The following is a 45875-nucleotide window of genomic DNA, read 5'->3' on the forward strand; positions in this document are numbered from 1 at the left end:
GTCATGCTCGTGCCGACCTCCGGACCGAGGCAGGCAACGGTGAGATAGCCGTTCACCATGCCGACGAGCGTGGTCCCGACCACCACCGGACCTCCCGAGTCGCCGAGGTCGACGCACGTCTGCGTCCAGGTCTGCCCCGAACCGAACACATCGCCGTAGGCCACCCCGCAGGTATGCCCCGTGGTGCGGCCCTGCTTGCAGACGATGTCCGGGAACTGCGCCGGACCGCCGATCCCCGTGATCGTCGTGTTTCCCACCCGATTCACGGGCACCACCTTCGCCGGGTCGAACACGATCACCGCGTAGTCCAAGTCCGCATCGGTGTAGGCGATCGTGCCGACCACACCGGCGCCCGGATCCGCCTCCGAGGCGACCGTGGAGCCGGCGTTTCCGCAGTGCCCCGCGGTGAATCCGACCAGCCGGCCCCCGGAGTCGGGACCGATCGTGGTGAGGGTGCAGTAGTTCCGGTCGTCCATGACGATGCCGGAGCCGCCGCCGAGGACGGCCGGATCGGCGGCCGCTGCGACACCGGTGCCGGCGAGCAGCGACGCGCCGACGGCGAGAACGAGGATGCCGAGTCTCATGGCGGGTGTCTCCCGAAGGTCGAGCGAACAAGCCGGACACGCGCAGGAACGGGAGGGTCGCGCGTACGATCCACCGCCCTCGGGCGCTGTTTCTCGATCATCCGCCGCACCGGGTGCTGTTCGCAGCATTTTCCGGGACGGGAGAGCGCGGCGGGAGTCGATCCGGGAAGGGGAACGACCGGTCCGGGAGATCGGGGCGGCCCCGGTGCGACGGGGGATCGGGATCGTCGCCGAGATCGCCTCAGGGCGAGACGGGCGGGGGCGGGGTGTCACCGTGGATGACCAGCACCGGGCAGTGTGCGTGCTCGGCGCATGCGGCGCTGACCGAGCCGAGCAGCAGGCCGCTGAAGCCGCCGTGCCCCCGGCTACCCACCACCAGGAACTGCGCGTCACGGCTCTCGTCGAGCAGGGCGCGCGCGGCTCCGCCGCGGCGAACCAGTTCCTGCACGGACACCCCGGGCTCGCGCCCGAGGACGCCGGTGACCGTCTCGTGCAGCATCCCGGACGTTTCCTGCTCCGGATCCCAGTCGGACGGCCAGCCTTCCGCGGCGGCCCAGGGAATTTCCCATGCCGCCACGGCGTCGACCTCGAACCCTGCCGACCGGGCGACGAATCGTGCCCAGCGCAGTGCCCCCTTCGACGGCTCCGAACCGTCCACTCCGACCACGACACGGCCGGTCACTCCGTCGTCGGTCACGACGACTCCTCTCCTGCCCGGCACGGTCGGGAACGATCGGAACGGTCTGCGCCGGGATCCTCGACGCAGCCGGCACCGCGCGACGGTCGCTCACCGCATCCGGGCGGTACGGCTTCGTGCGGGCCGGCGCGTGATCGCCCGGGAAACCCTGCCCGTCCGCGCCCCAGGGAAGACGGGACTCGACCACCGTGCAGCGGGAGAGCCCTGCACCCGCGCGGTGCGTATCGACATCGGAAGCGATGCCCATCGGCCCAGTCCAGGGCTCTCGCTTGCTCGCAGGCGCGCCTCGGCTCGACGTACTTCGGAGCGGTTACCAGCCCGCCGAGCCGGGGATTCCTTTGAACGGGCCGACGACCGAGCTGGTGATCCAGCCGCCGTAGAACCCGCCCGGTTGCGGGACGACCTCCTCGCCGTCGACGGTGCACCGGTCGACCTGGGCGGCCATCACCGCGACCGCCCCGGCGATCGCCCGGAAGGCGGGGGAGGGATCGCGGTAGGTCCACGCCGCTTTCGGCGCGACCCGCGAATCGGTCACCAGGTCGTAGTAGCTCGCCCTGCCCTTCCACTCGCACCACGACGAGCCCGCCGTCTCCCGCAGCACCCCGTCGGCGAAGGCTTCGGCGGGAAGGTAGTAGGTCGGCGGATGGCTGGTCTCCAGTACCCGCCAGGCGCGCGTGGTCGACGCGATGGTCCGGCCGCCCAATTCCACGGTGATCGAGCCGGCGAAGGTCTCGAGACGGGGCGGGCGGGGGTAGTCCCAGACCGATTCCTGTCCCACAGCGGGTTCGACGGGTTCCGGGCGCCTTGTCACGGCGACCTTCTCGTGGTCACCTTCCCAGGGTACGAGGACGACCGAGGCGCCGGGGCTGCCGGGCGGGTGCCGGGCAACCGAGTTGCCCCTGCGTCCGTGGGCGGCGAGCCAGGACCGCAGCAATGCGCGGCTCGCCGATTCCGAGCCGTCGGGGCCGACGCGACCGGTCGATCCGTCCTTGGCCGTGTCGGTGTCCTCCGCTCCGGAGGGTGTCGGGGGACCGCTCAGAACAGTCGCCGCATGATCTTCAGCGCAGCCTGGGTGTAGGGCGGGTAGTTCATCGCCGGATCCGGGCGGAACGGTTTGGCGAGCACCGCCTTGCGGTGGCTGAGCGCCTCGAAACCGTAGCGTCCGTGGTATGCCCCCATCCCGCTGGCACCCACGCCACCGAACGGCAGTTGTGGCGCGAGGACGTGCATGCCGACGTGGTTGATCACCACGGCACCCGCGCTGATCTGCTGCGTGATCTTCCTCTGGGTGCTCAGCGACTTGGAGAACACGTACGCTGCAAGGGGTTTGGGGCGGGCACCGACGAAGTCGAGGGCTGCGTCGACCGAGTCGACGGTGAGAATCGGCAGGATGGGCCCGAAGACCTCGTCCGTCATGACCGCGTCGTCGGGTGCCGGATCGACGATCACGGTCGGTTCGACGGTGAGAGAGTCACGATCGCACCTGCCGCCGGTGACGATGCGCCCGGTCGTGGACTCCAGATACGCCTCGAGCCGATCGAAGTGACGCTGGTTGACCACCCGCATCCCCGGCTGCGGTTCCTCGCTGCGGAACAGGGCGATCGTGTCGACGATCTTGTCGACGAGCGCGTCGCGGACGGACCGCTCGACCAGTACGTAGTCGGGCGCGATGCAGGACTGTCCGGAATTGAGGAGCTTGACCCAGGCGATACGCCGCGCGGTGACCTCGAGATCGGCGTCCTCGGCGACGACGACAGGAGACTTGCCACCGAGCTCGAGGATCACCGGCGTGAGCTGCGGGGCGGCGGCGGCCATGATCTTGCGGCCCACCTCGGTGCCGCCGGTGTACAGGGCGAGATCGAAACCCTGCGCGAGCAGACTCTGGGTGAGCTCGGCATCGCCTTCGGCGACCACGACGGCCTCCGGGTCGAGGTAGTGCGGAATCAGCCGGGCGAGCAACGCGGACGTGGCGGGGGCCAGTTCCGACGGTTTGATCACGGCACAATTCCCGGCGGCCACTGCCGCGACGAGCGGACCGAGCGTCAGATACACCGGGTAGTTCCACGGTGCGATGATCAGGACCACTCCCATCGGCTCGTACTGCACCCAGCCGAGCGCGGGAAACTGGTTGAGCGACAAGGGCTTCGGTCGAGGAAGCATCCAGCGCCGGACCCGCTTGCGGGCGTAGGCGGCTTCGGCCCGGGTGGAAGCGAGGTCGCCGAGCCAGGCTTCGACCGCGTTTCGGCCCAGGTCCTCCTGTAGGGCGGCCGCAATCTCGGCTTCGCGCTCGTCGGCGAGTTTCTCGATGCCGCGGAGCTGGCGGATGCGCCATTCGGCATCGCGCGTGCGTCCGGTCGCGTAGGCCTTCCGCAGCCGGGCCAGCAGTTCTGCCGATGTGTCGGTATCTGTGACGGTCACGTGGTCCTCCAGGCGAAAGTCGAGGGTTGATGTGCGGTGGGCTTGTCGCGGCGGAACGGCGGACGGCGACACGGGCGGCCGGGGCGAGGTCGTCGACGACAGAACCTCGGGCGCGGGTCGTCGCGATGCGCCGGCGCAAGCGGCACCTGGACGACGGCCCGAGCCCGCGGCGGGTGGCACCGAATCGGGCGGTGCCGCGCCGGCGCTCGGTGCCCTGACATCCGGAGCGATGCCCATCGCCACAGTCTAGGACCCGCTGGTGCCCTGCGGATACGTGTCGGTCGGCCCACGTCAGTGCGCGGCAAGAGCCCGACGAGCAACTCGATCAGAAGGCCGCGGAGGTCGCCGAGCGCTCCGGACGGTATTCGTCCGAGGCGCGCCACAGTCATCTCGCACGCCGCACCGGTCACACTCGCACGAGCAGATCGCTGTGTCCGGGTGGGGGCGGCGGATACCATCGAGTTCTCGGCGCCGGCACGACGGCTCTCGGATTGGAGCTCGATTATGGCCGATGATGCGAAGCTCCTCGACTATCTGAAACGGGTGACCGCAGAGCTCTATCAGGCCCGGGAGAAGCTTCGCGAGGTCGAGGGGGTGAGCCGCGAACCGATCGCCGTCGTCGGGATGGGGTGCCGGTTCCCCGGCGGGGTCCGCTCCCCACAGGACCTGTGGCACCTGGTGGAATCCGGTACGGAGACCGTCGCCGCATTCCCCGCGGACCGCGGTTGGGAAGCGGCGGACCTCTACGATCCGACGGGCCGGCAGGCCGGCCGGACGTACACGGTGCACGGCAGCTTTCTCGACGATGCGGCGGGTTTCGACCCGGAGGTCTTCGGCATCTCGCCGCGCGAAGCGCTGGCCATGGACCCACAGCAGCGGCTTCTCCTCGAAACGAGCTGGGAAACCTTCGAGCACGCCGGCATCGATCCGCGGTCCGTGCACGGTGACCCGGTCGGCGTCTTCACCGGCCTCTCCGGAATCGACTACGCGGCCCGGGCCGGCGGCACGCCGCCCGAAGACCTTGCGGGGTACTTCATCACCGGTAACGCCATGAGCGTCGCCTCCGGCCGCGTGGCCTACAGCTTCGGTCTGTGCGGACCCGCGATCACTGTCGACACGGCGTGCTCCTCGTCGTTGGTGTCGATCCACCTCGCGATGCAAGCGCTGCGCAGCGGGGAGTGCGAACTGGCGCTGGCCGGCGGGGCGACCGTCATGTCGACCCCGGCGGTGTTCGTGGAGTTCAGTCGTCAGCGCGGACTGGCCCGAGACGGGCGCTGCAAGGCGTTCTCCGCCGCTGCGGACGGTACGGCCTGGGGCGAGGGCGCGGCGATGATCGCACTGGAACGCCTGTCCGACGCAGAGCGCAACGGTCGCCGGATACTGGCAGTTGTCCGCGGCAGTGCGGTCAACCAGGACGGCGCCAGCAACGGCCTGACCGCTCCGAACAAGCAGGCCCAGGAGCGGGTGATACGGCAGGCGCTGGCCCACGCCGGACTCGGCCCGGCCGACATCGACGCGGTCGAGGCCCACGGCACCGGCACCACACTGGGCGACCCGATCGAGGCGTCCGCCCTGCTGGCGACCTATGGCCGCGATCGCCCCGCCGACCGACCGTTGTGGCTCGGTTCGGTGAAGGCGAACCTCGGGCACACCCAGGCCGCCGCCGGAGTTGCCGGCGTGATCAAGATGATCATGGCGATGCGTCACGGTGTGCTGCCGAAGACGCTGCACGTCGACCGTCCCACCCCCCACGTCGACTGGACCGCCGGATCGGTGTCCCTGCTCACCGAGAACCGGGAATGGCCGGCGGCGGACCGGCCCCGCCGGGCGGCGGTCTCGTCGTTCGGCATCAGCGGCACCAACGCCCACTTGATTCTGGAACAGTTCCCCCCGGTCGAGCCGCCGACTCCCGACTCGAGCGCTCCGTCGGCCGAAACGGTGGCCTGGGTCGTGTCGGGCCATACCGAACTCGCGCTGCGCGCCCAGGCCGTGAGCTTGCGCGACTACGCGGCCGACCACCCCGACCTGACGCCCGCCGAGGTGGCCGGGGCGCTGCTGCGTTCGCGTGCCGCATTCGAGCACCGCGCCGCCGTGATCGGCACAGAGCCGCAGGGACTGCTGGCGGGCCTCGCCGCGCTCGGCCGAGGCGCGCCCAGCCCCGACGTGGTCACCGGGGTGGCGTTGGAAGCCGGGGACCGGCCCGTGTTCGTTTTCCCCGGCCAGGGTGCGCAATGGGTAGGCATGGCCACCGAGCTGCTGGATTCGTCGCCCGTGTTCGCCGACAGCGTGCAGGAGTGCGCCGACGCATTGGCTCCGTACACGACGTTCTCGCTGCTCGACGTGCTGCGCGACGTCGACCCGGCCTCGCTGGACCGGGTCGACGTCGTACAACCGGCGCTGTTCGCGGTGATGGTCGGTCTCGCGCAACTGTGGCGCTCACACGGCGTCGAACCGGCGGCGGTGGTCGGACACTCGCAGGGCGAGATCGCCGCCGCCTACGTGGCAGGCGCACTGAGTCTGTCCGACGCGGCGCTGGTCGTCGCGGCACGCAGTAGGGTGATCGCCGCGTCGGCCCGCCGTGGCGGCGGAATGGCCTCGGTGGCACTGCCGGCGGACGCCGTGCGGGCCAGGATCCGGCCCTGGGACGGCGCCGTCGAGGTGGCGGCGATCAACGGGCCGTCCGCGACGGTGATATCCGGCCCCGTCGATGTCCTCGACATCCTCGTCGGGCAGTTGCAGGGCGACGGTGTCCAGGCCAGGAGGATCGCCGTGGAGTACGCCTCGCACTGCGCGGACGTGACGATCCTGCGCGAGCCGATTCTCGACGCCCTGGCCTCGATTACGCCCCGCCGGTCGCGGATTCCGTTCTACTCGACTGTGACCGGCGGGGCGTTGGACGGCACCGCACTCGACGCGGACTACTGGTACCGCAATCTGCGCCGTCCGGTGCTGTTCCAGGAGGCGACGAGATCGTCGGCCGCGGACGGGTATCGCTTGTTCGTCGAGTCGAGTTGCCATGCCGTGCTGAGCGTGGCATTGCAGGAAACCCTCGATGCGGTGGGCGTCGCCGGCCGGGCGATCGGCACCCTCCGGCGTGACCGTGCAGGTCTGCGCCAGTTCACCGCCGCACTCGCGGAGGCACAGGTTCGCGGAGTGCACATCGAGTGGGACCGGGTGCGGTGGGCCCGACGCGACGGTGCGCGGCCGTGGGTGGAGCTGCCGACGTATGCCTTCCAGCACCGCCGCTACTGGCTGGACAGTCCCGCGCCGCAGGGTGACGTCGCGTCGGCGGGCCTGGACACGGGTGGACACCCGATGCTTGCCGCGTCGGTCGAACTCGGTGACGGCCGGGGCGTGGTGTTCACGGGCCTGCTGTCGCCGCGACGTCTTCCGTGGCTGAGCGACCATGCGGTCGGCGGCACCGTCATCCTGCCCGGCACGGCGTTCGTGGAGCTCGCCCTGCACGCGGGGAACCGCGTCGGGTGCGGCCGGCTCGACGAACTCGCCCTCGAGGCACCCGCCAGGATCCCCGCCGAGGGGGACGTCGCCCTGCAGGTGAGCGTGCTCGCCGACGGCGACACCGGCCGAGCCAGGGTGTCGGTGCACTCCCGGCCGGTGGATGCCGCACAGGAGACTCCGTGGACCCGGCACGCCACCGGCACCCTCACCCCAGGCTCGGAGACCACCGACTTCGCCGAACACCGGTGGCCGCCCGCCGACGTCACGCCGATCGACATCGGAGGGCTCTACGGACTGCTCGACGAGGCCGGCTACGGGTACGGCCCGGCCTTTCGGGGACTCCGGGCGGCGTGGCGCCGCGGTGACGACCTGTACGGCGAGGTGCGGCTGAACGCGGAGGACCCGGCTGCGGCGGTCGCGGGATACGGGATCCATCCGGCGGTGCTCGACGCGGCGCTGCACCTGATCGCGCTCGGAACCGCCGGGACCGGTGCACGCGACCTCCGGCTGCCCTTCGCCTGGGGCGCGGTGCAGCTGCACGCCGTGGGTGCAACCGCCCTGCGCGTGCACATCACCCCGATCGGGCCCGACCGCTACCGGGTATCCGCGTACGACGCGGCCGGCAAGCCGGTGTTGACCGCCGATTCGTTGGCGCTGCGGCCGCTCGGGGATGCGCGCGTACCGGCCGCCGGGGCCGGCGACAGCCTCTACCGCGTGGAGTGGACGCCCGTCGGTGCCGGCACCACGGTTCCGGCCGACCTGATGCCGCTCGAAGAGGCGCTCGCCGGCGGTGATCACGGAGGTCGCGTGCTGTGGCTGGCGCGCGAACCGGGCGACGAGCCGGACGTGCCCGCACGGGTCCACGCCGCCGCGGAGGCGACGTTGCGGGCGGTTCAGTCCTGGCTCCGCGCGGATCACCTGCCCGAGACCCGCCTGCTGGTGACGACCAGGCTCGCGGTGGCGGTCCGCGACGACGACCCGATCGATGTGGCTGCCGCGCCCGCATGGGGGCTGCTCGGCGCGGTGCAACACGAGCATCCGAACCGCATCACCCTGGTGGACCTGGATGCGGTGGCCGGTGCCCTCTCCCATCCCGAACTGCTGGCAACGGCGTTGGCCTGCAACGAACCCCAGCTGGCGATCCGCGACGGTGTACTCCTGGCGCCCGTGCTCGCCGCGGTGACGCCCCCCGAATCCGCACCCGACTCGGACCCGCCTGCCTTCGGTCCGGACGGCACGGTCGTGATCACCGGTGGCACAGGAACCATCGGCAGACTGATCGCCCGCCACCTCGTAGCGCGATACGGCGTCCGGCGGCTGGTGCTGACCGGCCGACGCCTGCCCGACGCCGAGAGTGTGGCCGCACTGCGAGCCGATGTCGCCGAGTCGGGGGCCGAGGTCGGCGTTGCCGCCTGCGACGTCGCCGACCGCGCAGCGGTGGCCGCTCTGCTGGCCGACATTCCCGACCTGTCGGGCGTGATCCACGCCGCCGGGGTGCTCGACGATGCCACCGCCGCCACCTTGACTCGGGACCAGCTGCACGCCGTCCTCCGCCCCAAGGCGGACGGCGCCTGGCATCTGCACGAACTCACGCGCGACCGCGGGCTGTCAGCGTTCGTGCTCTTCTCCTCCGCGGCGGGTGTGCTCGGCGGCGCCGGCCAGGCGAACTACGCGGCGGCGAACGTGTTCCTGGACGCACTCGCGCAGCACCGCCGCGTCCGCGGGTTGCCGGCGATCTCCATGGCCTGGGGGTTGTGGGCCCGCCCCAGCGGGATGACGTCCCATCTCGACGCGGCCGACCTCGACCGGTTGCGGCGCACCGGCATCGACACCATCAGCCCGGAGGCGGGGCTGACCCTGTTCGACGCGGCGCTTGCCGTGAACAGTCCGCTGGTCGTGCCGATACGGCTCGCGACGCGTTCCTCCCGAGTCGACGGCGAGACGATCCTGCCCATCCTGCGCCGGGTCCTCGGGAGTCGTCGTCGTCGCGCCGCTGCCGCCGAGCCGCTCACCGGCCTCGCCGAGGAGTTGCGGGCACAGGATCCCGGCGAGCGTCACAGCCGGCTGCTGGATCTCGTCACCACCCACGTGGCCGCGGTGCTCGGCCACGACGGAAAGGAGGCGATCGACCCGGAACGGGCCTTCAAACAACTCGGCTTCGACTCGCTGACCGCCGTGCAACTGCGTAATCAGCTCGCCACCGCCACCGGCGTCACGCTGCCCGCGACGGTGGTGTTCGATCATCCGACCGCGGATGCGCTCACCCGGGAGCTCGAGGCCCGGCTGATCGGTAGCGCCGCGGCTCCGCAGCCGACCCGACCGGCGCGGACTCGCCGGGAGAACGAGCCGATCGCGATCGTCGGGATGGCCTGCAGATACCCGGGCGGGGTGTACTGCCCGCAGGACCTGTGGCGACTCGTCCGCGACGGCCACGACGCGGTGGGGCCGTACCCCCGCAACCGAGGCTGGAATCTCGACGACGTCTACGACCCCGACCCGGACCGCAGCGGCACGACGTACATGAGCGAAGGGGGATTCCTCTACGACGCCGACGAATTCGACGCCGCGTTCTTCGGCGTCAGCCCGCGCGAGGCGATCGCGATGGACCCGCAGCACCGGCTGCTCCTGGAGAGCGCCTGGGAAGCGTTGGAACAGGCCGGGATCCCACCGGATGCGCCCGGCCTCACCGACACCGGGGTGTACGTCGGGTTGATGGGGGGCGACTACGGGTTCTCCCTGATGACTCAGCGCACCGTCGACGCCGAGGGCTATCTGATGACCGGGACCAGCAACAGCGTGGCGTCCGGCCGGATCTCCTACACCCTCGGGTTCACCGGTCCCGCAGTCACCGTCGACACAGCCTGCTCGTCGTCGCTGGTGGCCGTGCATCTCGCGGCGCGGGCGCTGCGCGACGGCGAATGCGCCCTCGCGCTGGCCGGCGGGGCGACGGTGATGGCCACACCCGGCGTGCTGATCGAGTTCAGCCGCCAGCGCGGGCTCGCCCCGGACGGCCGGTGCAAGCCCTTCTCCGACCGGGCGGACGGCACCGGGCTCGCCGAGGGCGCGGGAATGGTGGTGCTGGAGCGGCTCGGCGACGCCCGGCGCAACGGACACCGGGTACTGGCGATCGTCCGTGGATCGGCGGTCAATCAGGACGGGGCCTCCAACGGATTGACCGCCCCGAACGGGCCGTCCCAGGAGCGGGTGATCCGCCGGGCGCTGGCCGACGCCGCGCTCGGCCCCGCCGACATCGACGCCGTGGAGGCACACGGCACCGGCACGACGCTCGGTGACCCGATCGAGGCGCAGGCGCTGCTGGCCGCCTACGGGCACAAGCGGGCGGGGCAGCCGCTGTGGCTCGGCTCGGTCAAGTCGAACATCGGCCATGCCCAGGCGGCGGCGGGGGTGGCCGGCGTGATCAAGATGGTGATGGCGATGAGGCACGGGGTGCTGCCTCCGAGCCTGCACGGCGACGCTCCGACCCGGCACGTCGATTGGACCGCGGGCGAGGTCTCGCTGCTCGCCGGACCGGTGGCGTGGCCGGAAACCGGCCGGCCCCGTCGCGCGGGGGTCTCGTCGTTCGGCATCAGCGGCACGAACGCGCACGTGATCCTCGAGCAGCCACCCGGTGCCGCACCGACCGAGGTGTCGCCCCGATCCGCAACGCCGCTCATCTGGGTGATCTCCGGAAGGACCGGTGATGCGCTGCGTGCGCAGGCCGCACGGTTGGCCGAGTACCTCGACAGTGACGAGTTCGTCTCGCAGGGCGAGGGCGACCTCCCGGATCCCGCCGACCTCGCATACTCGTTGGCAACCACCCGATCCGGCTTCTCCCATCGCGCCGCGGTGATCGGAGAGACTCTGGCCGACCTGCGCGACGGACTGGCCCGCATCGTCGCGGGGCGACCGGGCGGCAACGTCGTCGCCGGGACGAGCGCCCGCGGCAAGACGGCCTTCATGTTCACCGGCCAGGGTGCGCAACGGATCGGGATGGGGCGCGGCCTCTACGATGCCTACCCGGTGTTCGCGGCGGCCCTGGACGACGTGTGTGCCGCATTCGACGCGCGCATGGAAGTTCCTCTGCTCCAGGTGATCTGGGGAAACTACGAGGGCGGCGCCGCGAAACTCGACAGCACCGAATACACCCAACCGGCGCTGTTCGCGGTCGAGGTCGCGCTCTGTCGGCTGCTGAGGGAGTGGGGCATCACCCCCGACTATCTGATCGGCCATTCGATCGGAGAGATCACCGCCGCACACGTCGCGGGGGTGTTCGGGTTGCCCGACGCCGCCGCCCTGGTGGGGGAGCGGGGACGGTTGATGCAGTCGACCGAACCGGGTCGGATGATCGCCGTGCGCGCGAGCGCGGGCGATGTCGCGACGCGGATCGACGGCCGGGTCGATCTCGCGGCGGTCAACGGCGCCGAATCGGTGGTCCTCGCGGGCGGCGAACGTGAGGTGCACGCGGTCGCCGCCGAACTGTCCGCGGCCGGCATGACGACCACGAGCCTGCGGGTCGAGCGGGCCTTCCATTCCGCCCTGATGGAACCCATCCTCGGGCGGTTCGCCACCGTCGTGTCGAACCTGACCCCGCAGTCGCCGACGATTCCGGTCGTCTCCAACGTCACCGGGCGCCTCGCGACCGTCGACGAACTCGGGGCGGCGGACTACTGGACCCGGCACATCCGGCAACCGGTGCGATTTCATGACGGCATTCGCGCCCTCGACGAGCTCGGCGTCACGCGTTGTGTCGAAGTCGGTCCCGGCGCGGCCCTGGCCGCACACGCGGCCGAGATCGTCCCGAACCCGATCGCGACACTGCCCGGACACGGAGACGAGACCCATGAGATCATCGGAGCGGTCGCCGCCGCCTACGTGCAGGGCATCACGATCGACTGGGACCGGGTGCTGCCCGGTCGTCGCCGGGTGAACCTGCCCACCTACGCGTTCCAGCGTCGTTCCTTCTGGCCGTCGGCGCCTGGGCGAAATCCCGGCGATCCGACGGAGCTCGGGCTGAGCCCGGCTGATCATCCGCTGCTCGGCGCCGCGGTGACCCTCGACGACGACGCGACCTTGTACACCGGACAGCTCTCGCTCCCGCGGGATACCTGGCTCGTGGCACCGCCGACCGACGACGACCCGCCCTCGACCGACGATCTGCGGACGGTATTGCCGGCGGTGTTGGTCGAACTCACATTGCATGTCGCCCGTCGAGCCGGTCTCGACCACATCGACGAACTCACTCTGCACCGGCCACTGATCCTCCCGTCGTCGGGGACGGCATCGATCCGGGTGCTGGTGTCGCCGGCCGGCAACACCGGTACTCGCACCGTCACCATCTCGTCGAACCCGGGGGAGACCGACGGCTCGGACACCTGGATTCCGAACGCCTCGGCGACCATCGACGACGTCGTCGCCGGGGCACCGCCACGCGTCCCGGGCGACGCCGAGGCCGCTGTGCGCCTCGACGAAGGCACCGACACCAGCGGGTTCGGTATCCATCCGCAGCTGCTGCAGGCGGCGCTCGAGCCGGTTCTCGGGCGGGACGGCCGGCCGCTGACCTGGTCGGGAATCCGTCTGCACGCCGTCGGTGCGGAGGCGGGGGCGGTGCGGTTCGCCCCGAGCGAGGACGGCCGGTATCGCGTCGTCATCACCGACCCCGGAGGTGGACCGGTGCTGACCGTCGATGCGCTGCGGGTGGTGCCGAGGGCGGTCGACGCGGACGGGTCAGCCCGTTCGGCCGCCCGGCGACTGCACCGGCTGACCTGGGTTCGAGTGGAGGGTGCCTCGTCCGAGCGGCCCCGCGGTCCGGTGGCGGTCCTCGGCGCCGAGGGGTCGGGAGACCCGGGCATCGGTCCGACCCTCCCACGCTTTCCCGACGTGGCGGCGTTGCGCACCGCGATGGAGTGCGGGCCGGGCGACGACGATCGGCGTCCCTGGACGGTGCTGGTCGGGTGCCGCACCGAGGGCGAGCACGGTCCGGACGCGACCCACGCGCTGTGCGCGCGGGTGCTGCGGCTGCTGCAGGAATGGCTCGACGACGACGCTGTCGCCGACAGCCCGCTGGTGATCGTGACCCGCAACGCGATGGTCACCGACGACGGGCAGGACCGGGACGCTCACGCCGACCTTGCGGCCGCGGCGGTGTGGGGCCTCGTGGGCTCCGCGCAGAACGAGAACCCGGGCCGGTTCCTGCTGATCGACCTCGACGACGGGTCGGACGCCGAGAGCGTGCTGGCCTCGGCATCGGCAAGCGGGGAACCGCAATTGGCGGCCCGGCACAACACCTTGTATGCGCCTCGGTTGCGGCGTATGCGTGCCGTCGACGAATCCGGATCGCCCTTCGATCCCCGCGGCACCGTTCTCGTCACCGGCGGGACCGGCATGGTGGGCTCGTTGGTGGCACGCCACCTGGTGACCGAGCACGGGGCACGGAATCTGGTGTTGACCAGCCGTCGCGGACCCGACGCCGAGGGCTGCGACCGGCTGCGCCGCGAACTGAGCGGGATGGGGGCCGAGGTGAGCATCGTCGCCTGCGACACCTCCGACGAGTCGGCAGTCGCGGGGTTACTGGCCCGGATACCGTCCGAGCACCCACTGACGGCGGTGATCCACGCGGCCGGAGTGATCGACGACGCCATCCTGACTTCGCTCACCCCCGAGCGCCTCGACGCGGTGCTGCGGCCGAAGGTGGACGCGGCCTGGCACCTGCACCGGCTGACCGCGAAATGCGACGTGCGGGCCTTCGTCATGTTCTCGTCGCTCGCCGGCATCCTGGGTGCCCCCGGGCAGGCGAACTACGCGGCCGCGAACATGTTTCTCGACGCCCTCGCCCATCACCGCCGCGCCCTCGGGCGGCCCGCGCTCTCGATCGCGTGGGGGATGTGGGCACCGCCGAGTGCCATGACCGACAACCTCGGTGCGATCGATCTCGTCCGGGCACGCCGCAGCGGAGTGGTACCGATGACCGCTGCCGACGGCCTGGCGCTCTTCGACAGCGCACTGACCGCCGGTGCCCCTGCTGTGGCGGCCGCTCGGTTCGACCCTTCCGGTTGGGCCGCCCCCCACGTTCCCGCCCCGATGCGTGGCCTGATCCGGGAATCGCGCCCGCACGCCGCGGGGCCGGATCCGGTCGGGACCGGATCGACGGCGTCCGGACCGTCGGAGTGGACACAGCGCCTCGCCGACCGGTCGATTCCCGAACAACGGCACCTGATGCTCGACCTGGTACGGGCCGGCGCCGCTGCCGTACTCGGCTACGACGCTTCGGATCTGGTCGATCCCGACCAGGCGTTCAAGGAACTCGGCTTCGACTCGCTGGCGGCCGTTGCGCTCCGCAACCATCTCGGTGCCGCCACCGGGCTGCGGTTGCCGCCGACACTGGTGTTCGATCACCCGAGCCCGCGTGCCGTCGCCGAGTTCCTGCGAGCCGAACTCGTTCCGGACCCGGTGTCGGTGGCCCTCGCCGATGTCGACCGGCTGCGGGCGACCATCGCCGAACTCGGCGAGGACAGCGCGGCGCGGTCGGCGATCGCGCAGCGGTTGGGGAACCTGCTGGCCGAGGTTGCTGCGGACGGCGATACCCGGGCAGATCCGGTCGGCAGGATTCACGCCGCGACCAGCGAGGAGATCCTCGACATGATCGATCGCGGTCTGTGAACCGAGAAGGTGCCGAGCATTGCGCCGAGCCGCGCCGGGCCGGGCTCGGTTCCCTCTCTCGGGTGGAACCGGACGGATGCCCGAACAAGACGTCCACGTCGGTCCGGCGGGTGAAGCACACGGTCCGGTCGGCGGCGAGTCGCGCTGAGGGCTTTCGACAGGAGGAAATCGATGACGTCACATCCGAACACCACACCGATTCCGCCCGGTATCGCGGTGCCGGACGAGGTACCGACCCGGTTGGGCACGTTGCGGTTCTTCGACGGGTTCCCCGACGACGCGACGACCCGGACGCTGTTCGACAACCTGGACTTCCAGCGGGCGGTCCAGGCGTACCTGCAGGGGCTGGCTCCGGTGGCCATAGCGGCGATGCGCCGGGCGCTGGTGCAGTGGGGGCCGGCGAACTCGACGCTGGTGATCTGGGAGGACCTGGTCTATCCGCGGTTCATCGGGCCGGTCTATAACACCAGTACCTCGTACAACTACGCCTGGCTCGACCTGCACGACGGGCCCGTTGTCGTCGAGGTGCCCCCGAAGGTGTACGGCTTCGTCGACGACTCCTGGTGCCGGTGGGTCGTCGACGTCGGCATCACCGGACCGGACCAGGGCCGCGGCGGCCGCTACCTGTTCGTGCCGCCCGACCACGCGGGGGAGGTGCCGGACGGCGACCTGGTGGTGCGGCCGCGCACCTTCGGCCTCTGGGTGGGCTGGCGGGGTTTCCGGGACGAGCACGGCGACCCGCACCCGGCGGTGGAGATGACCAAGGCGCACACCCGGATCCACCCGCTGTCGCAGGCTGCCGATCCGCCGCCGACGCGGTTCGTCAACGTCTCGCCCGAGCCGATGTGCGCGGTCGCTCCGGCCGACCACCGGTTCTGGGACATGCTGGACGAGGTGGTGCAGTCCGAGCCGCCGGAGTCGGCCGACCCGCTCACCCTGGGAATGTTCGCCTCGATCGGTATCCGGCACGGAAAGCCGTTCGGCCCCGACGAGCGGATGCGCGCGATCCTGACCGAGGCCGCCACGGTCGGGGATGCGACCGCCCGTGCGCTGACCTATCGGTTCCGCCAGCAGGAGGCGTACTACTACCCCGGCAGCGCCTGGCGCTTGGGTATCCTCGGCGGCTACTCCTGCACGCAGGACGGGGCGTTGCTGCTCGACTCCGCCGCCGCACTCTACTTCCTCGTCGGTGGCACCAGCCCGTCGTGGGATCAGAAGATGGTCGGGACCGGGTCGCAGTACGCCACCGCGTTCGCCGATGCCACCGGCGCACCGTTCGACGGCGCCCGGAGCTACCGGCTGCACCTCCCGCCGAACGTGCCGGCCGCTACCTTCTGGTCGGTGCTGGTCTACGACACCCAGACCCGTTCGATGCTGCAGACCGATCAGCGGTGGCCGTCGGTGACCAGCCAGGATCCGGATGTGACCACCAATGAGGACGGCTCCGTCGACGTCCACTTCGGGCCCGAACCGTCCGTCGAGGGCTGCAACTGGGTCCAGACCCTGCCCGGCAAGGGCTGGTTCGCGATGTTCCGCCTCTACGGGCCGTTGGAACCGTGGTTCGACAAGACCTGGAGGCTCCCGGACATCGAACCGATCGGGTAGCGAAGACGGATCGACAGCCGACGGAGCCGAATTCGGCCGAGGGATCAGGCCCACCGTGCCCGATGCGGCTGTCCACCGTGCCCGATGCGGCTGTCCGCCGTGTCCGATGCGGCTGTCCGCCGTGTCCGATTCGGCAGCCGACGGGGTCACCGGTCCCTGCGGATAACGGAGTCCCTCACCAACCGCGCTCGCGCCACTCCTGGAGATGCGGACGCTCGGCGCCGAGCGTGGTATCCCGGCCGTGGCCGGGGTAGATCACCGTGTCGTCGCCGAAGCGGCCGAACAACTTGGTGTCGACGTCGTCGTACAGGGAGGTGAACTTCTCTGCGTCCGCGGTCTTGCCCAGGCCCCCGGGGAAGAGGGAGTCGCCGGTGAAGATGTGGCGCCGAGCGGTACCGGCTTCGGTGAGGACCAGGGCGATCGACCCCGGGGTGTGCCCGGACAGGTGGATCACCTCGAGGCCGAGCTCGCCGACGTGGACGGTGTCGCCCTCCATGAGCAGCCGATCGGGCCTCACCGGGAGCGGTTCGGCATCGAGCGGGTGCGCGGCAGTGGGGACGCCGGTCGAGGCGGCGACCGCTTCGAGGCCCTGCCAGTGGTCCCAGTGCTGGTGCGTCGTGACGATCAGCTCGAGCTTCGGGGCATGCTCGGCGAGGAACCGGGCGAGCAATTCCGGCTCGTTCGCGGCGTCGATGAACACCGATTTGCCGGTTGCGGAATCCGTGACCAGGTACGTGTTGTTGTCCATCTGTCCGACGGACAGCTTGACGATGGTCGCGCCGGGCACGGTGCGGCGCTGCGCGGGACCGCCGGGGGTGACCTCCCCGGTGTAGTCGTCGTCGATGACCAAAGGCTGCTGCGACATGTGAGGCACGTTACCGCCGGGACGGGGCGCCCGCGTGCGCGACCGTCGGGAACCGGAACGTGTCGGTGGGCGCGCCTACCATGGTCCAGGGCCGAGTTGCGCGACGTGACGTCGGTGAATCGAGATGCGAGCGGATCCGACCGCCCACCGGCGGGGATCCGACGAGGAGGGACGTGGCGTGGCGGATCGCCTGATCGTGCGTGGCGCGCGGGAGCACAACCTGCGGGGGATCGACCTGGATCTGCCGCGTGACAGCCTGATCGTCTTCACCGGCCTGTCCGGGTCGGGCAAGTCGAGCCTGGCGTTCGACACGATCTTCGCCGAGGGACAGCGCCGCTACGTCGAGTCGCTGTCCGCCTACGCGCGCCAGTTCCTCGGCCAGATGGACAAACCCGACGTCGACTTCATCGAGGGTCTGTCGCCGGCGGTGTCCATCGACCAGAAGTCCACCAACCGGAACCCACGCTCGACGGTGGGCACCATCACCGAGGTCTACGACTACCTGCGCCTGCTCTACGCCCGCGCCGGCACGGCGCACTGCCCGCAGTGCGGGGAGCAGATCGCCCGGCAGACGCCGCAGCAGATCGTCGACCAGGTCCTCGAGATGGAGCAGGGCACCCGATTCCAGGTGCTCGCGCCGGTCGTGCGCACCCGCAAGGGTGAATTCGTCGACCTGTTCGAGCAGCTGACCGTGCAGGGGTACGCCCGCGTGCGGGTCGACGGAGTGGTCTATCCGCTCACCGATCCGCCGAAGCTGAAAAAGCAGGAGAAACACGACATCGAGGTGGTCGTCGACCGCCTCGCCGTCAAGGCGAGTGCCAAGCAGCGGCTCACCGATTCGATCGAGACCGCGCTGCGCCTGGCGGAGGGCATCGTCGTCCTCGACTTCGTGGAGCGGGACGAGAACGCCGCCGACCGCGAGCGCCGCTTCTCCGAGAAGCTCGCCTGCCCGAACGGGCACCCCCTGTCCATCGACGAACTCGAACCCCGGTCCTTCTCGTTCAACTCCCCGTACGGCGCCTGCCCCGAGTGCACCGGCCTCGGCATCCGGAAGGAGGTCGACCCGGAGCTCGTCGTGCCAGACCCGGAACTCAGCCTTGAGGACGGTGCGATCGCGCCCTGGTCGATGGGGCAGACCTCCGAGTACTTCACCCGGCTGCTGTCCGGGCTCGCCGACATCATGGGCTTCGAGATGTCCACCCCGTGGAACAAGCTGCCGGCCAAGGCCCGCAAGGCCATCCTCGAGGGCAGCCCGGACCAGGTCCACGTCCGCTACAAGAACCGGTACGGCCGGACACGGTCGTACTACGCCGAGTTCGAGGGCGTGATGCCGTTCCTGCACCGCCGGCTCGAGCAGACCGAGTCCGAGCAGATGAAGGAACGCTACGACGGGTACATGCGCGAGATCCCGTGCCCCACATGCGAGGGTGCGCGGCTGCGTCCGGAGATCCTGGCGGTGACGATCGCCGCGGGCGAGCATGGACACAAGTCCATCGCCGAGGTCTCCGACCTGTCCATCGCCGAGTGCGCCGAGTTCCTGAACGCCCTGACCCTCGGGGCGCGGGAAGAGGCCATCGCCGGGCAGGTGCTCAAGGAGATCCAGGCACGTCTCGGGTTCCTGCTCGACGTGGGGCTCGAATACCTCACGCTGTCCCGTGCGGCCGGCACCCTGTCCGGCGGGGAGGCGCAGCGCATCCGGCTCGCCACCCAGATCGGCTCGGGTCTGGTCGGTGTCCTGTACGTCCTGGACGAGCCGTCCATCGGCCTGCACCAGCGCGACAACCGCCGGCTCATCGAAACCCTCACGCGGCTGCGTGATCTGGGCAACACACTGATCGTCGTCGAGCACGACGAGGACACCATCCGCGCGTCGGACTGGGTCGTCGACATCGGACCGTACGCCGGCGAGCACGGCGGTCGCGTGGTGCACACCGGCCCCTACAAGGAACTGCTCGAGTGCACCGAGTCGCTCACCGGCGCGTACCTGTCCGGACGTCAGCGGATCGAGGTGCCGGAGCAGCGCCGGCCGGTGGACCGGAAGCGTCAGGTCACCGTCGTCGGCGCCCGCGAGAACAACCTGCGCGGCATCGACGTGGCGTTCCCGCTCGGCGTGCTCACCTCGATCACCGGTGTCTCCGGATCCGGCAAGTCGACCCTGGTCAACGACATCCTCGCGACGGTCATGGCCAACAAGCTCAACGGCGCGCGGCAGGTGCCCGGCCGGCACACGCGCGTCAACGGGCTCGACCAGCTCGACAAGCTCGTGCAGGTGGACCAGTCGCCGATCGGCCGCACCCCGCGCTCGAATCCGGCCACCTACACGGGCGTGTTCGACAAGATCCGCACCCTGTTCGCCGCGACCACCGAGGCGAAGGTGCGCGGCTACCAGCCGGGCCGGTTCTCGTTCAACGTCAAGGGCGGCCGGTGCGAAGCCTGCTCGGGTGACGGCACGCTCAAGATCGAGATGAACTTCCTGCCGGACGTGTACGTGCCGTGCGAGGTGTGCCACGGGGCCCGCTACAACCGCGAGACCCTCGAGGTGCATTACAAGGGCAAGACCATCGCCGAGGTGCTGGACATGCCCATCGAGGAGGCCGCCGAGTTCTTCGAGCCGGTCACCTCGATCCACCGCTACCTGCGCACCCTCGTCGACGTGGGCCTCGGATACGTGCGCCTGGGTCAGCCGGCCCCGACCCTCTCGGGCGGCGAGGCGCAGCGCGTCAAGCTCGCCGCGGAGCTGCAGAAGCGGTCGACGGGCCGCACCGTGTACGTACTGGACGAGCCGACCACCGGTCTGCACTTCGAGGACATCCGCAAGCTGCTCGGCGTGATCAACGGGCTCGTCGACAAGGGCAACACGGTGATCGTGATCGAGCACAACCTCGACGTGATCAAGACGGCGGACTGGATCATCGACATGGGCCCCGAGGGGGGCTCCGGCGGCGGCACCGTCGTCGCGCAGGGCACGCCCGAGGACGTCGCGGCGGTCGAAGGCAGCTACACCGGCACGTTCCTGCGCGAGGCGCTCGCCGAGTCCGTCGCGCAGGAGCCCGCGCCCGCCCGCAAGCCGGCGCGCAAGCGCGCGCCGCGGAAGGTGGCGGCCGCGAGCTGAGCCGGCGTCGACGCGCCGCGGACCGCGAAGGGGGATCGGGTGGCACGGACGTTCTCCGGTGGTCGTGTCCGTGGGGTCGTCGCCGCGCTCGTGCTGGCGATGCTGCTCACGGCCGGGGTCGCGGCGGCCCGGCCCGCGGGCAGCGAGACCGACCCGCCGGGCACCGTCGTCCGGGTCGATCCGTTGCCGAGGCAGTGGTGGCTGCCGGGCTCGTCCGCCGCGTCGGTGGTCACCTACCGCACCACCGGACCCCGCGGGTGCCGGCCCTGAGCACCGGCGCGGTCTTCGTGCCGTCGGGCGCCGCGCCCACCGGCGGCTGGCCGGTGGTGTCGTGGGGACACGGCGCGGTCGGGATCGCGGACCGGTGCGCCCCGACCGTCGACGGCCGCATCGACAACGGATACCTGGCGCACTGGCTCGCCCAGGGATACGCGGTCGTCGCCACCGACTACACCGGTCTCGGCACCCCCGGCCTCCACGCCTACCTCGACGGGCCGTCGGAGGCCCACGCCCTGATCGACATGGTGCGCGCCGCGCGGACGGTGGAACCGTCCCTCGGGTCGCGCTGGGTCGCACTCGGCCAGTCGCAGGGCGGCCAGGCCGCGATGGTCGCGGCCTCCCGCGCGACCCGGTACGCACCCGAGCTCGACTACCGCGGCGCCGTCGCGCTCGGCGTGCCGTCGAACATCGAGCACCTCGTGCCGTTCGGTGACCCGCGCTTTCCGCCGCTACCGCTGACCGGCACCACCGTGTTCATCGCCTACCTGCTGGCCGGGATGCGCGCGACTCGCCCCGACGTCGACGTCGACCGCTTCCTCAGCCCGCGGGGCCGCGAGGTCCTCGCCCGGCTGGAGGACCTGTGCTACCAGGAGGCGGCGGCCGAGTTCGGGGATCTGTCGATCGGCGACCTGCTGGCGCGACGCACCGACGATCCCGCCCTCGTCGCGGCTGCCCGCGAGATGCTCGAGATCCCCACCCGCGGCTACGACCGTCCGTTGTTCCTCGGCCAGGGCCTGACGGACACCGTCACCCCGGCGCCGTTCACGTTCAAGCTCGTCGCCGACCTGACCGCGGCCGGTGAGCGGTTCGTGTTCCGGTCGTATCCCGTCGGGCACTTGGAGACGATGCGGGCGTCCCTGTCCGACGTCACAGCGTTCGTCCGGGATCGGTTCGCCGCGGACCGGTAGCGAGCGACCGCGTCAGTGGCGCCCCGCCGTATCGATCGCCGCCGCGTCGATCGCCGCCGCGAGATCGGCGGGACGGGACCACATCGGCCAGTGACCGGTCGGCAGGTCGACGTACTCCACGTCGGTCAACCGGCCGAGCTCGGACGCCACCGGATGCCCCGACCGGGTCATCCGCGGGACCGCCCCGGACGGGAAGCTGCTGCACACGACGGTGGTCGGCACCGCCAGGCGGGCGTCGTCGCGCAGGGCGAGCGGAGTCCGCGCCGGACCGGCCGGATGCGGCACCGCCCGCTCCCGGAACCGCCGCAACACAGGTTCGTCCAGTCCCTGGAGGCTGTTGCCGTCGGCTTCGAGTTCCGCCCACGGCGGCAGCGGGACCTCGACCTCCGAGGCGTCGAGGTCGGGGCGCAGCGCGGTGCCGTGCGGCAACGGACCGGAGTCGACGTACACCAGGCAGGCCACGTCCCTCGGGACCCGGTCCGACGCCGCGTACGCGACCGGGCCGGCGCCGCTGTGCGCGACGAGGATCGCACCGCCCGCCACCGCATCCACGACGGCGCCGACGTGGTCGTCGAGGGTGACGCCGGAGCGGTCGGTCCGCACGGACCCGAGCCCGGGCAGAGTCAGGGCGTCGACCCTGTGCCCACGCGCCCGCAGGTCCTCCGCGACGCCCTCCCATGCCCATGCGCCGAGCCAGAATCCGGGAACAAGGACCACGTGTGCACCCACGACACCCATCCTCGGGGATGCGGGGGGCGGCGCGGGTCACCGACACGGTCGCCCGCAGGAACGACATTGTTCAACCGGGCGCAAACCCCGCGAAACTCCGCGCCCCTACGGTGGGCGCATGACCGGTGCGCACGGCGACCTCGCGGCCCTCGCCGCCGCGCTCGACGAGCTGCGGGACGGCCTCGTCGCCGCCGCGGACGCCGACGAGCGCTGGGCGCAGGCCCACCCCGAGCACCGCGCCGGCGCGGAGAACCTGGCGCACTACGTCGCCCTGCGCCGCCGGGACATCCGCGAGTTGCAGTCCGACCTCGCCGCGTGGGGGCTCTCGTCCCTGGGACGCGCCGAGGCTCACGTGCTGGCCTCCGTCGACGCGGTACGCCGGGCCGTGGGCAGCCTCGCCGACCTGCCCGAGATCGATGCCCGACCCTGTCCGGTCGATTTCGTCACCGGTGAGCGCCTGCTCGAACGCCACGCCACCGCACTGCTCGGTCCCGTCCACGGCGGCCGCCGGACCCGCATCATGGTGACGCTGCCGAGCGAGGCGGCCACCGACGCCGAACTCGTCGACCGCATCGTCGGCGCCGGCGCCGAACTCGTCCGGATCAACTGCGCGCACGACGAGCCGGACGCGTGGGCCGCCATGATCGACCACGTGCGCCGCGCCGAACGGGCCCACGGCCGGCACGTCACCGTCACGATGGACCTCGCCGGCCCGAAGCTGCGCACGGGTCCCGTCGCGCCCGGTCCCGCGGTCGTGCACGCCAAACCCGAACGGGACGCGCTCGGCCGCACCGTCGCACCCGTCCAGGTGCGCCTCACCCGCCCGGGCTGCCCGGCCGCCGCGGGCGAGGTCGTCGTCCCCGTCACCGACGAGTTGTGGCTGGCCCGGCGCCGGCCCGGCGACCGCATCGCCTTCCGCGACACCCGGGGCTCCAAGCGCATGTTGGTCGTCACCGGCACCGCCGCCGGGGACGTGCGCACCGAGCTGACCGACACCGCCTACCTCGTGCCCGGCACCCGGCTGACCGCGCGCGGCGACGCCACCGCCGTCGCGGCCCTCCCCGCGCGCGAACGCAGGCTCACCCTGCACGTCGGCGACGAGCTGATCCTGGATCCGGATCTCACACCCGCCGACCCCGACGCCTTCCCGCCCCGCATCGGCTGCACCCTGCCCCGGGTGTTCGAGGACACCCGGATCGGGCACCGGATCTTCTTCGACGACGGCCGGATCGGGGGGATCGTCGAGGAGGCCGCTCCGGAGCGGCTGCGGATCCGCATCACCGACGCGGACCTGCGTGGCTCCCGGCTGGGGACGGCCAAGGGCATCAATCTGCCCGACACCGAGCTGCGGCTGCCGGCGCTCACCGACGAGGACCTGGACCGGTTGCCGTTCGTGGTCGCGCACGCGGACGCGGTGAGCCTGTCCTTCGTGCGCAGCGCCGTCGACGTTGCGCGCCTGCAGGACCGGCTCGCCGAGCTGGGCGGCGCGCGGCTCGGGGTGATCCTCAAGGTGGAGACGGTGGCGGGGTTCGAGAGCCTGCCGTCCATCCTGTTCGCAGCCCTGCACTCGCCGCGGGTCGGGGTGATGATCGCGCGCGGCGACCTCGCCGTCGAGGCCGGTTACGGCCGGCTGGCCGAGGTGCAGGAGGAGATCCTGTGGGTGTGCGAGGCGGCGCACGTCCCGGTGATCTGGGCGACGCAGGTCCTCGACACTCTCGCCCGGACCGGCCGGCCGTCGCGCGCGGAGATCACCGACGCCGCGGCGTCCGGCCGGGCCGAGTGCGTGATGCTCAACAAGGGCCCGTACGTCGACCACGCGGTGCGATTTCTCGGCGACGTGCTGGGCCGGATGGCCGACCATCAGCGCAAGAAGGACTCGCTGCTGCGGCGCCTGCGGGCCTGGGAGGAACCGGGCGTGCCGCTGCGCTGAGACCGGCCCGGCCGAGGCCGGGTCAGAAGACCGGGCCGGTGTACTTCTCGCCCGGGCCCTTGCCCGGCTCGTCCGGGTAGGCCGACGCCTCCCGGAAGGCCCGCTGCAGCGCCTGCAGCCCCTCGCGCAGCGGCCCGGCGTGCGGACCGAGGTACTCCACGGACGCGGTGACCAGCCCGGCGAGGGCGGTGATCACCCGGCGTGCCTCGTCCAGGTCGCGGTGGGTGCCGGCCTCGGGATCCTCGTCGGCCAGGCCGAGCTTCTCGGCGGCGGAACTCATGAGCATCACGGCGGCGCGGCTGATCACCTCGACGGCCGGGATCTCGCCCAGGTGCCGGACGTCACCGGTCACGGTCGGATCGGGGGTGTCGGTCATGGGTCCACGATCCCACCCGCGTCTCGCTGCCACGGGGGCGGGTCGGGCCGCGGCCGGCGATTCGATCGACGGCCCGAAGTTTGCTAGGCTGTGAATCACGACCGTCCGCGTGCTCTGCGCGTGGGCAGCAAAGTGGAGTCCGACTCCCACCTCTGTGCGGCACATGACCTGGTCATGACCTTCGCTCAGTGGTCCGGTCCGCCGCCCACCGGGATATCCGGGGAGCGTGCGCCCCGAGTGATCGGGGGACGAGAGCGCACGACCTTCGTGTCGTGGGGTCCGTCGGGCCGGTCGGTATTCGGACCCCGCCCGGTGCGCAAGCACCGTCGGCGGGGTTTTTCGTCGGAAGTCGGCCCCATGTGCTGCGGCGCGGTCACCCGGACCGCACCGCTCTACCTAGGAGGCCCCATCAGCGCTGAGACCCGCATCAACGAACGCATCCGAGTTCCCGAGGTCCGACTCGTCGGACCGGGTGGGGAACAGGTCGGAATCGTGCGTGTTGAAGATGCACTCCGCCTGGCATTCGAAGCCGATCTCGATCTGGTCGAGGTGGCCCCTGACGCCCGTCCGCCGGTCTGCAAGATCATGGACTACGGCAAGTTCAAGTACGAGGCTGCCCAGAAGGCGCGCGAGTCGCGCAAGAACCAGCAGCTGACCGTGATCAAGGAGCAGAAGCTCCGGCCGAAGATCGACGACCACGACTACGAGACCAAGAAGCGCAACGTGGTGCGCTTCCTCGAGGCCGGGTCGAAGGTCAAGGTGACGATCATGTTCCGCGGCCGCGAGCAGTCCCGCCCCGAGCTCGGGTTCCGGCTGCTGCAGCGCCTCGGCGCCGACGTCGCCGATCTCGGCTTCATCGAGACCGCCCCCAAGCAGGACGGTCGGAACATGACCATGGTCCTGGCCCCGCACAAGGGCGCCAAGACCCGCGCCAAGGCGCAGGAGACCGCTCAGGCCTCCGTCGCCAGGCCGGCTCCTGCCGCGGACAAGCCCGCGGCAGGCGACGGCACCGCGTAGCTCCGCCGGTCGACCGGGCTCACCGCCCGGCCGGCCGCTGCGCGCAAGCCGGACGAACACGAGTAAATCCCCGACGAACTGAGGACCCCATGCCCAAGTCGAAGACCCACAGCGGCACCGCGAAGCGATTCAAGGTGTCCGGCAGCGGAAAGATCCTGCGCCAGAAGGCCGGCCGCCGCCACCTGCTCGAGCACAAGTCCTCCCGGGTGACGCGTCGCCTCGACGGCAAGGCCGCCGTGTCCGACGTCGACGCCCCGCGCGTCAAGCGCATGCTCGGCATCTGAGCTTCTTTCCCCGACCGACCCCCGGGGGCGATCGACTGCCCCCCGAGATTGACAGGACATATCAGTGGCACGCGTGAAGAGGGCCGTCAACGCCCAGAAGAAGCGCCGTTCGATTCTCGAGGCTTCCAAGGGCTACCGCGGGCAGCGCTCGCGTCTGTACCGCAAGGCCAAGGAACAGCAGCTCCACTCGCTGACCTACGCCTACCGCGACCGTCGCGCGCGCAAGGGTGACTTCCGCAAGCTGTGGATCAGCCGCATCAACGCCGCGGCCCGCGCCAACGACATCACCTACAACCGCTTCATCCAGGGCCTGAAGGCCGCGGGTGTCGAGGTGGACCGCAAGATCCTCGCCGAGCTCGCCGTCTCCGACGCCGAGGCGTTCGCCGGCCTGGTCGCCGTGGCCAAGGCCGCGCTGCCCGCCGACGTCAACGCGCCGGCCGACGCCGCCTGAGCGCAGCGCCGAACGCCGAGACGACGCTGAACGACCGACCAGCACAGGAACGACCCGTGGACCCGCTCACCGAGCGCACCCCACGGGTCGTTTCTGCTGTCAAACTCCTGCGCACTTCGGACCGCCGCAAGGCCGGCCGCTTCCTCGCCGAGGGCGAGAACTCCGTCGGCGAGGCCCTCGCGACCGCCGTCGTACACGAGGTGTTCGTCACCGAGGCCGCCGCCGCCCGCTATCACGATCTGCTCGACGCCGCCCGGCGCCGACGGGTGCCGGTCTCCACCGTCACCGAGCGCGCTTCCGCCCGGCTGTCGGACACCGTCACCCCGCCGGGCATCGTCGCCGTGTGCGATCTGCTCGACGTGCCGCTCGCCCGGGCCCTGACCCCGGCGCCGCGGCTGCTCGCCGTGCCCGTCGAGATCGCCGAGCCCGGAAACGCCGGCACCGTCATCCGCGTGGCCGACGCCGTCGGCGCCGACGCGGTGGTCCTCGCCGGCGACAGCGTCGACCCGCACAACGGCAAGTGCGTCCGCGCCTCCGCGGGCAGCGTGTTCCACCTCCCGGTCGCCCGGGAACGCGACACCGGCACCGTCCTCGCCGCGCTCGCCGCCGCCGGACTCCAGGTGCTCGCCACCGCCGCCGACGGCGAGGTCGATCTCGACGAGGCCGACGAGCTGCTCGCCGCCCCCACGGCGTGGCTGTTCGGCAACGAGGCGCACGGCCTCGACCCGGCGGTCGCGGCGCGGGCCGACCACCGGGTGCGCATCCCCATCCGCGGCCGCGCCGAATCGTTGAACCTTGCTACCGCCGCGTCGATCTGCCTGTACGCAAGCGCCCGCGTGCAGCATCGCGCCGACAGGGCCGTGCCCTAGCGCGGCCCGGCCATCGCCTAGGATTCGGGTGCTGCGCTGGCGCGATCCGTTCGACGCCGAACGTGGCACCACACCCACCGTTCGCCCGAAGAAGGAGTTGCACCGGTCGTGGCCAAGAATGAGGGCGGCACCCCGCCGGCAGTCGATCCGAGCGCCCTGAGCGAGGAGTCGCTCGCCGCGTCCACGCAGGCCGCGCTGGCCGCGTTCGCCGCCGCCACCGACCTCGACGCGCTCGCGCAGGCCAAGATCGACCACCTCGGCGACAAGGCCCCCGTCTCCCTCGCCAAGCGCGCCCTGGGCGGCCTGCCCGGCAACCAGCGCGCCGACGCCGGCAAGCAGGTCAACGCCGCCCGCGGCGCGGTCACCGCGGCCTTCGACGAACGCCGCACCGAGCTCCTCGCCGAGCGCGACGCCGCGGTCCTTGTCGCCGAGGCCATCGACGTCACCCTGCCCGCAAACCGCCGGCCTACCGGCGCGCGGCACCCGATCACGATCATCTCCGACCAGATCGCCGACGTGTTCGTCGGCATGGGCTGGGAGGTGGCCGAGGGCCCGGAGGTCGAAACCGAGCACTTCAACTTCGACGCGCTGAACTTCCTGCCGGACCATCCCGCCCGCACGATGCAGGACACCTTCCACGTCGCGCCGGAGAGCTCACGGCAGGTGCTGCGCACCCACACCTCGCCGGTGCAGGTGCGCACCATGCTGCACCGCGACATCCCGATCTACGTGGTGTGCCCCGGCCGCACCTTCCGCACCGACGAACTCGACGCCACCCACACCCCGGTGTTCTCGCAGATCGAGGGCCTGGCGGTGGACAAGGGCCTGACCATGGCCCACCTGCGCGGCACCCTGGACGCGTTCGCCCGCGCCCTGTTCGGGCCCGAGACCCGCACCCGGATGCGCCCCAACTACTTCCCGTTCACCGAGCCGTCCGCCGAGGTGGACGTGTGGTTCCCGAACAAGAAGGGCGGTGCCGGCTGGGTCGAATGGGGCGGCTGCGGCATGGTCAACCCCAACGTGCTGCGCGCGAGCGGCATCGACCCCGACCAGTACACCGGCTTCGCATTCGGGATGGGCCTCGAACGGACCCTGCAGTTCCGCAACGGCATCTCCGACATGCGCGACATCGTCGAGGGTGACGTCCGATTCACCCTGCCCTTCGGCGTGCAGGGCTGACGCCCCCGACCCGAGATCCGACCACCGAACCGACCGAAAGAGCTGAGCACAAGTGCGAGTAGCGCAGTCCTGGCTGACCGAGATCCTGCAGCGGGCCACCCCCGAGTGGAACGTCACTGCCGAGGAACTCGACGCGGGATTCGTCCGGGTCGGACTCGAGGTGGAGGAGGTCGACATCCTCGAGCGCCTCGACGGCCCCCTCGTCGTCGGCCGTGTTCTCGAGATCACCGAGCTCACCGAGTTCAAGAAGCCCATCCGCTTCTGCCAGGTCGAGGTGGGCGAGGACGCCCCGCGCGGCATCGTGTGCGGCGCCCGCAACTTCACCGAGGGTGACCTCGTGGTCGTGGCGCTGCCCGGCGCGGTGCTGCCCGGCGGCTTCGCCATCGCCTCCCGCAAGACCTACGGCAGGGTCTCCGACGGGATGATCTGCTCCGTCGCCGAACTCGGCATCGGCAAGGACCACTCCGGCATCCTCGTCCTCGAGGAGGGCACCGCCGACCCGGGTACCGACGCCAACGACCTGCTCGGCCTCGGCGACACCGTCATCGAGCTGAACATCACCCCCGACCGCGGCTACTGCTTCTCGCTGCGGGGCCTGACCCGCGAACTCGCGTGCGGCTTCGACCTCGAGTTCGCCGACCCTGCGCACGTCGTGCCCAATCCGGCCGACGGCGGCCAGACCTACCCGATCCGGCTCGAGCCGGAGACCGGCGCCACCCGCTTCGCCGCCCGCAAGGTCAGCGGCATCGACCCCAAGGCCGTGTCCCCGTGGTGGCTGCAGCGGCGGCTGCTGCTGTCCGGCATCCGCCCGATCTCCCCGGCCGTCGACGTGACCAACTACGTGCTGCTCGAGCTCGGCCAGCCGCTGCACGCCTTCGACGCCGCCACCCTCCAGGGTGAGCTCGTCGTGCGGCGCGCGAAGGCGGGGGAGAAACTGACCACCCTCGACGGCATCGAACGCGACCTCGACCCCGAGGACGTCGTCATCACCGACGACTCCGGCGTGATCTCCCTGGCCGGGATCATGGGGGGCGTCGCCACCGAGGTGAGCGGCACGACCACCGAGGTCCTCCTCGAGGCCGCCACCTGGGATCCGCTGGCCGTGTTCCGGAGCGCGCGGCGCCACAAGCTGGTCAGCGAGGCGGGCAAGCGGTTCGAGCGCAACGTCGACCCCGAAGTGGCGCTGCCGGCGCTGGACCGGGCCGCGTCGCTGCTCGTGGAGATCGCCGGTGGCCGCGTCGAGCCGGTCCTGACCGACATCTCCGTCCCCGTCGAGCCGGTCTCGATCCGCATGGACATCGACCTGCCCGACCGCACGGCCGGGGTCACCTACCCGACCGGCACCGCCGCCCGCCGGCTCACCCAGATCGGATGTGGCGTCGAGGTCGGCGTCGGCCCGGACGGGCACGGCCAGCTCGTGGTCACGCCGCCCACGTGGCGACCCGACCTGCGCCAGCCGGCCGACCTGGTGGAGGAGGTGCTGCGGCTCGAGGGGCTCGAGCAGATCCCGTCCGTGCTTCCCTCCGCCCCCGCCGGCCGCGGACTGACCCCGAGCCAGAAACGGCGCCGCGCCGTGGGCCGCGCCCTGGCCGCCGACGGCCACGTCGAGGTGCTCGCCCCCGTCTTCCTGCCGGCGCACGTGTTCGACACGTGGGGGCTCGACGCCGACGACCCTCGCCGCACCACCACCACCGTTCTCAACCCGCTCGAGGCCGACCGCCCCGAGCTGGCGACGACGCTGCTGCCCGGCCTGCTCGAGGTGCTCGCCCGCAACGTCTCCCGAGGTCAGCGCGACCTGTCGCTCTATGCGATCGCGCAGGTCGTCCTGCCCGGACCGGACACCCGGCCGGTACCGCCGCTGCCGGTGGACCGTCGCCCCACCGACGAGCAGATCGCGCTGCTCGAGGGGTCGCTGCCCGCGCAGCCCGTCCACGTCGGGGCGGTGCTGTGCGGCCTGCGGGAGCCCGCCGGGCCGTGGGGCCCGGGGCGGCCCGCGGACGCGACCGACGCGTTCGCCGCGGCGGAGACCGTCGCGGCAGCCGCCGGGGTGCGGCTGCAGCGTCGCGCGGCGCAGTACCTGCCCTGGCATCCGGGCCGCTGCGCGGAGCTGCTTGTCGACGGTGTCGTCGTCGGCCACGCCGGCGAGCTGCACCCCGCGGTGCTCGAGCGCGGCGGCCTGCCCGCCCGCACGTGCGCCTTCGAACTCGAACTCGACGCGCTGCCGATCGTGGAGTCGCTGCCGGCGCCCGAGGTCTCCCCGTTCCCCGCCGTCCTGCAGGACGTCGCCGTCGTCGTGGCCAGGGAGGTCCCGGCCGCCGACGTCGAGGGAGCGCTGCGCGCGGGCGGCGGCGAACTGCTCGAGGACATTCGCCTGTTCGACGTGTTCGAGGGGGCGCAGGTCGGGGAGGGCCGCAAGTCGCTCGCCTTCGCGCTGCGGTTCCGGGCGGCAGACCGCACGCTCACGGAGGACGAGGCCAGCGCCGCCCGCGCCGCCGCCGTCGCGTCGGCGTCCGCCGCCGTCGGTGCCGAACTGCGGCACTGATCCGCGCTTGCGGACGTAGCCTGGGAGCATGACCACGGATCCGTCATCGCCCGACCCCGACGCTCCGGACACTCCCGTGCCCGACGTCACGCCGGCCGAGCCCGGTTCTCCGTCCGTCCCGGACGTGACACCGGCGGAACCGGGCTCGCCGTCGGTGCCGGACGTCCCGCCGTCCCCGGCCGGGCCGGACGTGACCCCCGCCGAGGGGGAGTCCTCCGGTTACACCTCGGCCGGAGTGCCCACGTTCGACTCGGTCCGGGAGAAGATCGAACGCCGCGCAGGCACTGCGATCGGTGCGGAGGAACTCGCCCGCGAGAGCGCGGCGGGGCGCACGCTCGAGGAGCAGTTCGACGAGCGCCGACGCGCCGCCGCCGACAAGCTGACCGAGATCCGCCGCTCCCTGGCCGAGGGTTGACCCGGTCCGGTCCGACCCACCCGTATGAATGAAGTTGCATGATGATGCATAATCAATCGTATGGGTAACTCACCGGAATTCACGGCGACCGCACAGTCACCGATTCGGGTCGCCGTCGCAGGGGCCAGCGGGTACGCGGGCGGCGAGATCCTGCGCCTGCTTCTCGGTCATCCCGCCTACCAGGACGGCCGGCTCGTCGTCGGCGCGCTCACCGCCGGCGGCAACGCCGGCGCGACGCTCCGCGAGTTCCATCCCCACCTGCTCCCGCTGGCCGACCGCATCCTCGGCGCCACCGATCTCGACACCCTGACCGGCCACGACGTCGTGTTCCTCGGTCTGCCCCACGGCCACTCCGCCGTCATCGCCGAGCAACTGCCCGACACCACCGTCGTCATCGACTGCGGCGCCGACTTCCGTCTGTCCGAGCCGGCCGACTGGCAGCGCTGGTACGGCGGCGACCACGCAGGAACCTGGCCCTACGGCATGCCCGAGCTGCCCGGCAAGCGCGAGCACCTGATCGGCGCCACCCGCATCGCGGTCCCCGGGTGCTATCCCACATCGGCCACCCTCGCCTTGGCCCCCGCCGTCGCGGCCGGCATCGTCGAGCCGAGGGTCCAGGTCGTCGCCGTGTCCGGCACCTCCGGCGCCGGCAAGTCCCCCAGGGTCGACCTCCTCGGCTCCGAGGTGATGGGCTCGGTCCGGGCCTACGGCGTCGGCGGAGCACACCGGCACACGCCCGAGATCAAGCAGAACCTCGCAGCCCTGACCGACGCCGCCGTCACCGTCTCCTTCACCCCCGTGCTGGCGCCGATGCCCCGCGGCATCCTCGCCACCTGCACAGCCCCCACCACGGCCACCGCCGACGAGGCCCGGGCCGTGTACGAGAAGGCCTACGCCGACGAGCCGTTCGTCCAGGTGCTGCCCGCAGGGGTGCTGCCCACCACCGGTGCGGTGCTCGGCTCCAACGCCGTGCAGCTCGCCGTCACCGTCGACCCCGACGCCGGCGTCCTCGTCGCCATCGCCGCGCTCGACAACCTGACCAAGGGCACCGCCGGCGCGGCGGTGCAGTCCATGAACCTGGCACTCGGCCTGCCCGAGACCGCCGGCCTGTCCACCGTGGGAGTCGCCCCGTGAGCATCGACAGACACTCCACCGACGAGCACCTCTACGCCGACGCCGTCGACATCGCCGGCGGACGCCTGATCCGCACCCAGGGCGTCACGTCGCCCGCCGGGTTCCGCGCCGCGGGCATCCCCGCCGGCATCAAAGCCTCCGGCAACCCGGACCTCGCGCTGGTCTTCAACGAGGGCCCGGAGCTGACCGCCGCCGGCGTGTTCACCACCAACAAGATCAAGGCCGCACCCGTGCTGTGGTCGCAGCAGGTCCTCACCTCCGGGGCCCTGCGCGCGGTGATCCTGAACAGCGGCGGTGCCAACGCCTGCACCGGCCCCGGCGGTTTCCAGGACACCCACGCCACCGCGGAGAAGGTCGCCGAAACCCTCAGCAACTGGGGCACCGAGACCGGTGCGGGCGAAATCGCCGTGTGCTCCACCGGACTCATCGGCGACCGGCTGCCCATGGGCAAGGTCCTCGCCGGCGTGGAGGAGATCGTCCACGAACTCGCCGGCGGCATCTCCGGCGGCACCGACGCCGCCTACGCCATCATGACCACCGACACGGTGCCCAAGCAGGCGGCCCTGCACCACGCCGACAAGTGGAACGTCGGCGGCATGGCCAAGGGTGCCGGGATGCTCGCCCCCGCCCTGGCCACCATGCTGTGCGTCGTCACCACCGATGCCGTCGCCACCGCCGAGCAACTCGACCGCGCCCTCCGTGCCGCCACCCGGCTGACGTTCGACCGCCTCGACGTCGACGGCTCCACCTCCACCAACGACACCGTGCTGCTGCTCGCGTCCGGTGCCAGCGGCATCACTCCCACCCAGGAGCAGCTCGACGCCGCCGTCCTCGCCGTGTGCGACGACCTCGCCGGGCAGATGATGGCCGACGCCGAGGGCGTCACCAAGCGGGTCACCGTCACCGTCCGCGGTGCCGCAACCGAACAGGACGCCCTCGTCGGCGCGCGCACCGTCGCGCGCGACAACCTCGTCAAGACCGCCCTGTTCGGTTCCGACCCCAACTGGGGGCGCGTCCTCGCCGCGATCGGCATCGCCCCGATCGACCTCGACCCGAACCGCATCTCCGTCACCTTCAACGGCTCCCCGGTGTGCATCGACGGTGTCGGCGCCCCGGGTGCCCGCGAGGTCGACCTCTCCGGCCCCGACATCGCCCTCGACATCGACCTCGGCGTCGGCGACGCCGAGGTGACCATCCGCACCACCGACCTCTCCCACGGATACGTCGAAGAGAACTCGGCCTACTCGTCATGACCGGAACCGAGACGACCACCGATCCCATCGCGCAGCTCACCGCCCACCAGAAGGCGTACGTCCTCGCCGAGGCCCTGCCGTGGTTGCAGAAGTTTCGCGACAAGATCGTCGTGGTCAAGTACGGCGGCAACGCCATGATCGACGACGACCTCAAGCGCGCCTTCGCCGCCGACATGGCGTTCCTGCGCACCGTCGGCGTCCATCCCGTCGTCGTCCACGGCGGCGGACCGCAGATCAACGCCATGCTGAAGCGACTGGGCATGGCAGGGGAGTTCCGCGGTGGTTTCCGCGTCACCACCCCCGAGGTGATGGACGTCGTCCGCATGGTGCTGTTCGGCCAGGTCGGCCGCGAACTCGTCGGCCTGATCAACGCCCACGGCCCGTACGCCGTCGGCATCTCCGGCGAGGACGCCCACCTCTTCACCGCCACCCGCCGCACGGTCGTCGTCGACGGCGAGGACACCGACATCGGTCTCGTCGGCGACGTCACCTCCGTGGACCCCGCCGCCGTCCACGACCTCATCGCGGCCGGTCGCATCCCCGTCGTCTCCACCATTGCCCCCGATGCCGACGGCGTGGTCCACAACATCAACGCCGACACCGCCGCCGCCGCACTCGCCGAGGCGCTCGGCGCGGAGAAGCTCGTCGTCCTCACCGACGTCGAGGGCCTCTACACCGACTGGCCCGACCGCAGTTCCCTCGCCACCAGCATCGACGCCGACGCCCTCGCCGATCTGCTGCCGTCCCTCGACGCCGGCATGGTCCCGAAGATGGAGGCCTGCCTGCGAGCCGTCCGCGGTGGCGTGCCCACCGCCCACGTCATCGACGGACGCCAGCCGCACTCGGTGCTGCTCGAACTCCTCACCGAGGAAGGCATCGGCACGATGGTCACTCCCACCCACCCCCGGACGACCGAGCCCACCCAGGAAGGCACCTCATGACCGGCACCTCCGAACTCCAGCAGCGCTGGGCCGGGTCGCTGATGAACAACTACGGCGTCCCCAAGGTCGCCCTCGTCGCCGGCGACGGTGCCGTCGTCACCGACGCCGACGGCAAGCAGTACCTCGACCTGCTCGGTGGCATCGCCGTCAACGCGCTCGGTCACCGCCATCCCGCCATCCGCGAGGCCGTCACCGCGCAACTCGACACGCTCGGCCACGTGTCCAACCTCTACGCCAGCGGACCCGTCGTCGAACTCGCCGAACGCCTCCTCGCGCACTTCGGGCACCCCGGCCGGGCGTTCTTCTGCAACTCCGGCACCGAAGCCAACGAAGCCGCATTCAAGCTCGCCCGGCTCACCGGACGCCCCAAGATCATCGCCGCCGAGAAGGCCTTCCACGGCCGCACCATGGGCGCCCTGGCACTCACGGGCCAGCCCGACAAGCGCGCCCCGTTCGAACCCATGCCCCCCGGCGTCGAATTCGTCCCCTACGGCGACGCGGACGCCCTCGACGCCGCCGTCGACGAGAACACCGCCGCCGTGTTCCTCGAACCGATCATGGGAGAATCCGGCGTCGTCGTGCCCCCCGAGGGCTACCTCGCCCACGCCCGCCGCATCACCGCCGAACGCGGGGCGCTGCTCGTCCTCGACGAGGTGCAGACCGGCATCGCCCGCACCGGCACGTTCTTCGCCCACCAGGCCGTCGGCATCGTGCCCGACGTGATGACCCTCGCCAAGGGGCTCGGCGGTGGCCTGCCCATCGGCGCCGTCGTCGCCACCGGACCGGCCGCCGAGTTCTTCCAGCCCGGCAAGCACGGCACCACCTTCGGCGGCAACCCGGTGTGCGCCGCCGCCGCGCTCGCCGTCCTGCGCACCATCGACGAGCAGGACCTGCTCGCCCACGTCGACGCCGTCGGCAAGTCCATCGCCACCGGCATCGAAGCGCTCGGACACCCCCTCGTCGACCACGTCCGAGGCGCCGGCCTGCTGCTCGGCATCGTCCTCACCGACACCAAGGCACCCGCCGTCGAAGCGGCCGCCCGGGACGTCGGCTATCTCGTCAACGCCGCCGCCCCCGACGTCATCCGTCTCGCGCCGCCGCTGATCCTCACCCAGGAACAGGCCGACGGATTCGTCGCGACGCTGCCCTGCGTGCTCGACGCCGCCCAGCAGGAAGGAAACTAGACCCATGGTGAAGCACTTCCTCAAGGACGACGACCTCACGCCCGCGCAGCAGACCGAGGTCCTCGACCTCGCCGCGGCCCTGAAGAAGGCGCCGTTCTCGGCCCGTCCCCTCGAGGGCCCGCGCGGCGTCGGCGTCATCTTCGAGAAGAACTCGACCCGCACCCGCTTCTCCTTCGAGATGGGTGTCGCCCAGCTCGGCGGCCACGCCGTCGTCGTCGACGGCCGCACCACCCAGCTCGGACGCGAGGAAACCCTGCAGGACACCGGCCGCGTCCTGTCCCGCTACGTCGACGCCGTCGTCTGGCGCACCTTCGGCCAGGACCGGCTCCAGGCGATGGCCGAAGGCGCCACCGTGCCCCTCGTCAACGCCCTCTCCGACGAGTACCACCCCTGCCAGGTCCTCGCGGACCTGCTCACCCTCCGCGAGCACAAGGGTGAGCTGCGGGGGCTGAAGCTGACCTACCTCGGCGACGGCGCCAACAACATGGCGCACTCGCTGCTGCTCGGCGGCGTCACCGCCGGCATCGACGTCACGATCGCCGCCCCCGGCGGTTTCGTCCCGAACCCCGCCGTCGTGGACGCGGCCCGCGCCCGCGCCGCCGAAACCGGGGCGCGGATCACCCTCACCGAGGACCCGCGCGTCGCCGTCGCCGGCGCCGACGCCCTCGTCACCGACACCTGGACCTCCATGGGTCAGGAGAACGACGGACTCGACCGCGTCGGTCCCTTCCGCCCGTACCAGGTCAACGCCGAGCTGCTCGCGCTCGCCGACCCGAACGCCGTCGTGCTGCACTGCCTGCCCGCCCACCGCGGCGACGAGGTCACCGACGAGGTTCTGGACGGACCGCAGTCGGTGGTGTGGGACGAGGCCGAGAACCGCCTCCACGCCCAGAAGGCGCTGCTCGTGTGGCTGCTCGAGCAGCGCGAACGGTAACCGTGAGCAGCGTGGCCGAACCGTCGAGCGGCACCGGACCGGCCGGCGCCGCCGCGGCCCCGACCCGCGCGGCCCGGCAGGCCCGGATCACCGCGCTCGTCGCCACCCACGCGATCCGCAGCCAGCCGGAACTCGCCGCGCTGCTGGCCGCCGAAGGCATCGAGGTGTCCAACGCCACCCTCTCCCGCGACCTCGAGGAGCTCGGTGCGGTCAAGCTCCGCGGCGCCGACGGCGGGCCCGGAGTGTACGTCGTCCCCGAGGACGGGAGCCCCGTCCGCGGCGTGTCCGGAGGCACCGACCGGCTCTCCCGCCTCCTCGGCGAACTGCTGGTCTCCACCGACTCGAGCGGCAACATCGCCGTGCTCCGCACCCCACCCGGAGCAGCGCACTATCTGGCCAGCGCACTCGATCGGGCATCATTACCCGAAGTGGTCGGCACCATCGCCGGCGACGACACCATCGCGGTGATCGCGCGCGAGCCCCTCAGCGGAGCCGACCTCGCCGCGAAGATCGAATCCCTGGCCTGATCCGATCGCGCACCGAGCACCGATAGACGCAAGTTCAATCAAGAAGGAGCACAAACACAATGGCCGATCGCGTCGTACTCGCCTACTCGGGCGGGCTGGACACCTCCGTCGCCATCAGCTGGATCGGCAAGGAGACCGGCAAGGAGGTCGTCGCCGTCGCCATCGATCTCGGCCAGGGCGGCGAGGACATGGAGGTCGTGCGCCAGCGCGCCCTCGACTGCGGCGCGGTCGAATCCGTCGTCGTCGACGCCAAGGACGAGTTCGCGGAGGAGTACTGCCTGCCGACCGTCCAGGCCAACGCCCTCTACATGGACCGATACCCGCTGGTCTCCGCGATCAGCCGCCCCCTGATCGTCAAGCACATCGTCAAGGCTGCCCGCGATCACGGCGGCACCGTCGTCTCGCACGGCTGCACCGGTAAGGGCAACGACCAGGTCCGCTTCGAGGTCGGCTTCGGCGCCCTCGCCCCCGACCTCGAGGTCATCGCCCCCGTCCGCGACTACGCCTGGACCCGCGAGAAGGCCATCGCCTTCGCCGGCGAGCACAACCTGCCGATCAACGTCACCAAGAAGTCCCCGTTCTCGATCGACCAGAACGTGTGGGGCCGTGCCGTCGAGACCGGCTTCCTCGAGGACCTGTGGAACGCCCCCACCAAGGACGTCTACGACTACACCGAGGACCCCAGCCTCAACTGGCAGGCCCCCGACGAGCTGATCATCACCTTCGAGAAGGGCGTGCCCACCGCGATCGACGGCCGACCGGTCACCGTGCTCGAGGCCATCCAGGAACTGAACCGCCGCGCCGGCGCCCAGGGCGTCGGCCGCCTCGACATGGTCGAGGACCGGCTCGTCGGAATCAAGAGCCGCGAGATCTACGAGGCCCCCGGCGCGCTCACCCTCATCCACGCCCACCAGGAGCTCGAGCACGTCACCCTCGAACGCGAACTCGGCCGGTACAAGCGCCGCGTGGAGGAGCGCTGGAGCGAGCTGGTCTACGACGGCCTCTGGTACTCGCCGCTGAAGTACGCGCTCGACGCGTTCGTCCAGAACACCCAGGAGCACGTCTCCGGCGACATCCGGCTCGTCCTGCACGGCGGCCACATCGCCGTCAACGGCCGCCGCAGCGCCGAATCGCTGTACGACTTCAACCTCGCCACCTACGACGAGGGCGACAGCTTCGACCAGTCCAATGCCAAGGGCTTCGTCCAGATCCACGGCCTGTCCTCCAAGGTCGCCGCCAAGCGGGACCTGGGCCTGTAGTCATGGCCGCCCACGACGCCGAAGGCATCCGGAGCCACGATGGCGAAGGCATCCAGAGTCACGGCACCAACGAGGGCGCCCTGTGGGGCGGCCGGTTCGCATCCGGACCGGCCGCCGCCATGGCGGCACTGAGCAAGTCCACCCACTTCGACTGGGCGCTCGCCCCCTACGACGTCCGCGCCTCCAAGGCGCACGCGCGCGTGCTGCACAAGGCCGGCCTGCTCAGCGAGGCCGACCTCGCCACCATGCTCGACGGTCTCGACCGGCTCGGCGCCGACGTCGCCTCCGGCGCGTTCGTCCCGGCCGAGTCCGACGAGGACGTCCACGGCGCCCTCGAACGCGGGCTCATCGAGCGGGTCGGCCCCGACGTCGGCGGCCGGCTGCGAGCCGGCCGCTCCCGCAACGATCAGGTCGCCACCCTGTTCCGGATGTGGCTGCGCGACGCGGCGCGACGTATCGCCGACGGTGTCCTCGCCGTCGTCGACGCCCTCGCCGATCAGGCCGCCGCCCATCCCGCCGCGGTGATGCCGGGCAAGACCCACCTGCAGGCAGCACAGCCGGTGCTGCTCGCGCACCACCTGCTCGCGCACGCCCACCCGCTGCTGCGCGACGTGCAGCGGCTGCGGGACTTCGACGCGCGTGCGGCGGTGTCCCCGTACGGCTCGGGAGCACTCGCCGGCTCCTCCCTCGGCCTCGACCCCGACGCGATCGCTGCAGAGCTGAACTTCGACTCCGCCGCCGAGAACTCGATCGATGCCACTTCGGCACGCGACTTCGCCGCCGAGGCCGCGTTCGTGTTCGCGATGATCGCGGTCGACCTCTCCCGCATGGCGGAGGAGGTCATCCTCTGGAGCACCCCGGAGTTCGGCTACATCACCCTCGCCGACGAGTGGTCCACCGGATCGTCGATCATGCCGCAGAAGAAGAACCCGGACGTCTCGGAACTGACCCGGGGCAAGGCAGGTCGCCTCATCGGCAACCTCACCGGCCTGCTCGCCACCCTCAAGGCCCAGCCGCTGGCGTACAACCGGGACCTGCAGGAGGACAAGGAGCCGGTGTTCGACTCGGTCCTGCAGCTCGAGCTGCTCCTGCCGGCGATCACCGGTCTCGTGTCCACCCTGACGTTCCACACCGATCGCATGGCCCAGCTGGCACCCGCCGGTTTCACCCTCGCCACCGACATCGCCGAGTGGATGGTGCGCCAGGGTGTCCCGTTCCGCGTCGCCCACGAGGCGGCCGGGGCGTGCGTGCGGGCGGCGGAGGCGCGCGGCGTCGGCCTCGAGGAACTCACCGACGACGAGTTGACGGCGGTCGACCCCGCGCTGACGCCGCAGGTCCGCGAAGTGCTCACCGTGGAGGGATCCATCGCTTCCCGCAACGCCCGCGGCGGCACCGCGGGCGTCCGGGTAGGTGAACAGCTCGACGGAGTTCGTGCCGCCGCTCGCGCGCTGCGGGACTGGGTGCGCAGCTGACCGGCCCGCTCGGTGAACAGGGCCATCGCCTCGACGTAATGTGGCAGGCTGTCATTCCTGACAGGGTGGACACACGCAGAACTCGGCGGATGGGAAGAGGTTCGTGGCACTGGGCGGTGGATCGGTGATGGGGCCCCTGCGGCGCGTGGTGGCGACCGCGCAGAACGGCCTCGAGGTGGTCCGTCACGGCGGTCTGGAAACGGGGGCGACACCGTCGCCGTTCCAGATCGTCGAGCGGACCGGCATGTACAGGCTGCGGCACTACTACCCGGAATCCGACGCCGCCGAGAATGCTGCTCCGGTGGTGATGGTCCCCCCGATGATGATGTCGGCGGACGTGTACGACGTCACCCGCGAGACCGGAGCCGTCGGCATCCTGCACTCGATGGGTCTCGACCCCTGGGTGGTCGACTTCGGCTCCCCGGACCGGGAAGAAGGCGGGTGGGACCGCACCCTCACCGACCACATCATCGCCCTCGACGAGATCGTCGATCACGTGCACGAGTACACCGGCCGTGACATTCACCTGGCCGGGTACTCGCAGGGCGGCATGTTCTGCTATCAGGCCGCGGCCTACCGCCGCAGTCGGCACGTCGCCAGCCTGATCACCTTCGGCAGCCCCGTGGACACCCTGGCCGCCCTGCCTTTCGGGATACCCGAGGGCGTCGCCGTCCGGGCCGCAGACTTCCTTGCCGACCACGTCTTCAACCGGCTCGCCATCACCGGGTGGATGGCCAAGACCGGCTTCCAGTTCCTCGACCCCGTCAAGACCGTGCGCTCGCGCATCGAGTTCCTCATGCAGCTGCACGACCGGGAAGCCCTCCTGCCGCGCGAACCCCAGCGCCGCTTCCTCGACACGGAGGGGTGGGTGGCCTGGTCCGGTCCTGCAGTGGCCGAGTTGCTTCGCCAGTTCATCGTGCACAACCGCATGGTCAGCGGCGGCTTCGTCATCAACGACCGAGCCGTGAGCCTGGCCGAGATCACTTGCCCCATCCTCGCGTTCGTCGGCGAGGTGGACGACATCGGGCAGCCCCTCGCGGTGCGCGGCATACGCAAGGCCGCCCCCCGAGCTCAGGTGTTCGAATACTCCTTGCGCGCAGGCCATTTCGGACTCGTGGTGGGTGGCACCGCGGCGCGGCAGACCTGGCCCGCCGTCGGCGAATGGGTGCAGTGGCGGGAAGGGCACGGCGACCGGCCGGTCGGCGTCGGCCGGATGGCAATTCCCGAGCTGCACGCAGAAGGAGAGACCGGGGTCTCCGTCGCGACCCGCCTCACCCACACCGTCGCCACTATCGCCGAGGTCGGTGTGGAGGTCGGCAAGGGCATCGCCGACCTGGCTTCCGAAACGGTGCGCGGGGCCCGGGAGCTGTCGGGGGAGGCGGCCCGGGCTCTTCCGCGCCTGGCCCGGCTCGGGCAGATTCAGCCACGCACCCGCATCTCGCTCGCCAGCGTCCTGACGGAGCAGTGCCGCAAGGGGCCGCACCGCGAGTGCTTCATCTACGAGGACCGCGTCTACACCTTCGCCGACGTCAATCGGCGGATCGACAACGTGGTGCGCGGGCTGGTGCACTCGGGTGTCCGCCCCGCCGCCCACATCGGCATCCTCATGGACACCCGCCCCAGTGCCATGGCCGCGGTCACGGCCGTCTCCCGCATCGGCGCGGTGTCGGTCCTGCTCCCGCCCGGCCCCGACCTCGACGAGGCCATCCGCTCGGGCGCCGTCCAGAAGATCATCACCGATCCCGAGAACCTCCAGCAGGCGATCGCCACCGGCATCCCGGCCCTGGTCCTCGGTGGCGGCAGCATCCGCGAACTGGACATCCCTGCCGGCGCCGACGTCGTCGATCTCGAACACTTCGACATCACCACGGTCGAACTCCCCGGCTGGTATGCGCCCGACCCCGGTGTGGCGCGGGAACTCGCGTTCCTCCTGTTCACCGGGAGCGGCGACACCCTGGAGATGCGTCAGATCTCCAACCACCGATGGGCGCTCTCGGCCTTCGGTACCGCCACCGCCGCCGCGCTGGGGCGTGGCGACACGGTGTACTGCCTTGCCCCGCTTTATCATTCGTCCGGTCTCCTGGTCAGCTTCGGAGGCGCTCTCGCCGGCGGCTGCCGCATAGCCCTGTCCCACGGCCTGGACCCAGCACGCTTCAGCGAGGAAGTGCACCGCTACGGCGTCACCGTCGTCACCTACACCTGGGCGATGATGCGGGACATCCTCGACAGCCCGGCACTGCACATCGACGAGATCCACCCCGTCCGCCTCTTCATCGGCTCGGGCATGACGCCCGGCCTGTGGCGGCGGACCCTCGAACGCTTCGCTCCCGCCCAGGTGCTCGAGTTCTATGCCTCCACCGACGGCGAGATCGTCCTGGCCAACGTCTCGGGTGCCAAGATCGGATGCAAGGGGCGGCCGCTGCCCGGCAGCGCCGAGGCCCGCCTGGCCGCGTGGGACCCGACCACCGGGCGGCTGGTCGAGGACGCGCGGGGCTTCGTCCGCGAGAGCGCCGACGGCGAGGTCGGCCTCCTGCTCGGGCGGCCCAGCGCGTCGACGGAAGCGCTGCCCGGTGTCATGCGGGGAGTGTTCGAACTCGGCGACGTGTGGGTGCCCACCGAGAACCTCTTCCGGCGAGACCAGGACGGTGACTACTGGCTGCTCGACAGCAAGCACAGTGTCATCCGCACCCCGCACGGACCGGTGTACGGCCAGCCGGTGGTGGATGCTCTCGGCGGTATTCCGCGGGTCGATCTCTGCGTGGTATACGGCGTGCGCATCGGAGACACCGAGGTCGCCGTGGCCGCATGCACCCTGCGCGAGAACCGCGCGCCGAGCGCCGCCGAGATCACGGCGGCACTCGACGCGGTTCCTGCCCCGGAGCGGCCCGACCTGGTCCATGTCGTGCCGCACATCGCACTCGGGCCCACGTACCGGCCGATGTCCGGTGACCTGCCGGCGCGGGGCCTGCCGAAGCCGACGGTGCGGTCGTGGTTCGCCGACCCGGCGACCGGAACCTACAAGCGGTTCACCAAGGCGGTCGCGGCGAGATTCACCGGCGTCGGCGCAGGTCCGGCACCGGGCGCACGGTAGCCTGGGGGCCGTCCGCGTCCGCCCCACCTTCGAGAGGACCACCGTGGCTGTCGATCCCACGCTGCTGAGCATCCTGGCCTGCCCGCAGGACAAGGGGCCGCTGCTCCTCGTGGACGATTCGGTCCTCTACAACCCGCGGCTGCGCCGCGCGTATCCGATCGAGAACGGCATCCCCGTCCTCCTTGTCGACGAGGCCCGAGAGGTGACCGACGCCGAACACGAGGACTACGTCGCACGCGGTGTGGCCGGCTGGACCGAGGACCGGGTGGCGGACTGAGCGTGGCGTTCGAGCGGCTCACCGGGGTCGATCCGCTGACTGCGGCGCACACTATCCTCGGCGCCACGCTGTGCGCGGGCGAGGTGGTCCTGCGGATCACGGAGGTCGAGGCCTACGGCGGACCCGAGGACGGTCCCTGGCCTGATCCGGCGGCGCACTCCTACCGGGGGCGTACGCCGCGGAACGCGGTGATGTTCGGCCCCGCCGGCCATCTCTACGTGTACCGCAGCTATGGGCTGCACTACTGCGCGAACATCTCGGTCGGGCCCGACGGAGTGGCCGCGGCGGTGCTACTGCGAGGCGCCGAAGTAGTCGCGGGGGAGGCGATCGTCCGTGCCCGGCGAACGGCCGGGACTCCCGCACCGAACCTCGCCCGCGGACCCGGCAACCTCGCGGCCGCCTTGGGATTGACGCTGGCGGACAACGGGATCGATGTGCTCGACGACGGCGCGTCCGCGAGACTCACCCTGGGTGACGTCGACCGGGTCGCGTCGGGCCCACGCGTGGGCATCAGCGTCGCGGCCGAACGACCGTGGCGGCTGTGGATCCCCGGCGCCGTGGGTGTGTCGGCCTACCGGCGCAGCCCGCGCGCGCCGGCCGCTGCCCGCCGGATGGGATGATCGAGCGGTGACTGAGCACATCCTCGACGAACTGACCTGGCGTGGACTGATCGCCCAATCGACCGACCTCGACACACTCCGCCGCGATCTCGCCGCGGGCCCGGTCACGCTCTATGCCGGATTCGATCCCACCGGGCCCAGTCTGCATGCCGGTCACCTCGTGCCGTTGCTGGCCCTGAAGCGTTTCCAGCGAGCGGGCCACCGGCCCATCGTGCTGGCGGGCGGCGCTACCGGCATGATCGGAGATCCGCGGGAGGTAGGGGAGCGGACCATGAACTCGGCGGACACGGTCGCCGAGTGGGCCGACCGCATCCGCGGTCAGCTCGAGCGGTTCGTGGACTTCGACGAGTCGCCGACCAGCGCGATCGTCGTGAACAACGCCGACTGGACCTCCTCGCTCAGCGTCGTCGACTTCCTCCGCGATATCGGCAAGCACTTCTCCGTCAACGTCATGCTCGCTCGCGACACGGTGAAGCGCCGGCTCGAGGGCGACGGCATCTCGTACACCGAGTTCAGCTACATGCTGCTGCAGGCCAACGACTACGTGCAGTTGCGTCGCGAGCACGGGTGCACGCTGCAGGTGGGTGGGTCGGACCAGTGGGGCAACATCATCGCGGGCGTCGAGCTCAACCGACGGACCGACGGTGCCGCCGTGCACGCGCTCACCGTCCCGCTCGTCACCTCGGCCGACGGCAAGAAGTTCGGAAAGTCCACCGGCGGCGGAAGCCTCTGGCTCGACCCGGAGATGACCACGCCGTACGCCTGGTACCAGTACTTCGTCAACGCCGCCGACGCAGACGTCGTGAAGTACCTGCGGTGGTTCACGTTCCTGGATCAGGACGAACTCGCCGAACTCGAGACGGCGACGGCCGAGCGGCCGCAGGCGCGTGAGGCGCAGCGCCGCCTTGCCGCCGAGATGACGACCCTCGTTCACGGCGAGGCCAACACCCGAGCGGTCGAACTCGCGAGCCGGGCGCTGTTCGGTCGTGGAGAGCTGGCCGACCTGGACGAAGCGACCCTCTCGGCCGCGCTGGCAGAGGCCTCCGTTGCGGAAATGCGCGACGGGGAGCCCGGCACGATCGTGGACCTGCTCGTCGCGACGGGCCTGTGCGAGAGCAAGGGCGCTGCCCGACGCACGGTCAAGGAGGGGGGTGCCTCCGTGAACAACCAACGGATCTCGTCCGAGGAGTGGACCCCGTCGAGCGCGGATCTGCTGCACGATCGCTGGCTCGTCCTCCGGCGAGGCAAGCGCAACTTCGCCGGCGTGCGAGTCGAGCGCGGCTGAGCGACTACCGCCACCGCCGACGGGCCGCTGACCTGCGGATTTGACGGCCCGTTAGCGGTGGCGTAACTTTGTCGTCGTTCGAGCGACACGGACACCGACCCGGACCGAGAGGTACGGAAACCGGTTGCGTCCTGATCGTTCGAACAGCCAAAACGAAGATCGCAGACGGAGTTTGCGTCCGCGAGTTCGGAGTGTTAGGCTAGAACGGTTGCCCCGGAGCAAGGCGCGAAGGCGCTGAGCGATGGTGTGTGCGTGTTCTTTGAGAACTCAACAGTGTGCCGATGAATGTCAGTGCCAAATATTTTGTTTGGTGCGACCGCTCCTCTTTTCGGGGGGTGGTTGTTGCTGGCTGCCGCATTCTTCCGTCTGTGGTGGTCAGTGTTGTGCTAGTTTGAGTTTTTTGCTGGTGATTTGGCTCGATGTCTATGACTGATCGGCCCTTCGGGGTGTGATTGTGAGTCTTCAACGGAGAGTTTGATCCTGGCTCAGGACGAACGCTGGCGGCGTGCTTAACACATGCAAG

30 protein-coding genes, 1 rRNA gene and 1 pseudogene are annotated in these 45875 nt (G+C 71.1%); 25 read left to right on the plus strand and 7 right to left on the minus strand.

What is annotated here, in order from left to right; all coding sequences use genetic code 11:
- The 4 genes from G6038_RS18650 to G6038_RS18665 form a co-directional block, all read right to left on the minus strand.
- Nucleotides 1-584: serine protease (locus G6038_RS18650; RefSeq protein ID WP_165039290.1), on the minus strand; the 584-nt coding region annotated here is incomplete at its 3' end.
- A gap of 241 nt (nt 585-825) precedes the next feature.
- Nucleotides 826-1281, minus strand: coding sequence for a universal stress protein (locus G6038_RS18655; RefSeq protein ID WP_165039291.1), 456 nt, complete (start codon nt 1279-1281; stop codon nt 826-828).
- 310 nt (nt 1282-1591) lie between these two features.
- Entirely contained in the window at nt 1592-2092 is a 501-nt protein-coding gene (locus tag G6038_RS18660) for a DUF427 domain-containing protein (RefSeq protein ID WP_165039292.1), read from the minus strand.
- 224 nt (nt 2093-2316) lie between these two features.
- A complete protein-coding gene (locus G6038_RS18665; RefSeq protein WP_165039293.1) occupies nt 2317-3699 on the minus strand; it encodes an aldehyde dehydrogenase family protein in 1383 nt (460 codons plus the stop codon).
- 504 nt (nt 3700-4203) lie between these two features.
- On the opposite strand from G6038_RS18665, the gene G6038_RS18670 reads away from it, so the two are divergent.
- Both G6038_RS18670 and G6038_RS18675 read left to right on the plus strand, forming a co-directional pair.
- Nucleotides 4204-14814, plus strand: a complete 10611-nt coding sequence (locus tag G6038_RS18670; RefSeq protein WP_165039294.1) for a type I polyketide synthase — start codon at nt 4204-4206, stop codon at nt 14812-14814.
- 171 nt (nt 14815-14985) lie between these two features.
- Entirely contained in the window at nt 14986-16419 is a 1434-nt protein-coding gene (locus G6038_RS18675) for a DUF1254 domain-containing protein (RefSeq protein WP_165039295.1), read from the plus strand.
- A gap of 175 nt (nt 16420-16594) precedes the next feature.
- Here G6038_RS18675 and G6038_RS18680 read toward each other — a convergent pair whose 3' ends face one another.
- The gene (locus G6038_RS18680; protein WP_165039296.1) at nt 16595-17284 is read right to left on the minus strand and encodes an MBL fold metallo-hydrolase; all 690 of its coding nucleotides are present in this window, start codon (nt 17282-17284) and stop codon (nt 16595-16597) included.
- Nucleotides 17285-17462: 178 nt separating this feature from the next.
- Here G6038_RS18680 and uvrA point away from each other — a divergent pair, with 178 nt between their 5' ends.
- Together uvrA and G6038_RS18690 are read left to right on the plus strand one after the other, a co-directional pair.
- A complete protein-coding gene (uvrA, locus tag G6038_RS18685) occupies nt 17463-20396 on the plus strand; it encodes an excinuclease ABC subunit UvrA (RefSeq protein WP_165039297.1) in 2934 nt (977 codons plus the stop codon).
- 99 nt (nt 20397-20495) lie between these two features.
- A pseudogene (locus tag G6038_RS18690) lies at nt 20496-21583 on the plus strand (lipase family protein).
- Nucleotides 21584-21595: 12 nt separating this feature from the next.
- Here G6038_RS18690 and G6038_RS18695 read toward each other — a convergent pair.
- Nucleotides 21596-22312, minus strand: coding sequence for an alpha/beta fold hydrolase (locus tag G6038_RS18695; protein ID WP_165039298.1), 717 nt, complete (start codon nt 22310-22312; stop codon nt 21596-21598).
- Between the two features lie 118 nt (nt 22313-22430).
- On the opposite strand from G6038_RS18695, the gene G6038_RS18700 reads away from it, so the two are divergent.
- Nucleotides 22431-24242, plus strand: a complete 1812-nt coding sequence (locus tag G6038_RS18700) for a pyruvate kinase (protein WP_165039299.1) — start codon at nt 22431-22433, stop codon at nt 24240-24242.
- Nucleotides 24243-24264: 22 nt separating this feature from the next.
- Here G6038_RS18700 and G6038_RS18705 read toward each other — a convergent pair whose 3' ends face one another.
- Nucleotides 24265-24618, minus strand: coding sequence for a DUF1844 domain-containing protein (locus tag G6038_RS18705; RefSeq protein ID WP_165039300.1), 354 nt, complete (start codon nt 24616-24618; stop codon nt 24265-24267).
- Between the two features lie 357 nt (nt 24619-24975).
- Between G6038_RS18705 and infC the strand changes: the two genes are divergently transcribed.
- From infC to G6038_RS18805, 20 genes are all read left to right on the plus strand, one after another.
- Nucleotides 24976-25635 carry a translation initiation factor IF-3 gene (gene infC / locus G6038_RS18710; RefSeq protein ID WP_029543898.1) on the plus strand — a complete coding sequence of 220 codons (660 nt, stop codon included), beginning with the start codon at nt 24976-24978 and terminating at the stop codon, nt 25633-25635.
- Between the two features lie 89 nt (nt 25636-25724).
- Nucleotides 25725-25919: a 50S ribosomal protein L35 gene (gene rpmI / locus G6038_RS18715; RefSeq protein ID WP_006936506.1), complete on the plus strand. Its 195-nt coding sequence runs from the start codon at nt 25725-25727 to the stop codon at nt 25917-25919.
- Nucleotides 25920-25983: 64 nt separating this feature from the next.
- A complete protein-coding gene (gene rplT / locus G6038_RS18720) occupies nt 25984-26370 on the plus strand; it encodes a 50S ribosomal protein L20 (protein WP_003937964.1) in 387 nt (128 codons plus the stop codon).
- A gap of 56 nt (nt 26371-26426) precedes the next feature.
- On the plus strand, nt 26427-27239 hold the full coding sequence (locus tag G6038_RS18725; RefSeq protein WP_165039301.1) for an RNA methyltransferase: 813 nt from the start codon (nt 26427-26429) through the stop codon (nt 27237-27239).
- A gap of 108 nt (nt 27240-27347) precedes the next feature.
- A complete protein-coding gene (pheS, locus tag G6038_RS18730; protein WP_165039302.1) occupies nt 27348-28418 on the plus strand; it encodes a phenylalanine--tRNA ligase subunit alpha in 1071 nt (356 codons plus the stop codon).
- A gap of 52 nt (nt 28419-28470) precedes the next feature.
- Nucleotides 28471-30960: a phenylalanine--tRNA ligase subunit beta gene (pheT, locus tag G6038_RS18735; protein ID WP_165039303.1), complete on the plus strand. Its 2490-nt coding sequence runs from the start codon at nt 28471-28473 to the stop codon at nt 30958-30960.
- Between the two features lie 28 nt (nt 30961-30988).
- Complete coding sequence (locus G6038_RS18740; protein ID WP_165039304.1) at nt 30989-31375, plus strand: hypothetical protein; 387 nt, start codon at nt 30989-30991, stop codon at nt 31373-31375.
- 60 nt (nt 31376-31435) lie between these two features.
- The gene (gene argC / locus G6038_RS18745) at nt 31436-32509 is read left to right on the plus strand and encodes an N-acetyl-gamma-glutamyl-phosphate reductase (protein ID WP_165039305.1); all 1074 of its coding nucleotides are present in this window, start codon (nt 31436-31438) and stop codon (nt 32507-32509) included.
- The gene (argJ, locus tag G6038_RS18750; protein ID WP_165039306.1) at nt 32506-33762 is read left to right on the plus strand and encodes a bifunctional glutamate N-acetyltransferase/amino-acid acetyltransferase ArgJ; all 1257 of its coding nucleotides are present in this window, start codon (nt 32506-32508) and stop codon (nt 33760-33762) included. Before argC ends, argJ begins: the two co-directional genes overlap by 4 nt.
- The gene (argB, locus tag G6038_RS18755) at nt 33759-34703 is read left to right on the plus strand and encodes an acetylglutamate kinase (RefSeq protein WP_165039307.1); all 945 of its coding nucleotides are present in this window, start codon (nt 33759-33761) and stop codon (nt 34701-34703) included. The genes argJ and argB overlap by 4 nt, the downstream gene beginning before the upstream one ends.
- Nucleotides 34700-35887, plus strand: a complete 1188-nt coding sequence (locus G6038_RS18760; protein WP_165039308.1) for an acetylornithine transaminase — start codon at nt 34700-34702, stop codon at nt 35885-35887. Before argB ends, G6038_RS18760 begins: the two co-directional genes overlap by 4 nt.
- A 4-nt stretch (nt 35888-35891) precedes the next feature.
- Nucleotides 35892-36821, plus strand: a complete 930-nt coding sequence (argF, locus tag G6038_RS18765) for an ornithine carbamoyltransferase (protein ID WP_165039309.1) — start codon at nt 35892-35894, stop codon at nt 36819-36821.
- Between the two features lie 11 nt (nt 36822-36832).
- Nucleotides 36833-37348, plus strand: a complete 516-nt coding sequence (locus G6038_RS18770; protein WP_165039310.1) for an arginine repressor — start codon at nt 36833-36835, stop codon at nt 37346-37348.
- A gap of 59 nt (nt 37349-37407) precedes the next feature.
- Complete coding sequence (locus G6038_RS18775; protein ID WP_006936483.1) at nt 37408-38607, plus strand: argininosuccinate synthase; 1200 nt, start codon at nt 37408-37410, stop codon at nt 38605-38607.
- 50 nt (nt 38608-38657) lie between these two features.
- Entirely contained in the window at nt 38658-40079 is a 1422-nt protein-coding gene (argH, locus tag G6038_RS18780; protein WP_165039313.1) for an argininosuccinate lyase, read from the plus strand.
- Nucleotides 40080-40206: 127 nt separating this feature from the next.
- The gene (locus tag G6038_RS18785) at nt 40207-43170 is read left to right on the plus strand and encodes an AMP-binding protein (RefSeq protein WP_165039314.1); all 2964 of its coding nucleotides are present in this window, start codon (nt 40207-40209) and stop codon (nt 43168-43170) included.
- Nucleotides 43171-43213: 43 nt separating this feature from the next.
- Nucleotides 43214-43447 (plus strand): Trm112 family protein, encoded by a 234-nt coding sequence (locus tag G6038_RS18790; protein ID WP_100057745.1) that lies wholly within the window; start codon nt 43214-43216, stop codon nt 43445-43447.
- 2 nt (nt 43448-43449) lie between these two features.
- Nucleotides 43450-44067 (plus strand): DNA-3-methyladenine glycosylase, encoded by a 618-nt coding sequence (locus G6038_RS18795; protein ID WP_165039311.1) that lies wholly within the window; start codon nt 43450-43452, stop codon nt 44065-44067.
- Between the two features lie 7 nt (nt 44068-44074).
- A complete protein-coding gene (gene tyrS / locus G6038_RS18800) occupies nt 44075-45352 on the plus strand; it encodes a tyrosine--tRNA ligase (protein WP_165039312.1) in 1278 nt (425 codons plus the stop codon).
- A 462-nt stretch (nt 45353-45814) separates the two neighbouring features.
- Nucleotides 45815-45875 (plus strand): 16S ribosomal RNA (locus G6038_RS18805); the annotation flags it as partial.

This window comes from Rhodococcus sp. 14C212 (assembly GCF_011058195.1).
Lineage (GTDB): Bacteria > Actinomycetota > Actinomycetes > Mycobacteriales > Mycobacteriaceae > Rhodococcus > Rhodococcus aetherivorans.

What these genes read in the sequence shown, in the direction of transcription:
- G6038_RS18670 (WP_165039294.1), top strand. Translation starts at nt 4,204, where the DNA reads ATGGCCGATGATGCGAAGCTCCTCGACTATCTGAAACGGGTGACCGCA.
- rpmI (WP_006936506.1), top strand. Translation starts at nt 25,725, where the DNA reads ATGCCCAAGTCGAAGACCCACAGCGGCACCGCGAAGCGATTCAAGGTG.
- G6038_RS18680 (WP_165039296.1), bottom strand. Translation starts at nt 17,284, where the DNA reads ATGTCGCAGCAGCCTTTGGTCATCGACGACGACTACACCGGGGAGGTC.
- G6038_RS18775 (WP_006936483.1), top strand. Translation starts at nt 37,408, where the DNA reads ATGGCCGATCGCGTCGTACTCGCCTACTCGGGCGGGCTGGACACCTCC.
- G6038_RS18700 (WP_165039299.1), top strand. Translation starts at nt 22,431, where the DNA reads ATGACCGGTGCGCACGGCGACCTCGCGGCCCTCGCCGCCGCGCTCGAC.
- argC (WP_165039305.1), top strand. Translation starts at nt 31,436, where the DNA reads ATGGGTAACTCACCGGAATTCACGGCGACCGCACAGTCACCGATTCGG.
- G6038_RS18705 (WP_165039300.1), bottom strand. Translation starts at nt 24,618, where the DNA reads ATGACCGACACCCCCGATCCGACCGTGACCGGTGACGTCCGGCACCTG.
- argB (WP_165039307.1), top strand. Translation starts at nt 33,759, where the DNA reads ATGACCGGAACCGAGACGACCACCGATCCCATCGCGCAGCTCACCGCC.
- G6038_RS18675 (WP_165039295.1), top strand. Translation starts at nt 14,986, where the DNA reads ATGACGTCACATCCGAACACCACACCGATTCCGCCCGGTATCGCGGTG.
- G6038_RS18740 (WP_165039304.1), top strand. Translation starts at nt 30,989, where the DNA reads ATGACCACGGATCCGTCATCGCCCGACCCCGACGCTCCGGACACTCCC.
- argF (WP_165039309.1), top strand. Translation starts at nt 35,892, where the DNA reads ATGGTGAAGCACTTCCTCAAGGACGACGACCTCACGCCCGCGCAGCAG.
- G6038_RS18760 (WP_165039308.1), top strand. Translation starts at nt 34,700, where the DNA reads ATGACCGGCACCTCCGAACTCCAGCAGCGCTGGGCCGGGTCGCTGATG.
- G6038_RS18785 (WP_165039314.1), top strand. Translation starts at nt 40,207, where the DNA reads ATGGGGCCCCTGCGGCGCGTGGTGGCGACCGCGCAGAACGGCCTCGAG.
- infC (WP_029543898.1), top strand. Translation starts at nt 24,976, where the DNA reads ATGTGCTGCGGCGCGGTCACCCGGACCGCACCGCTCTACCTAGGAGGC.